38 protein-coding genes (1 of these 38 running past the window's edge) are annotated in these 43,612 nt (G+C 54.1%); 31 read left to right on the top strand and 7 right to left on the bottom strand.

The genetic code is table 11. The features are described 5' to 3' along the window. Positions 1-149: 149 nt before the first annotated feature. The 4 genes from cydD to fbp form a co-directional block, all read right to left on the bottom strand. Positions 150-1,886: a thiol reductant ABC exporter subunit CydD gene (gene cydD / locus DCCM_RS17900; protein ID WP_104373750.1), complete on the bottom strand. Its 1,737-nt coding sequence runs from the start codon at positions 1,884-1,886 to the stop codon at positions 150-152. A gap of 241 nt (positions 1,887-2,127) precedes the next feature. After that, positions 2,128-3,132, bottom strand: a complete 1,005-nt coding sequence (gene cydB / locus DCCM_RS17895) for a cytochrome d ubiquinol oxidase subunit II (protein WP_104373749.1) — start codon at positions 3,130-3,132, stop codon at positions 2,128-2,130. Next, on the bottom strand, positions 3,123-4,508 hold the full coding sequence (locus DCCM_RS17890) for a cytochrome ubiquinol oxidase subunit I (RefSeq protein ID WP_104373748.1): 1,386 nt from the start codon (positions 4,506-4,508) through the stop codon (positions 3,123-3,125). Before DCCM_RS17890 ends, cydB begins: the two co-directional genes overlap by 10 nt. An 872-nt stretch (positions 4,509-5,380) precedes the next feature. Next, a complete protein-coding gene (gene fbp, locus DCCM_RS17885; RefSeq protein ID WP_104373747.1) occupies positions 5,381-6,475 on the bottom strand; it encodes a fructose-1,6-bisphosphate aldolase/phosphatase in 1,095 nt (364 codons plus the stop codon). A 289-nt stretch (positions 6,476-6,764) separates the two neighbouring features. Between fbp and DCCM_RS17880 the strand changes: the two genes are divergently transcribed. From DCCM_RS17880 to DCCM_RS17810, 14 genes are all read left to right on the top strand, one after another. After that, on the top strand, positions 6,765-8,477 hold the full coding sequence (locus DCCM_RS17880; protein ID WP_104373746.1) for a sigma-54 interaction domain-containing protein: 1,713 nt from the start codon (positions 6,765-6,767) through the stop codon (positions 8,475-8,477). Between the two features lie 256 nt (positions 8,478-8,733). Continuing rightward, entirely contained in the window at positions 8,734-10,101 is a 1,368-nt protein-coding gene (locus DCCM_RS17875) for an acetyl-CoA hydrolase/transferase family protein (RefSeq protein WP_104373745.1), read from the top strand. 346 nt (positions 10,102-10,447) lie between these two features. Beyond that, positions 10,448-12,130, top strand: coding sequence for a glutamine--tRNA ligase/YqeY domain fusion protein (locus DCCM_RS17870; RefSeq protein ID WP_104373744.1), 1,683 nt, complete (start codon positions 10,448-10,450; stop codon positions 12,128-12,130). Between the two features lie 158 nt (positions 12,131-12,288). After that, complete coding sequence (locus DCCM_RS17865) at positions 12,289-13,833, top strand: FGGY-family carbohydrate kinase (protein WP_104373743.1); 1,545 nt, start codon at positions 12,289-12,291, stop codon at positions 13,831-13,833. 209 nt (positions 13,834-14,042) lie between these two features. After that, positions 14,043-14,660 (top strand): hypothetical protein, encoded by a 618-nt coding sequence (locus DCCM_RS17860; RefSeq protein ID WP_128739187.1) that lies wholly within the window; start codon positions 14,043-14,045, stop codon positions 14,658-14,660. A 146-nt stretch (positions 14,661-14,806) separates the two neighbouring features. Next, positions 14,807-15,496: a response regulator transcription factor gene (locus DCCM_RS17855; RefSeq protein WP_104373741.1), complete on the top strand. Its 690-nt coding sequence runs from the start codon at positions 14,807-14,809 to the stop codon at positions 15,494-15,496. Beyond that, entirely contained in the window at positions 15,493-16,986 is a 1,494-nt protein-coding gene (locus DCCM_RS17850; RefSeq protein WP_104373740.1) for a sensor histidine kinase, read from the top strand. Before DCCM_RS17855 ends, DCCM_RS17850 begins: the two co-directional genes overlap by 4 nt. Positions 16,987-17,346: 360 nt before the next feature. Then, positions 17,347-17,535 carry a rubredoxin gene (locus DCCM_RS17845; RefSeq protein ID WP_104373739.1) on the top strand — a complete coding sequence of 63 codons (189 nt, stop codon included), beginning with the start codon at positions 17,347-17,349 and terminating at the stop codon, positions 17,533-17,535. Between the two features lie 48 nt (positions 17,536-17,583). Beyond that, positions 17,584-18,225, top strand: coding sequence for a DVU0298 family protein (locus tag DCCM_RS17840; RefSeq protein ID WP_104373738.1), 642 nt, complete (start codon positions 17,584-17,586; stop codon positions 18,223-18,225). A 787-nt stretch (positions 18,226-19,012) separates the two neighbouring features. Beyond that, positions 19,013-20,431 carry a dissimilatory-type sulfite reductase subunit alpha gene (gene dsrA / locus DCCM_RS17830; protein ID WP_104373736.1) on the top strand — a complete coding sequence of 473 codons (1,419 nt, stop codon included), beginning with the start codon at positions 19,013-19,015 and terminating at the stop codon, positions 20,429-20,431. Positions 20,432-20,446: 15 nt separating this feature from the next. Further along, the gene (dsrB, locus tag DCCM_RS17825; protein ID WP_104373735.1) at positions 20,447-21,637 is read left to right on the top strand and encodes a dissimilatory-type sulfite reductase subunit beta; all 1,191 of its coding nucleotides are present in this window, start codon (positions 20,447-20,449) and stop codon (positions 21,635-21,637) included. Between the two features lie 24 nt (positions 21,638-21,661). After that, positions 21,662-21,910 carry a dissimilatory sulfite reductase D family protein gene (locus DCCM_RS17820; protein ID WP_231702846.1) on the top strand — a complete coding sequence of 83 codons (249 nt, stop codon included), beginning with the start codon at positions 21,662-21,664 and terminating at the stop codon, positions 21,908-21,910. An 85-nt stretch (positions 21,911-21,995) separates the two neighbouring features. Further along, positions 21,996-22,622 carry a tetratricopeptide repeat protein gene (locus DCCM_RS17815; protein ID WP_104373734.1) on the top strand — a complete coding sequence of 209 codons (627 nt, stop codon included), beginning with the start codon at positions 21,996-21,998 and terminating at the stop codon, positions 22,620-22,622. A gap of 5 nt (positions 22,623-22,627) precedes the next feature. Further along, complete coding sequence (locus DCCM_RS17810) at positions 22,628-23,245, top strand: YkgJ family cysteine cluster protein (RefSeq protein ID WP_104373733.1); 618 nt, start codon at positions 22,628-22,630, stop codon at positions 23,243-23,245. A gap of 227 nt (positions 23,246-23,472) precedes the next feature. Here DCCM_RS17810 and DCCM_RS17805 read toward each other — a convergent pair whose 3' ends face one another. Then, positions 23,473-24,582 (bottom strand): DVU0298 family protein, encoded by a 1,110-nt coding sequence (locus tag DCCM_RS17805; RefSeq protein ID WP_104373732.1) that lies wholly within the window; start codon positions 24,580-24,582, stop codon positions 23,473-23,475. Between the two features lie 83 nt (positions 24,583-24,665). Beyond that, positions 24,666-24,908 carry an FmdB family zinc ribbon protein gene (locus tag DCCM_RS17800; protein ID WP_104373731.1) on the bottom strand — a complete coding sequence of 81 codons (243 nt, stop codon included), beginning with the start codon at positions 24,906-24,908 and terminating at the stop codon, positions 24,666-24,668. Positions 24,909-25,352: 444 nt separating this feature from the next. Here DCCM_RS17800 and DCCM_RS17795 point away from each other — a divergent pair, with 444 nt between their 5' ends. From DCCM_RS17795 to DCCM_RS17735, 13 genes are all read left to right on the top strand, one after another. Then, positions 25,353-25,538 (top strand): ATP-binding protein, encoded by a 186-nt coding sequence (locus DCCM_RS17795; protein ID WP_104373730.1) that lies wholly within the window; start codon positions 25,353-25,355, stop codon positions 25,536-25,538. Positions 25,539-25,693: 155 nt separating this feature from the next. Continuing rightward, the gene (locus DCCM_RS17790) at positions 25,694-26,503 is read left to right on the top strand and encodes a respiratory nitrate reductase subunit gamma (protein WP_104373729.1); all 810 of its coding nucleotides are present in this window, start codon (positions 25,694-25,696) and stop codon (positions 26,501-26,503) included. Next, entirely contained in the window at positions 26,504-27,886 is a 1,383-nt protein-coding gene (locus DCCM_RS17785; protein ID WP_231702845.1) for a (Fe-S)-binding protein, read from the top strand. A 187-nt stretch (positions 27,887-28,073) separates the two neighbouring features. Next, complete coding sequence (locus DCCM_RS17780; RefSeq protein WP_104373728.1) at positions 28,074-28,391, top strand: TusE/DsrC/DsvC family sulfur relay protein; 318 nt, start codon at positions 28,074-28,076, stop codon at positions 28,389-28,391. A gap of 165 nt (positions 28,392-28,556) precedes the next feature. Then, complete coding sequence (locus DCCM_RS17775) at positions 28,557-29,960, top strand: cobyrinic acid a,c-diamide synthase CobB (protein WP_104373727.1); 1,404 nt, start codon at positions 28,557-28,559, stop codon at positions 29,958-29,960. A 182-nt stretch (positions 29,961-30,142) separates the two neighbouring features. Then, the gene (sleB, locus tag DCCM_RS17770) at positions 30,143-30,886 is read left to right on the top strand and encodes a spore cortex-lytic enzyme (protein WP_104373726.1); all 744 of its coding nucleotides are present in this window, start codon (positions 30,143-30,145) and stop codon (positions 30,884-30,886) included. 13 nt (positions 30,887-30,899) lie between these two features. Next, the gene (ypeB, locus tag DCCM_RS17765; RefSeq protein WP_104373725.1) at positions 30,900-32,267 is read left to right on the top strand and encodes a germination protein YpeB; all 1,368 of its coding nucleotides are present in this window, start codon (positions 30,900-30,902) and stop codon (positions 32,265-32,267) included. A gap of 388 nt (positions 32,268-32,655) precedes the next feature. Next, complete coding sequence (locus DCCM_RS17760; protein ID WP_104373724.1) at positions 32,656-33,135, top strand: Lrp/AsnC family transcriptional regulator; 480 nt, start codon at positions 32,656-32,658, stop codon at positions 33,133-33,135. Then, the gene (locus DCCM_RS17755) at positions 33,132-34,337 is read left to right on the top strand and encodes an aminotransferase class I/II-fold pyridoxal phosphate-dependent enzyme (protein ID WP_104373723.1); all 1,206 of its coding nucleotides are present in this window, start codon (positions 33,132-33,134) and stop codon (positions 34,335-34,337) included. The genes DCCM_RS17760 and DCCM_RS17755 overlap by 4 nt, the downstream gene beginning before the upstream one ends. A gap of 262 nt (positions 34,338-34,599) precedes the next feature. Further along, the gene (locus tag DCCM_RS17750) at positions 34,600-36,117 is read left to right on the top strand and encodes a sodium:solute symporter family transporter (protein WP_104373722.1); all 1,518 of its coding nucleotides are present in this window, start codon (positions 34,600-34,602) and stop codon (positions 36,115-36,117) included. After that, on the top strand, positions 36,114-37,412 hold the full coding sequence (locus DCCM_RS17745) for a phenylacetate--CoA ligase family protein (RefSeq protein WP_104373721.1): 1,299 nt from the start codon (positions 36,114-36,116) through the stop codon (positions 37,410-37,412). The genes DCCM_RS17750 and DCCM_RS17745 overlap by 4 nt, the downstream gene beginning before the upstream one ends. Before the next feature lie 17 nt (positions 37,413-37,429). After that, positions 37,430-39,196, top strand: coding sequence for an indolepyruvate ferredoxin oxidoreductase subunit alpha (gene iorA / locus DCCM_RS17740; protein ID WP_104373720.1), 1,767 nt, complete (start codon positions 37,430-37,432; stop codon positions 39,194-39,196). Beyond that, complete coding sequence (locus DCCM_RS17735) at positions 39,189-39,764, top strand: indolepyruvate oxidoreductase subunit beta (protein WP_104373719.1); 576 nt, start codon at positions 39,189-39,191, stop codon at positions 39,762-39,764. The genes iorA and DCCM_RS17735 overlap by 8 nt, the downstream gene beginning before the upstream one ends. Positions 39,765-39,800: 36 nt before the next feature. Here DCCM_RS17735 and DCCM_RS17730 read toward each other — a convergent pair whose 3' ends face one another. Next, the gene (locus DCCM_RS17730) at positions 39,801-40,067 is read right to left on the bottom strand and encodes a type II toxin-antitoxin system Phd/YefM family antitoxin (RefSeq protein WP_104373718.1); all 267 of its coding nucleotides are present in this window, start codon (positions 40,065-40,067) and stop codon (positions 39,801-39,803) included. Positions 40,068-40,239: 172 nt separating this feature from the next. Between DCCM_RS17730 and DCCM_RS17725 the strand changes: the two genes are divergently transcribed. The 4 genes from DCCM_RS17725 to pyrG form a co-directional block, all read left to right on the top strand. Continuing rightward, positions 40,240-40,662: a YwiB family protein gene (locus DCCM_RS17725; protein WP_104373759.1), complete on the top strand. Its 423-nt coding sequence runs from the start codon at positions 40,240-40,242 to the stop codon at positions 40,660-40,662. Positions 40,663-40,736: 74 nt separating this feature from the next. After that, positions 40,737-42,422 carry an arginine--tRNA ligase gene (argS, locus tag DCCM_RS17720; protein ID WP_104373717.1) on the top strand — a complete coding sequence of 562 codons (1,686 nt, stop codon included), beginning with the start codon at positions 40,737-40,739 and terminating at the stop codon, positions 42,420-42,422. Positions 42,423-42,514: 92 nt separating this feature from the next. Continuing rightward, positions 42,515-42,679 (top strand): XapX domain-containing protein, encoded by a 165-nt coding sequence (locus DCCM_RS17715; RefSeq protein ID WP_104373716.1) that lies wholly within the window; start codon positions 42,515-42,517, stop codon positions 42,677-42,679. Positions 42,680-42,816: 137 nt separating this feature from the next. Then, positions 42,817-43,612 carry the start of a CTP synthase gene (gene pyrG / locus DCCM_RS17710; protein WP_104373715.1) on the top strand. It continues 815 nt past the right edge of the window, so 796 of the gene's 1,611 nt are visible here — the first part of the coding sequence; its start codon is at positions 42,817-42,819; the stop codon falls past the right edge of the window.

Below are 43,612 nucleotides of genomic sequence, written 5' to 3'. Positions count from 1 at the left end.
ATTCCTCTGACCCGAAAGCCATGCTCCAAAGAGAGGTGTGTCCCCTAACCTTAGATAGAGGTGTGTCCCCTAACCTTAGATAGAGGTGTGTCCCCTAACCTTAGATAGAGGTGTGTCCCCTTATCCTTAAAACGAACTTGGTTCGAGCTTTACAGGCTGCTAGCGGGATAAACCGAAACCAGCCGGTGGTAAATCCCCTTCATTTCCAGGAGTTCCTGGTGCCTTCCCGTTTCCGCCACCCGTCCGCTTTCCAGCACAACAATCCGGCCGGCCCGCCGCACGGTATGGAGGCGGTGGGCGATGATCAGCGCCGTTCGGCCCCGGGCCAGGCGTTCCAGGGACTCCAGAATGACGCTTTCGCTGACGGGATCCAGGCCGCCGGTGGCCTCATCCATAATTAACAGGGGCGCGTCCTTTAAAAAGGCCCGGGCAATGGCCAGGCGCTGGACCTGGCCGCCGCTCAGGCGGATTCCCCCCTCGCCCACCTGGGTATCGTAGCCCCGGGGGAGATCCAGTATAAAGCCGTGGCCTCCGGCCTGTACGGCTGCCTCCATTACCTCTTCCAGGGCCGCCCCGGGACGGCCCAGCCGGATGTTGTCGGCAATGGTGCCGTAGAAGAGATAGGGTTTCTGGGGTATCAGGGCGATATGCCGCCGCCACTCCTCCTGGGGCATTTGCCCCAGGGGAGTTCCATTAACCAATATCCGCCCCCGGTCCGGCTCAATGAAACGCAGCAGCAGGTGGGCGGCGGTGGTCTTCCCGGCCCCGCTGGGACCCACCAGGGCCACCATTTCCCCGGGATTTATCCCGAAGGAGACCCCTTGCAGGGCCGTTCGCTCACCCTGGCCATAGGAAAAGTGCACGTCCTCAAAGGTAATCCGGAATGGTGGCCCCGGCGGCACCGGTGAAGGCGGCGACGACTTTGTTTCCGGCGGCGGGGGGGTATCAAGAATCTCGAAGATACGCCCGGCGGCGCTGACCCCTGCGAGTCCGGCGTGATAGTTGCCGCCCAGAAGCCTCAGGGGCAAATAAAATTCCGGGGCCAGCAGCAGGAGAAAAAAGGCCTGCTCAAAGGGGATGCGGGCGTATACCAGGCGAAGGCCCACCGTAACCGCCACCAGGGCGGTGCTGATGGTGGCCACAAATTCCAGCGCCAGGGCCGATAGAAAGGCCACCCGCAAAACCCCCAGGGTAGTGTCCCTGAAATTGCCGCTGATCCGGGCGATGGTTTTGGCCTGCTCCTTGCTGCGGCCAAAAATTTTCAGGGTGGTGAGACCCTGCAGCACGTCAAGAAAGTGGGCGCTCATTAAACTTAATGCCTCCCACTGCCGCCGGGACAGGGATTGCGCCCATTTACCGATTAAAAACATAAACAGGGGAATCAGCGGGGCCGTGAAGAGTAAAATAAGACCGGAAACAATGTCCAGGGGAAAGACAAAACCCAAAACGGCCAGGGGCAGCAGCGCGGCTAAGGCCAACTGAGGCAGGTAGCGGGCGAAATAGGCGTCCAGGGCTTCAATTCCCTCCACCAGAACATTCACCAGCTCGCCGGTACGCTCTCCTCCGGCGTATACCGGACCCAGGGCCAGTAAATGGGCCAAAAGACGCTGGCGAAGCCGGTGTTTAATTCCCGCGGCGGCCCTGTGGGCCGCAATCTCGCCTATCCAGGCCAATCCGGCCCGAAAAATGATGAGCCCCAAAAGAACCCCGAGCAATGCCCGGACATCCTCCAGGTTATTTCCATTCAGAAAGACCCGGTTAACCACCCGGGCCAGACAGCCCGCCTGCAGCACGGCCAGAAGGCCGCTTCCCAGTCCCAGTCCCACGCTGAGGGCCAGGAAAACACGCACCGGCCCGGTCTCGCCAAAAAGCCTTTTATCCAGCATCTTTCCTCACCTCGGCAGAAAAAGGGACGCCTTCCGGGGCTGCCCGGATTTATCCCGCTAACAGCCTGTAAGGCCCCGTCCTTGAAGATCGGGGATAAACAGGCTGTTAAAGCCCGAAATTATAAAGCCGGGGGACACACCTTACTTTGAAGCATAGGTTTAGGGCCGGAGGAATGTCCCCAAAGCATCTATTCTCAAAATTTAATTTTTGCGACAATGGAGAACCGTCCCCTGTCGCATTTTAATATTCCAGGTCCTTTAGGGTGACGCGTTGGCGGAAAATCCAGTAGTTCCAGCCCTGGTATAAGAGTACAACAGGAACCAGGGTGAGTGCAACGATGGTCATGATCTTTAATGTATAGGGGCTGGATGAGGCATTGTATATGGTAAGGCTCCAGTCCGGATTCAGGCTGGAAACCATAACCCGGGGAAACAGTCCCCAAAAGACGGCCACGGTGGAAAAAACTATGGCCAGGCCATTCATGGCAAAGGCCAGGGCGTACTTTCCGGCGCGCAGCAGCCCGCAGGCCAGGACAAGGGCCGCCACGGCCCCCCAAAACACCACTCCCGCGCCGGTTTTTTCAAATAAATCGGTTTGACTGTAACTTAAGACAACCAGTAGCAGAAGGGCCGGCACAGCCAGAAAGCCCGCCAGTGACGCCGCCCTGCGGGCGCCCGCCAGCTGCTGGCCGCTGGTTTTGAGGGTGAGAAAAAGAGCGCCGTGCAGGGTGAAAATGAACAGCGTGGTCAGCCCGCCCACCAGGGTATAGGGCGACAGAAGATCCCAGAAGGTGCCCGCGTACTGCATATTGACGGCAATGGGCACACCCCGGAGCAGGTTGGTTATGGCCACCCCCCACAGCAGGGCGGGTACCAGGCTTCCCCCGAAGATCATCCAATCCCACAGGCTGCGCCAGGCCGGCCGGTCATCCTTGCTGCGGAACTCAAAGGCCACCCCCCGGAGAATCAAGGCCAGCAGCATCAAAAAGAGCGCCATGTAAAAACCGCTGAACAGGGTGGCGTACCAGTTTGGAAAAGCGGCGAATATGGCTCCGCCGGCCGTGATCAGCCAGACCTCGTTGCCATCCCAAAAGGGGCCGATGGAATTGATTAGCAGCCGCCGCCCGGCATCATCCTTTCCCAGGAAGGGCAGCAGGGTTCCCACGCCGAAATCGAAGCCTTCCAGAAAGAAATAGCCGGTAAAAAGCACGGTTATCAGTACGAACCAGAGAATATTCAGCTCCATAAGGACACCTCCTTTTTAGTTTCCTGAAAACTTTCCCCGGATATGGCGCCGGGACCCTGTTTAATAAATTTGGTCAATAGATAGATGTCGGCCATGGCCAGTAATCCGTAAATCAGGGTAAAGGCAAGCATGGTGGTAAACACCGCCCCGGCGGAGACCGAGGGTGAAACGGCTTCGTTAACCCGTTGCAGTCCCTGCACGATCCAGGGCTGGCGGCCCACCTCGGCCATAAACCAGCCGCTGGTATTGGCAATGTAAGGCAGGGGAATGCTCCAGAGCAGCGCCTTTAAAACCCGCGGTCTTGCTTCCAGCTGACCCTTTTGCCACAGGTACAGGCTGTAAAGGGTGATTAAAATCATCCAAAAGCCCGCCCCCACCATCAGCCGGAAGCTCCAGAAAACCGCGGCCACCGGCGGGATATAATCCCCCGGCCCGTACACGTTTTGGTACCTGGCCTGAATGTCCTTGATCCCCTTGACCTCGCCGCTGAAGGAATTATAGGACAGGAAGCTTCCCAGAAGGGGTATTTGGATTTCCAGGGAGTTGGTCTGGTGTTTCTGGTCAACCAGGGCCGCCAGGCTTAGGGGAGCAGGGTCCGCGCTTTCCCAGAGGGCTTCGGCCGCCGCCATTTTCATGGGCTGGGAGTTGACCAGGTGCTGACCCTGGAAGTGCCCCACACCAATCACCAGGAAAGTGCTGATAATACCCATGGTCAATCCAATCTGAAAGGAGCGGCGGAAAAAGTCGGAATAGTTTTTTCGCAAAAGATGATAGGCGCTGATGCCCATCACGAAAAAGGCCGCGGTGGTGAATCCGGCCAAAACGGTATGCGGAAATTGATAGAGTACATGAGGATTTGTTAAAAGTGCAAGAAAATCATTCATCTCCGCCCGGCCGTTGCGGATAACATAACCCACGGGCTCCTGCATAAAAGAATTGGCTACCAGTATCCAGAAAGCGGAAAAATTCGAAGCAATGGCCACCAGCCAGATGGTGGCCGCGTGCATTTTGGGAGACAGTTTATCCCAGCCGAATATCCATATTCCCAGGAAGGTGGATTCCAGGAAAAAAGCCGCCAGGGCTTCCACCGCCAGGGGCGCCCCGAAGATATCCCCCACGAAACGGGAATATTCCGACCAGTTCATGCCGAAATGGAATTCCTGCACGATCCCGGTTACCACTCCCATGGCGAAATTAATCAGGAAAAGCTTCCCCCAGAAGAGGGTCATTTTTTTGTAGGTCTCGTTTCCGGTCCGGACATAAATGGTCTCCATAACGGCCACCAGCACTGAAAGCCCCAGGGTCAGCGGCACAAACAAAAAGTGATAACTTGAGGTAACGGCGAACTGCAATCTCGCCAGAATGAGAGCATCCACAATTGTCCCCCCTATTTTTTAAAATTTTAAAAAGGTTTTCCTTAAAGCTTTTTACCACGGCATCCCCCGGTGGCTTCCCCGACCGGGGCCCCGCCCGGGCGCGCGCTCCCCGAACAAAGAATTTTAAACTGGAGTAAATTGGTATACTTACAAACCCACCAACCCCCTTTCTTTCCCGCAAAATAAGCTTTTTCTCAGGTCAGTCAAGCAGTTAACCTGTCAGTTAACTTGCCGGTCTGGAGCAAAAGCAGGGAGGTGCAATAAAAATACCTGCTTTTGCGGTTCACTAAATGCTTTAATAAAGTATCTCTACAATATGTATACTAATATGGTATAGTTTTATGTGCATTGTAACTCAACTTATTTTAGCTGTCAAGTTTTTCAAAGTGCGACAGCGGGGACGGTTCTCAAGTGTCGCATTTTTGTGGTTGAATATAAATATTAAGTAAGCCTTGGGTTCGGAGAGGGTTATTTCCCTGCCTAACCTGAGTTGGGGGTATTCCTCGCCAAAGTCATATACATTGCGACAGCGGGGACGGTTCTCAGGTGTCGCATTTTTGTGGTTGAATATAGATATAAGCAAGCCTTGGGCTCGGAGGGGGTTATTTCCCTGCCTAACCTGAGTTGGGGGCATTCCTCACCAAAGTCATATACATTGGGGACATTCCTCTGACCAGAAAGTCATGCTCCAAAAAGAGGTGTACCCCCCTTCCTTAATTACCTTTTTATCCCCGGCTTTCAAAGACGGGGCCTTGCAGGCTGGCTGTTAGCGGTATTATAAACCTGCTTGGAAACGGGTTGCAAAGTAAAGGGCCTGCTCCGGGGCAGGCCCTTTATTGACTATATTTCGGTCATTTATGGTTTTTAACCGGTTAGCGAAGTTTTTCGAAACGGTCCTTGAGACGCTTGCTGACCTCGGGCATGGTGGTGTACTCCATTTCGTCCAGGTGCAGGCGGTGCGGCTCGAAGGGGCCGAGGCTGCGCAGGTAATTCGCGATTTCGTTGGCCTTTTGCCTGGCCAGGTCGTAGGACGGGTCGGCAAAGAAATCCTGCGGGCCGTGGAGCTTGCCGTCGGCCAACTGGAAGCCCAGGGCAATGACTCTGGGCGGGCCGTCGAAGCGGGTAGGATTTGACTGGTCCACTGAAACCGGCATCAACGGCCCGCTGTGTGAGCCGCGCATCCAGCCGGATACCAGGTGGGGGTTGGCAAAGGGCTCCAGGGCTTCGCCCACGGCCGGGAAGCCGCTCTGGCAGCGAACAATCAGCACCGGGTCGTCCTTGCCCACATAGCGGCCCGCCATCAGGTTCAGGCGCTGGGTGCTGGAGGTGGAGCAGATTTCATTGGTGCCCTTCTGATAAACCGACTTGATGCAGTAGCGGCCGGGAGCGCCGATAAACACAAGCATGTCGTAAAGCTCCTCCGGGCAGGAGAAGGTGACCTTTTTGTTCTCAATCAAATCCCGCACCTCGAAAAGGAATCCCCCGTGCATTTTGGGGTCTATGATCAGCCCGATGGTGTTGAAGGGGTCGGCGAACATTTTATAAACCGGCAGGTTCCAGGCGCCGGGCTCCGTTTTATCCGCCGCGAACACAATCACCGGCTCGCTGGTGCGCTCCTGAAATTCCATTTCCGCCACACCCGGTCCAAGACCCTTGATATTGCCGGAAAAGGCGTCGGACAGCAGATCCTGTCCGGCCCCGTACAGTTTTAGTTTTTTGGCTATGGTGGTGCAGGAGGAAAATACATCCCAGGCCAGCTGGTGTATCTCTCCGCTGTCCTTGCCGCATTCGTGTGTCATAATCAGGTTGATATCGTCACCCACGTGAGTTACATGATAGTCTATCAGGAGCGGGCTGCCCGAGAGCATGCCCCTGGCGGTTTCAAGTGTTTCCGGGTGTACGCTGGAATGGCCAACGAATCCGCCAATATCCGCTTTAATAACGCTCAATGTAATTTTTTTTCCCACTTGTTAACCCCCTCAAAATAATTTACAATATTATTCTTTACTATGCCGAATAATTCCTGCACATTCACATAAAAAAATATATTCTAATTAACCCTCTTTGTCGAAATGTGTTATACTAATTCCCTTGCAAAATATTATGCGGCGACTTTGTTAAAGTTGCCGCTTATGATAAAATTTTTTAAATGTGCTCCGGTTTACCGTGACGGTGTTTACGTCCGCTTTTGGGCCCGGTATTTGCAAGTTGCATGGAAGGAGATTTAAACATACAGGCATATTCGGGGGGAAAAGAATGAATCTTAACGAAATAATTGCCTCAACCAGCAATGCCGTGGTGGCTGTGGACCGGTCAGGCACCATCGTATATTGCAACCGCCAGGTGGAGAATTTTCTCGGGGTGCCCGCCTCGTCAATCATCGGCAGGCAGGTGAATGAATTTTTTCCCACCACCGGACTGATGGAAGTGATGGAGGACGGCAGGCCGCAGCTTGGGTGCAAACTTTCCCTGAATAACGGCACCTATCTTTCCAATCGCAATCCTGTGGTGGTGGACGGCAAAATTGTGGGGGCCGTTGCGGTTTTCCAGGATGTTACCGAGATTCAAAATATTATCGATGAATTGACCACCAGAAATGAAAAGGTCGAGGAGCTGCAGGAAACCCTGACCAACATTCTGGAGCTGTCCAGCGACGGAATAGTGGCGGTGGACAGGGATTATAAAATAACCATGGCCAATCAGGCCTACGCCAGTTTTTTCAATAAAAGCGTGGAAGAACTCATCGGCCGGCACGTCAGAAAAATATACGGCGCCAACCCCATCTTTCCCAAAGCCATGGAGACCGGGGTGCCGGAGTACGGTTATGTAACCACTTTAAACGGCCAGGAGATCATAGCCAACCGCATGCCCATAAGGAAAAACGGGGAGATTGTGGGGGCCCTGGGAACAGTGGTTTTTAAAAATATAGCCGACCTGCAGGCGCTCTCGGAAAAGATACAAAACCTGCGTAACCAGCTGGATTACTATAAGGACGAGCTGGAAAGGACCCAGCGCTCCAGATTTTCCTTTGACCAGATAATCGGCCAAAACCCTTCCTTCACCGCCCTTAAAGAAACCGCCAGGCGGGTGGCCAGAAGCCACTCCACGGTGTTGCTGCGGGGGGAAAGCGGCACCGGCAAGGAACTGTTTGCCAGGGCCATTTATACGGAGAGCGGGCGGAATCACGGGCCCTTCGTCAGGGTGAACTGCGCCGCGGTCCCGGAGAACCTGCTGGAGTCGGAGCTGTTCGGCTACAAGGACGGTGCCTTCACCGGGGCCAGGAAAGGCGGGCAGGTGGGCAAGTTTGAGCTTGCGGACAAGGGAGTAATTTTCCTGGACGAAATAGGAGACATGTCTTTGCAAATGCAGGCCAAGCTTTTAAGGGTGCTGCAGGAGAAGGAAATAGAGCGGCTGGGCGATACCAGGCCCCGCCAGGTGGACGTGCGGGTAATCGCCGCCACCAACCGCAACCTTGAAGAGATGATAATAAACAGCGAATTCCGGGAAGATCTGTACTATCGCATAAATGTCATCACCCTGACCATACCGCCCCTGCGGGGCAGGATGGAGGACCTGGACCTGCTGCTGCAATATTTCATTGAGCATTTCAACAAACGTTTCGGGTGCAGGGTCACGGAAATAGAGCCGGAGGTAATGGCCGTTCTGCGCAGCCACCGCTGGCCGGGAAACGTCCGGGAATTGGAAAACGTGGTGGAGCGGGCCTTCAATATGCTGGAGGGGGACACTATACAAAAGGAGCACCTGCCGCTGTACCTGCAGCGGGCGCAGAAGCACAAGGGCCTGGGACGCAGCGGGTTGCACCACCTGGTGGAGGAAATAGAGCGGGAAGCCATCATAGACGCCCTGGAGGCCTGCGGCGGCAATAAAAACCAGGCCGCCCTGCTTCTGGGAATATCCAGGGCCGGGCTGTACAAAAAAATCAGCCGCTACAAGATAAGGGGTTATTAACCTGTAAACATCGTGTCCATTATCTACGAAGTAGACAGTGGTGGAACCTTTACTCCTTTGGCGGGATGGCAGGATGCAACGGAGGTCTGTCTACGCGGTTTACGTTTTTGACCTGTGCCGAATTTAATGAATAAACTACAATTTTCCTATAATTCAGTATAAACGTGCTCGCCCCTTTCAGGGGTTTTTTTGTTTGGTATGATTTTTGCGTATTCTCAAATTAATCATAATTATCAGCAAAGGGAGGAAATTGGAGATGTCCGTTGATTTATCCCGGGAAGCGTACATTGCCAGTCCGGGGCGAAAACTGATAATCTACCCGAAAAGCCGGCACATGCTGGCGGATTTGTATAAACAAAAACTGGTTCCGGCGGAAGAGGCGGTGAAAATCATTAAATCCGGCGACAATTTGGTGCTGCCCCTGGGCTGCGGGGAGCCCCCGGCGCTGGTGGAAGCCATGGCCGGGCGCCGGAATGAGCTGGAGGGGGTAAAGGTGCACCAGATGCTCCCCCTGAAAAAAGCCTCGTACCTTGATTCCTCCATGGCAAAAAGCTTCCGGCACGTGTCCTGGTTTACCAGCGGGGCCAACCGGCAGGGTGTGAATGAAGGCTGGGCGGATTTCATGCCGGGCCATTTCCACCAATACCCCGGGATGTTCCGGGATTTTATCCGGCCGGATGTTTTCATGGGAATGGTTTCGCCCATGGACGAGCGCGGTTACTTCAGTTTCGGGCTTTCAGTGGACTATACCTCTACGGCGGCCGCCGGGGCAAAAATTGTCCTGCTGGAAGTGAATCCCAACATGCCCAGAACCAGGGGAGACAGCCTTATTCATATTTCAGAGGTCGATTATATCGTGGAAAATGAGGCTCCCGTTCTGGAAATACCCATACCGCCGCTTACCCCGGAAGATGAAATTATCGGCTCTTATATTGCTGCAATGATTGAGGACGGCTCCACAATTCAGCTGGGCATCGGGGCCATGCCCAACGCCGTGGCGAAGGCCCTGCACAATAAAAACAATCTGGGCATTCACACTGAAATGATCACCGACGGGATGGTTGACCTGGTGGAGGGCGGCGTGGTAACGGGCCGGAAAAAAACGCTGCACCCGGGCAAAATAATAGGAAGTTTCGCCGCCGGCACCAGGAGGCTTTACGATTTCCTGAATGAAAATCCCATGGTGGAAATGTACCCGGTTTCCTATGTCAACGATCCCTATGTCATAGGCCAGAACCACAAAATGGTCTCCATCAACGCCTCGCTGGAGATTGACCTGCTGGGCCAGTGCGCGTCTGAAACCATCGGCCCCAGGCAGTTCAGCGCCACCGGCGGCCAGTCGGACTTCGCCCGGGGCTGCCTGCGCTCCCCCGGCGGAAAGGGCTTTATCGCCTTGCATTCCACGGCCAAAAAGGGTACCGTCTCAAAAATCGTGCCGGTATTGCAGCAGGGGGCGGTGGTGAGCTGTTCCAAAAACGATGTGGACCACATAGTAACCGAGTACGGGGTGGTAAAGCTGAGGGGAAAAACTGCCCGGGAAAGGGCACTGGCCATGATTTCCATCGCCCATCCCGATTTTAGGGCCGAACTGCGGGATGCGGCCCGTAAAATGCGGCTTATTTGATCCGGGCCGCATCAATACTCCGGCCGCCTGCGGGGTGTCCGGCTAAAAAAGCGCATATCGAAGGAGTTTATAAATTTTTAATTGGAGACATTCCTTTCCGGGTGATATAAGGAGGGTGAGCCCGGGAAAGAGTGTCCCCTTTTTTTTCGCCGGCCGCCTGTAAGAATCACCTTTTTCCAAAGTGATTTCAAATTGGAGGAATATTGATTATAATGTAGAAGTGGAAAAAGCAGGCGTTATAGCGTAAACTCACATAATAAGGGCTATTTTTGGTTATTATATGGAAATATGAACCAAATCGTCTGGTTGAAAGGTTTATTACGCAATAAAAGGGAGCAGGGTACATATGGACATCAAACCTTCCGGGTCCACCAACTTTATTAAAGACATTATTAATGAAGATTTAAAAATGGGCAAAAACAACAACAGGGTTCACACCAGGTTTCCTCCGGAGCCCAACGGCTATCTGCATATAGGGCATGCCAAATCCATTTGCCTTAACTTCGGCCTGGCACTGGAGTACGGGGGTTTGTGTAATTTGCGTTTTGACGATACCAACCCCAGCAAAGAGGAAGTTGAATATGTGGATTCAATTCAAATGGATGTAAAATGGCTGGGGTTTGACTGGGACCACAGGCTGTTTTACGCCTCGGATTATTTTGAGCAGCTTTATAATTACGCCGAGCAGCTGATAAAAGCCGGCAAGGCCTATGTTTGCGATCTCAGCCCCGGGGAAATAAGGGAATACCGCGGCACCTTGACCGAGCCGGGGAAGGATAGCCCCTACCGCAGCCGCTCCGCGGAGGAGAACCTGGACCTCTTTAAAAGGATGAGGGCCGGGGAATTCCCGGACGGCTCCCGGGTGCTCAGGGCCAAAATCGATATGTCCTCCCCCAATCTGAATATGCGGGACCCGGTGCTTTACCGGATAATGCGGGCCACCCACCACCGCACCGGCGACGCCTGGTGCATTTATCCCATGTATGACTATGCCCACCCGCTGTCCGACGCCATTGAAGGGGTGACCCACTCCATCTGCACCTGTGAATTCGAGGACCACCGCCCGCTTTACGACTGGACGCTGCGGGAGCTGAACATCGAAAGCCCGCCGGTTCAGATAGAGTTTGCCAGGCTTAATCTTACCCGCACGGTGATGAGCAAAAGAAAACTGCGCAAGCTGGTGGAGGAAGGTCACGTAAGGGGTTGGGACGACCCCCGCATGCCCACCATCTCCGGACTGCGCAGGCGGGGTTACACCCCGGAGGCCATAAAGGATTTCTGCGAGCGCATAGGGGTGGCCAAAGCCAACAGCATGGTGAATATAGCCATGCTGGAGCACTGCATCAGGGAGGATTTGAATTTTAAGGCCCGCCGGGTTATGGCCGTGCTGCGGCCTCTCAAGGTGGTCATAGATAATTACCCGGAAGACCGGGTGGAGCTGCTGGAAGCCGGGTACAATTCCGAGAATCCGGAACTGGGCTCCCGCCAGGTTCCCTTTTCCAGGGTGCTGTATATAGAGCGGGACGACTTCATGGAAGACCCGCCCAAAAAGTTCTTCCGGCTGGCTCCCGGCCGGGAGGTGCGGCTCAAGCACGCTTATATTATCAAGTGTCAGAGCGTGGTAAAGGATGAGAACACCGGAGAAATACTGGAGGTGCACTGCACCTTTGACCCGGAGACAAAGAGCGGAATGTCCGCCGATGCGCGCAAGGTCAAGGGAACGCTGCACTGGGTTTCCGCCCCCCATGCCCTGCGGGCCGAGATAAGGCTTTACGACTATCTTTTCCATAAAGAAAATCCTGACGAGGACGAGGACTTTAAAACCAGCATCAACCCGGACTCCCTGGAGGTGCTGTCCTCGTGGGTGGAGCCGGACCTGGCCCGGGCCGGGGCGGGGAGCCGCTACCAGTTCCTGCGGCAGGGCTACTTCAGCGTCGACCCGGATTCAACCGGCTCAAATCCTGTGTTCAACAGAATTGTGTCTTTGAAGGACAGCTGGGCCAAAATACAAAAGGCCGGGGAACAATAGCCGAAGTTTACTGAAAACAGCACCATTGTTTGGAGAAAATTGCCGGGAGACAGGCTGTTTTTTGAAAAAAAGACGGCCTGTCTTTTTTCACCGGGATATGACAAACCCGGCGGCTGAAGGCGGGCATGCGGCCCGGGAGCTGGAGGGCTGACGGTTAAATGACGGAAGAGTTGATTCTGGCCCTGGACGCGGGCACCCAGAGTGTCAGGGCGGTACTTTTTAACCTTAACGGGGATGTGGTTGCCTGGAGCAAACAAATATTGCCCCAGTGGGAGGTTCCCAGGCCGGGCTGGGCGGAGTTTGACCCGGAGCTGTACTGGCAAATGCTGTGCCGGGCCACAAATTCCCTGTGGCGGGACAATCCCGGTATTGCGGGGGCGGTGAGGGGGGTCACCCTGACGGCCCAGCGCTGCACCCTGGTGAACCTGGATGACGCCGGCGGGGTTTTGAGGCCGGCCATTTTGTGGCTTGACCAGCGGGAAACAAATATCGTCCCCGGGCTGGGCGTCGGCTGGAGGACGTTTTTTAAACTGGCCGGCCTGGGGGAAACCCTGTCCTACCTCCAGTCACAGTCGGAGGCCAACTGGATTAAGGCCCACCAGCCGGAAATATGGGAGAGGACGCATAAATTTTTATTTTTGTCAGGCTATCTAGTCTACCGGCTGACTGGGGTTTATGTGGATTCGGCGGGATGCCAGGTGGGGTATGTCCCCTTTGACTATAAAAACCAGCGCTGGGCCAAACCCTCCGACTGGAAGTGGCGGGCCATTTGCATCGAGCCCCGGCAGCTCCCGGAACTGGCGGCGCCGGGACAGACTATGGCCGGGATAAGCCGGGAGGCTTCCGGGCTTACCGGTATTCCCCCGGGGCTTCCCCTGGTGGCCGCGGCGGCGGACAAGGCCTGCGAGGTTCTGGGCTCCGGCTGTGTGGATTTGCACCAGGGCAGCATCAGTTACGGGACAACGGCCACCATCAACGTTACCTCCTCCCGCTACATTGAGCCGCTGCCGCTTATTCCCCCCTATCCCGGCGCCATGGCGGGCAGTTATAACATGGAAGTGCAGATTTACAGGGGATTCTGGCTGGTTTCCTGGTTTATCAGGGAATTCGGCCTGTCCGAAAGATTGGAGGCCCAGGAGGGCAACCTTGCCCCGGAGGAGGTTCTGGACAGGGTTATAGATGAAATACCCCCTGGTTCAATGGGGCTGCTGCTCCAGCCATACTGGTCCCCGGGGCTGAGAAGGCCCGGGCTGGAGGCCAAGGGGGCCGTTATCGGTTTCAGGGATATTCACACCCGGGGCCATTTTTACCGGGCTGTACTGGAGGGACTGGCCTACGCCCTGCGGGAGGGCAAGGAAAGAATAGAAAAAAGAAGCAGGCAAAAAATCACCGAGCTGCGGGTTTCCGGCGGGGGTTCCCGCAGCCGGCAGATAATGCAGATAACCGCCGATGTATTCGCCATGCCGGTTACCAGACCCCACACCTGGGAGGCGTCGGCCCTGGGGGCGGCCATAGTGGCGGCCGTGGGGCTTAAATTAATGCCGGACTACAAATCGGCCGTGGCGGCCATGGTCAGGTGCGGCGATACTGTTTTTCCCGATGAAGAGAGCGTACACATTTATGAAAAGCTTTATTCCAGGGCGTATAAGCATCTTTACAGGCGGCTGAAACCACTGTACCGGTCCATAATGGACATAACCTGACCACGGGAGCGGTAGAGCCTTTTAAAATTTTCGCCCGGCGGCCGCCCGGTTAATACACCCCGGCTGTTTCTGAAGCCCTTTTGTTAATCCAGGGAAAAACAGGGGGTTTTATAATTTCACATAATCCTTTTATATTTGAGCCGTATTTATCCAGTAAATTAATAACTGCAGGTGCTTGCGATAAAAATTATAAGGAGTGGATGGTACAAGTGAAAGGATTATGGAAACGTTCCGGAGCAGTTACCCTGCTGCTGTCCGCGGCGCTGCTTTTCAGCACCATGGGAGGGGTGGCCCTGGCGGACGAGCCGCAAGCGGTGGCAGCCAAATCAGCGGTTTTCTCGGTGGCTATGTTTGATGATTTCTATATGCATTCGGATGTGCACCAGCAGGCTTATTTAACCTATCTGGTCAGGGAATACGCTCCGGAGAGCGAGGCTGAGTGGAAGGAAGCCTTCGCCCAGCGCAATAAAGTTACCGAGGAAATGAAGGACAAAATTGAGACCATAACACTGGAGAATAAGCCGGACTTCCAGGTAAAAACGGGAACTGCCCCGAATTCCAATATAGCCTCCGGGGGAAAAATATTTATAGCCGATAAAACTGTTGGACTGTCTGCTTCGGACGATAAAGAGTTGCAGGAAGTAAAAGCAAGGATGGAGTTGCAGGAGGAATTCGCCGGGGCCGTGGAGAACCAGGACGCCGACGCCATCAGGGCCGTGCTGCCCAGGCTGCTGGAGGATTACAAGGACAGAACCGCCCGGCTCCCCGAAATGGCTGAAAATATGAAAATTAAAATTAGCGAAGGGGCGGACGCCTCCGGGGAATAATAAGCGATCCTTTAATTACCGGGACAACATATTTGAAAGATTGGCGGAAAACAAAGTAAAATAACATAGTGTGCAGGCGGAAAGGGCGTAGCCGGAGGTTGCGTCCTTTTCCGGCGCCATATTGCGAAGAAGCCGGAGGTGGGCACATGGAGTACGTTATTTACCTGGTGGAGGATGAACCAAATCTCAACGAATTGTTAACCGCCTATCTTCAGAAGGAAGGGTGGCGGGTCCGGTCGTTTCTGGACGGCGGGGAGGCCAGGTCGGCCATTGGCAGCCCTCCCCACCTGTGGATTCTGGATATCATGCTGCCCGGAGTGGATGGATATCAGTTAATCAGGGAGATAAAAGCCGTCTCTCCCCGCCTGCCTGTTATTTTCATATCGGCCCGGGATGCCGATATCGACCGGATTGTGGGGCTGGAAATGGGCAGCGACGATTACCTTCCCAAGCCCTTCATGCCCCGTGAGCTGGTTATCCGCGCCAAAAAGCTGCTTGACAGGGTGTACGAATCCCCGGCGAACGATTCTGATTCCGCCCGGGAAAAGGTAATTGGGCTTTCGTGCTACAATATGGACGAACAGGCCAGGCAGGTGTTTGACAGCCGGGGTACGCCGGTTGAACTTACAGCCAAGGAATTTGAGCTCCTGCTGTATTTCGCTAAAAACCGGGGACAAATACTGGGGAGGGAGCAGCTTTTGGTGGGGGTCTGGGGAAATGAATTTTTTGGCACCGACCGGGTTGTGGATGATCTGGTTCGCCGCATACGTAAAAAAATGCCCGACCTCAGGCTGGAAACCATATACGGGTACGGCTACAGGCTGGTGAAGGCATGAAAAATTTACCTCTGTCCGTGCAGATCTGGCTGGTGTTCGGGGGGCTGATGCTTTTTGTGTTCGGGTTGCTGGCCGTTTTCCTGCCCTGGACCCTCAAAGGGTTCTTTACCAGCCAGATTTATGACCTTTTAAATGATTCACAGAGCAGGGTGAAAATTGTAAGGTTTGCGGAGCTGCCGCCGTTAACAGCCGGAGGAGCAGTCACTAAATCAATGGAAGCGAAGCCGGTTACGGCTCCGGGGGAAAGTATAGCCATGGTAAAGTCCCAGAAACTGTCTTTCAAGGGGGAAGCGCCCGGGGAGGATTTTTTGCTGGGGATAAGCGCCGTTCCAGCCGGCGGGGATATGCCGGTGGTAAGCCATATGGTGCTGACCGGGGAATTTCCCGGGCCGGAGACCGGATTGCTGCCCCGGGGGTTTATGCAGGCGGTGGAGAAGGACGCCACCGCCCAGAAAGGGGATATAGCCAGATATTCCATGGAAATAGGCGACAGGAGCCTGTTTTATGTCATTCGCAAGGAAGATATCCAGGGCCAGCCCGGCTACCTGGTGTCCTACACCTGGGGAAACTACCGCAATGACATGGTTTTAACCATGTTCTGGCGTTTGCTGCTGCTCATGGTGATACTGTTTTTATTCAGCTGGCTTCCCTCGCTCTGGCTGTCCCGCTATTTGTCCCGGCCCCTGGAGCAGATGGAGCGGCAGGTCAGCCTTATTGCCGAAAGGCAATGGCACCAGCCCTTCCTGCTGGATCGCAGGGATGAGATAGGAAGGCTGGCCGGAGCCTTTGAAAATATGCGCCGGCGGCTGGTGCGCCAGGATAAGGCCCGGCAGTCCAATTTGCAAAATATTTCCCATGAGTTGAAAACCCCTGTCATGGTGATTCGCAGCTACGCCCAGTCCATATTGGACGGCATCTACCCCAGGGGGACCCTGGACAGCAGCGTCTCGGTGATTAACAGCGAGGCGGAAAGACTGGAAAAGCGGATTCAGGATTTGCTTTACCTGAACAAGCTTAATTATTTGAAGTCCAGGGATACCCGGGATGAAGCGGGTTTGCAGCACGACATTTTCGACCTGGCGGAGATGGTCGGGGAGGGTGTGGAGCGGTTTCGCTGGCAGAAACCGGAATTGCAGTGGCTTACCGATTTAACTCCTGCATTGATAACGGGTAACCGTGAACAGTGGGGTGTGGTGGTGGAAAATCTGCTGGACAACCAGCTTCGCTACGCCCGGCAGGTGTTGAAGATTTCGCTGGAGACCCGGAAAAAGGAGCAGCGGTCCGTATTGCTTAAGGTGTGGAACGATGGTCCGCCCATAGATCCGGCACTGTCGGCAACCCTTTTTCAGCAGTACAAAACCGGGGAAGACGGCAAATTCGGCCTGGGCCTGGCCATAATAAAGGAAATAGCGGAACTGCACGGGGCGAAGGTATGGGTTGAAAATGAAGAGCGGGGGGTGGCCTTTTACATCGAAATCCCCGTTTCATAAAGGTCATCACAGGAAAGATATAAAAAAATGGCAAGTCCTTTGTTGAAGGGCTTGCCAGTGACTGGGTTTGTAAAAGTGGGAAATAGGAGGTCTGTTTACTGTTGGTAAATTGGGTTGCCATTATTATTTCATATTCCCCGGGTAATATCTGTCGGCTGGCTGACTTTTTTATTGTCCGAAACTCGACTTTTATATGAGCGGCCGGGGGATTACCCCGGGCCGCCCTGCCGTTTCCGGTAATGGCTAACCGGTTGAATTCCGGTTAAAATTTTTATTGACATATTAAGGTTTAAATATATAATTACTATTAATAAATAATCATTCTAAATAAGATATGGCCTAAAAAAGGAGGTTGAAAGAATGGAAAAGTGGGTTTGCGAGCTATGCGGCTATGTTTATGATCCTGAAAGGGGCGGCGGGGACGCCCCTCCCGGAACACCCTTCGGGAATCTTCCCGATGACTGGGAATGCCCGGAGTGCCTGGCGTCTAAAGAGAGATTCATTCCTGAATCCCAGGCTTCACTGTTAAAAAGGATGCCTCATAGTTAAAGCACCGGCTGATAATATATTTTATTCTCCGGGAGGAGGCGGTTGTAATTGTCCGGAATTTCCAAAGAAGAAGTAATTGCCCTGCTGGAGAACAGGGATTATGAAGCCATCGCGGCAATGGTGCAAAGCAGGAAATCGAATTTAAGATATCTCAACAGGCTTTTGTACCATCCGGAGCAATTAATTCGCTGGCGGGCAATCGAAGCCATGGGGGTGCTGGCGGACAGGCTGGCGGCGGAGGACCCGGAGGCTGTGCGGGTTATCCTCAGGACCCTGCTCTGGACCATCAATGACGAATCCGGCGGAATTGGCTGGAGCGCCCCTGAATGTATCGGGGAAATCATACACCGCCGCCCTGAAATGTTCGGAGAGTTCGCCTCCATCGTGCTTTCCTATACCGACGAGGAGATGCTCCGGAGGGGTGTGCTGTGGGCCGCGGGAAGGATAGCCCAGGCCCGGCCCGAACTGGTGCGGGAGGATATGAGCCATTTGCTGGGATTCCTGGATGATTCCGATCCTGTGGTGAGGGGCTATGCCCTGAGGCTTATGCACATAATGGGCCAAAGCCTGGATGCGGGCAAATACGGCCGGCTGCTGGCCGACCATAGCGCCGTCCCGGTATATGAAAGGGGAAAACTCGGGTTAACAACCGTGGCCGGCCTGGCCTCCGGCCTGGTAAAAACCTCCTGAAAGCGGAGATTTGTCAAAAACAGGCGGGATAACGGGAGAGTTTGGCCAAGAGGCGCCGGCGGCTCAGGGGCCGGGGGACATTACGCGCCCGGGGATATTTTTTGCAAAATCCACCCGCAGGGGTGGATTTTTGTGTTTAATGCCGGAGGGCGCATTACCATGGACCACCTATGGACAGGCACCTGCCGATTAGTTAAAATATTTACAAGCATTTCTATCTTGTGAATTTAGCGAAATTCTGTAAAAAAAAGTGGCTCTCCCAGGGAGGAATAATTCAGAATGCAACGAATAGCTTACTATGTGCTTTTGCGCCCGTAGCGCGGCACCCGAGGGACAAATACTATTTTCCGGGACGTTCCCCAGGCGCATCCATTGGGGAGATTCTTTCGTGGAAATGATCGAGGCCCGGGATTAACCAATCCGGCCTGGGTTGGATTGCCGCGTTTTTATTGCGGTTTTGATATAAATGACAGCGGCATTGGATATTGGACAACATCAAAAAACTACTATAATCTGGGAAGGGAGGTTTTTTGCCGGCGGCCATTATTTTTATAACGGAGGCGAACCAAAGGGTAAATCCCCGTGCATGGACGAAAGTCCTTGCCTTGTGTTTTGATTGAATATTATTTCATATGCATACAGCGGGGGAGAAACATATTTAAAACAGGAGATTGGTATTTTAGATATGTTTTCTTAAAGGGATAATCTTTTAGAGAAATAGTGTTTCCAGGATGGTTCTTTTTGGTTTCAATCCGTTTTTTTAACCAACTATAAGGAGGTATTGCTAGTGGCTTTTGAACCAGTACGCGAAATGAAGAAGCTGAACTATGAAGAGCTGCGTATTTATTCCGATGCAGAACTGAAAAACTACACGGAAGAAGAACTCAAATCATTCAAATGCAAGTATGAAATTCCCAAACTGGATGAACTGGAAAAGGGTCCGTGGCCCAGCTTTGTATCCGATGCCAAGCAGGAAGCCCTGCGCAGGAGAAAACTTTCCGACGACCAGATTCTGACCCACAGGGATGCTGTTGAGGATCTTCTGGGCCAGTTGGAACTGTCCTTTGACGAAGGTGAAACCCACTGGAAGCACGGCGGTATCGTGGGTGTGTTCGGTTACGGCGGCGGCGTTATCGGCCGTTATTCCGACCTTGCCGAAAAATATCCCTCCATCGCCATGTTCCACACCATTCGCGTGAACCAGCCTGCCAGTAAGTTTTATTCAACAGACTTTCTGAAGACTATCTGCGATATGTGGGAATACCGCGGCAGCGGTTTGATGAACCTGCACGGTTCCACCGGCGACCTGGTTCTGCTGGGAACCACCACCGAACAGCTGGAGCCCATTTTCTACGAACTGGGCCATGTGTTGGACACCGACATCGGCGGCTCAGGCTCCAACCTGCGCACTCCCGCATGCTGCATCGGCAAGGCCCGCTGTGAGTATGCCTGCTATGACACCCAGGCGCTGTGCTACGAACTGACCAACTACTATCAGGACGAACTGCACCGCCCGGCTTTCCCTTACAAGTTTAAGTTCAAGTTTGACGGCTGTCCCAACGGCTGCGTGGCTTCCATCGCCCGTTCCGACATGTCCTTCATCGGCACCTGGAGAGACGATATCCGCATCGACCAGGATGCTGTTAAAGCTTATATCGCCGGGGACATCGTTCCCAACGCCGGCGCCCATAAAGGCCGCGACTGGGGCAAATTCGACATCCAGAAGGAAGTTATCGACCTCTGTCCCAGCAAGTGCATGTCCCTGGAAGGCGACCAGCTGGTTATCGACAACAGCGAGTGCGTACGCTGCATGCACTGCATCAACACCATGCCCAAGGCCCTGAAACCCGGCGTGGACACCGGGATCAGCATCCTGCTGGGAGCCAAGGCGCCCATTCTGGATGGCGCTCAGATGGCCACACTGATGATTCCCTTTATGAAAGCGGAAGCTCCTTACGACAACATCAAGGAATTTGTCGAGAAAGTATGGGAATTCTGGATGGAGGAAGGCAAGAACCGCGAGCGTCTGGGAGAACTTATGCAGCGTGTTACCCTGCCGAAATTTATCGAAACTATCGGACTCCCGCCTGCTCCGCAAATGGTTAAAGCACCCCGTTCCAACCCGTACATCTTCTGGAAGGAAGAGGACGTTAAAGGCGGCTGGAACAGGGATATCAATGATTACAGGTCAAGACACAAGAGATAAGGGGGGGTTTTTGTTATGGCATTGTCTAAAGAAAGACTTGGCAGATATAATCCGGAAAAACCGCAGGAAAACAGGCTGACAGACCTCGGCCCCAGGCACTTCTGGGAGTTTTTCCCGCCTGTTATTCAGGAAAACTACGGCAAATGGCTTTACCACGATATTCTTGAGCCCGGCATTCTGGCGCACGTATCGGAAACCGGCGCAAAGGTGTATACTGTAAGGTGTGGGGCCGCCCGTTTCATGACCGTTCAGCATGTCCGGGAGATTTGCGAAATCGCCGACAAATATTGCAAAGGCTATGTTCGCTTTACCACCCGTAACAATATCGAGTTCCTGGTGGACAGCATTGAAGGACTGGAAGCACTGAAGAAAGACCTGGAAAGCCGCAAGTTTGCCGGTGGCAGCTTCAAGTTTCCCATTGGCGGAACCGGCGCCGGCATCAGCAACATCGTGCACACCCAGGGCTACATTCACTGCCACACCCCGGCCACTGACGCATCTTCCATGGTCAAGGCCGTATCGGACGAACTGTTTGAATATTTCAAGGGCATGACCCTGCCTGCCAAGCTGCGGGTTTCCATGGCCTGCTGCCTGAACATGTGCGGCGCCGTGCACTGCTCGGACATCGCCCTGCTGGGCTACCACCGCAAGCCTCCTATTGTTGACCATGAATATATCAGCAAGCTGTGCGAAATTCCTCTGGCCATAGCGGCTTGCCCGGTGGGCGCCATTTCCCCGGACAAAACCGAAAGCGGCAAGAAGACGGTTAAAATTAAGAGCGAGCGCTGCATGTTCTGCGGAAACTGCTACACCATGTGCCAGGCTCTGCCTCTCTCCGACCAAGAGGGCGACGGTGTGACCATCCTGGCCGGCGGCAAGATTTCCAACAGAATCAGCGATCCCAAATTCTCCAAGGTTGTTGTTCCCTGGCTGCCGAACAGCTTCCCCAGGTTCCCGGAAGTGGTTGAAAACGTCAAGAAGATCGTTGAGGCCTATGCCAAGGGTGCCAATAAATACGAGCGTCTGGGCGACTGGGCGGAGCGTATCGGCTGGGAGCGCTTCTTCGAGCAGTGCGGCCTGGAATTCACCGAGCATCTCATTGACGACTACCGCCTGGCTTATGACACCTGGCGGACCAGCACGCAGTTCAAATTTACCGATGCGGCTTGGGAAGTCTCAAAGGTAGCAGGCGGGATTGAGGAATAATACCGCCTGAAAGGAGAGATTATAGTGATCGAGGAAATCAAAAAAGCCATTGTTGATTTTGCCGAGGGCAGCAAAAAAACCAAGTTCTACTTCAAGGACATGGAATCTGCCGTGCAAAAGGTTGTTCCAGGAGCCAAAATGAGGGACGTCAAAAAGGCTGCCACCGCCCTGGTTAATGAAGAAGTTCTGATTTACTTCTCCACCGGCAGCAGCACCATGTACGGACTGAAGGGCAGAGGAATGACCGAAGACCCCACCGAGGGCACTGATTAATTGACATTATAATGCGGAGGTTGCCGTCCTGAAACGGGCGGCGACCTTTTCTTTATCTTTCAATTTATTGTAAGGGACTGATAGCGTGAAAACACCACAAAGCTTTGAACAATTTATGGCGGAACAGGTCAGGACAGTGGCTGAAAACCCAGGATGCGCCAACGCACACAACAACTTGGGTGTTTTCTACATGCAGCAGGGCAACTTTGAAAAAGCTATCGAATGTTTCGAGGAAGCCATTGAAAACAGCGGCCGGATGTTTGAGGCCTGTGTAAACCTGGGCTATATCTATTACAAAATGGGGGATCTGGAACGGGTCATACTGGCCAACAAAAAGGCCGTGGCCATCGAGCCCAGGTATGCCCGGGGATATGCCAATATAGGTTTCGCCTATTTACAGCTGGCCAGCCCGGACGAGGCCATAGAGGCGTTGGAGAAGGCAATTGAATTAAACCCTGAAATGGCCCAGGCCTGGAGCAACCTGATTAATGCCTACCTCCAGAGGGACGAGGTGGACAAAGCAATCGAGGCCGGTGAAAAACTGGTGCAATTCGCCCCGGGCTTTTCACTGGGATATAATAACCTGGCCTATGCCTACTATGTCAAGGAAGATTACCGGAATGCCATAAAATATATCGACAAAGCCCTGGAACTGGGTTTCAGGGTCCATCCCCAGTTTTTAGAAAATCTGGAGCCACACCGTAAAGGATGAGCACAATGAACAACGATTTGTTTCAGGCGTATGAATCTCTGGTGGCAAAAGCGGAAAGTTCCTTCCAGGGGATGGAGAAGGAATACGGAGACTGCATTAAATGCAAAATACAGTGCTCCGACTGCTGCCATTCAATTTTTGGGCTTTTTTCCATAGAGTCCGCCTATCTAAGCCATCACTTCAGCAGGCTGGACCGCAAGCTGAGGCGTGAAATACTGTCCAGGTGCGAAAAGACGGACAGGGAATTATTGGAGCTGGAGAAAAGGCTAAAGGAAGCTCACGGGGAAGATCAACAGGCCCTGCTTTCGGCCATAGCCAGGGAGAGGGTCAGGTGTCCCCTGCTGAATGATGAAAATAAATGTTCCATGTACCAGCACAGGCCCATTACCTGCAGGGTTTACGGCATGCCCACGGTGATAGGCGGAAAAATGCACGCCTGCTGGAAGGCAGGCTTTGAGAGGGGCAAACAGTACCCGGCCTTCGACCTGGACGGCATGTACCGGGAGTTATACGGGCTATCCAAGGAATTCCTGGCCAGGGCCGGCAATATGGATGAGGAAAGAGCCTCCTTGCTGCTCTCCGTCTCCAAATCCGTAAGCACACCGCTGGAGGAACTGACCTAAAAGTGAGTCAGTGAGTCAGGGGAGGGTTCTCTGACTCACCATGACTGAGTCAGAGGGCTCGGGGGGCGGTTCTTCGACTTATCAGGCAGTCCCGGGAATTCCTCACCAGGGGCGGCAACAGGTCGTGGGATTCCCGGCGGCGGGGGGCCTGCCTGCCCTTTTGTCTGGAAAATAGACATATAAAAAAACACAGGAAACTTGCCTGTGTTTTTCCTTTCCTTGGCAATCTATTGGACGGATGCCTGGCACAATGCTTCCGAGGCTAATCGCCCCACAGTGGTATCGACAAATTCTCCATTTTTATAGATTTTGATTTTTGACTGGTCGTTAACCAGCCGTTCCAGGTCGGCTTTTGCCTCCATTGCGCCCAGACAGCCCGCCAGCCAGGCTGCGTAACCCCTGGTTTCGGAATCGGCGTCCTTCAGGTAGGGGAGGTAACGGAACAGTCCCTTGCGCGCCAGGTCGGGGCGCTTTTCCGCCGTTCTGCCTATGGCCCTCAGTATCCTTGGCCTGGCCGTTTCATCATCCAAGAATTGGAATAACGACGGTATATACCCCCCAAAAAGACCCGGCGAACCGGCTATAATTTCGCCGATGGCGTCAATTGCCCCCCAGGTGGAGGCGGCGGTGTCGGATACGGAATTCAGCAATATCTGCAAAAGGTTGGAAACCGTTCCCGGGTTGCCCCGGGCGACCACCGCGGACGCCTTTCCCAGGGCTTCCGCGGCCCTGCTGCGGGTCAAGGGGTCGGCGGAATATAATAATTTTTGCAAATCCCTCAATATTCGTTTGTCTTGCCCGGCAAAGGTCAAAAGCTCGTCAAAACGGTACTCTTCAACAAATTTGTGTATATCGGCCCTTGAATACCTTTTAACGCCGGGCAACTCCGGGGCTAAAGCCTTGGAGGCGGTGAGGGGCACGGCCTTTTGAAGTTTCCGTTCCACCCCGGGCCCGGCCACTTCCCGGATATCCTTGTTCATTCTGATAAAGTAAAGGGCTCCCGGCACTTTTCTGCCTTCATGAAATCCCCCCGGCACAATCAGGTGGCTGATACCGTCATAATTTTCCACCAGCTGCTCCAGGTAATCTTCGCCGGGAAAGAGGCTCCAGGCCAGATCCCAGTCCATGTCGCAGGAGAACACCAGGGCCTCGATAAAGGCGGAGCCAAGGTTGCGGCCTGTAATATCATAGGAGTACACAGCGCCGCAGGCGCAGGAACCCACCGGCATTTCACCCATTCTCCGGCCGGCCGGTTCCACCGGCCGTTCTATATACAGGCCGCAAAAAGGGCACTCGGGGGGAAGTGTTTGCTCTTTGCCAAAAATTTTATTCTTCATAATACCTGTCATTTATTAGTAGTCAGTCATCAGTAGGCAGTCGTCAAATCCCGACGGCCGACAACTGACGGCCGACCGCCGAATCAGTCGCCGTAGCCGGGTATTTCCAGCGTCATGCAGTCGTTCCCGGAACTGCAGGACTTGCTGCTTATTTTAGGTCCCCCGCCCTTGCCCTGGGTCATTTTGTAGTTGGTTTTGCTGATTACCCGCTCAAAGGAGTCCGACTTGCATTTGGGACATTCGATTTTTACTTCCTCATCACGGTTTAGAAACAGTTTTTCAAAAAGATTGCCGCATTTCAGGCACCTGAATTCAAATATAGGCATGTCTATCCAGCCTCACCTTTCCTTAGACATCGTGGTAATTATAACAGCCGGTGACGAGGTGTGTCAAACACCCGGCCAGGCTCCGGCACTGCCACTGAAATCCTGTGGACATGCGGCATTTAGTTAAACTATAATTAAACTGTAACGGCTACACAATTAAAACAAAGTTGTGAAATTCTTATCAAAAAATTTTGCATTTTTTCAGAAGGAATTGACTTAAAGGCAACGAATAGTATATAGGGCTGGCCGGACGGTGCTTACGGCCGCAAAAATGCTAATTACAGCGAAATTTTATATTAAAAACATCCTAATAATTTTGTATTTCCACAGGCGTTTTAATTGGCAGGTAAAATGTGGCCAACCCCGCTGGAGAGGAGTTTTCATACAGGGGGTTGTCAACATTGGATTATAGAAAAATTATTATTTCCAAGGAGGTGAATATGAATGTTCGTAGTTCAGGTGGATGTCGATAAATGCGAGGGCTGCGGCGAATGCGCCGACAACTGCCCGGCCTCCGTACTTGAAATGGTGGATGGCAAAGCCAAGGTGGTTAACGAAGAAGACTGCCTCGGATGCGAAACCTGTGTTTCCGTTTGCCCTTCCGGAGCTGTGACACTGCAGGAAGTGTAATTTAACCGACATGTTGATTAACTTGAGACTTTACCCTTAAATTCCGGCAGTTCTGGTAATTGCCAGTGTTATGACCGGAATTAGCAACCGGCAGCATTGATTGCACCGCGGATCGCCGGAAATATTTTTTTTTGCGGTCCAAAGGAGGTGTGTTAGTGTCCTATTTTATTCTGCAAATTCTCCCCTATGTCACAGGCGCCGTATTTACCATCGGCATTCTGTACCGTCTGGGGCGTTGGGCCAGAGCGCGGATAGTGCACAACATAACATTGTCGCCCTTTCCCAAGACGAATACGGAAGTGGCGACTGTTTTCGGCACGGAGGTTATTTTCTTCCGCAGCCTGTTTAAATCGGACTTCGCCCTGTGGATAGGCGCGTGGTTCATGCACATCGCGCTGTTCTCCATAATTGGCGGACACGTGATGGGTATTTACTTTCTGGGCAAGCAGTTTGTTTACATTGGTATGTCCGAGGGCTTAAGTGAATTTATGTCCAACCTTCTGGGCACAACCTTCGGCATTATCATGTTTATTGCTTTACTGTACCTTCTTTACAGGCGCTTTGCCATTCAGAAGGTCAGGGAGGTTACAGTTACCAGCGATTACCTGCATTTGATTCTATTAATATCAATAGTTGCTGTTGGTAACATAATGCGCCTGATCCCCGATTGGGGCATTCATTATGAGCCGGTAAAAGAGTACGTCACCTATCTGGTGACCCTGCAGCCCGTTCCAGCCGAGGCTGAAGTGCTGCACACACCGCTGTTTGCCGTTCACTTGCTCCTGGTTCAGATACTGCTGATGGTGTTCCCGTTCAGCAAGCTCATGCACGTACTGGGCATGTTTGCGGAGCGCTGGATTATCAACAGGAAGTATACCGAGCCTGCACCCGGGCTTCCCAATATAGACATACCGGCCGCCAGGGCTGCCGGGCTGGGATTGCCTTCCGAGGGAGGGGTTGAATAGGTGCCGACATATAAAGATATGGTGCAACCCGTACGGGCCACCGATGCCGATATGAAAAAAATTCATATAGATCCGGTACCCGACGATCAAAAGTGTGAAAAGGCCATAGAGTATCTTGATTTAATGCGCAAAAAGTTCCGCTCCTTTGTGCTGGCCATGGAGTCCTGCGTCAAGTGCGGAGCCTGCGCCGAAAACTGCCACACCTACCTGGGCACAAAGGATCCCAGGAACATTCCGGCCAACAGGGCGGAATTGGTGCGCAAAATTTACAAAAGATATTTTACCCTGGAGGGCAGATGGCTGGGCAAACTGGTGGGGGCCGAGGATATCAGCCTGGACGTCCTTGAAGAATGGTACTCCTACTTTTACCAGTGCAGCGAGTGCCGTCGCTGCGCCATGGCCTGCCCCTTCGGAATCGACACCTGCGAGGTGACCATGGCTGTCCGCCAGATACTGCACTGGCTGGGTATTGTGCCCAAACTGCACGCAGGCGTGGGCGCGGCCATGGAGAAGGTGGGCAACCACACCGGGCTGCCCAAACCGGGCATCGTCGATACCCTGGAATTCCTGTCCGAAGAAATAATGGACGAATTCGGTGTTGAAGTGAATTTCCCGGTGGATAAACCCGATTCCGACATATTGTATGTTCCCTCTTCGGCTGACTATCTGCTGAATCCTTATACCCTGATGGGCGCGGGCATGTATTTTACCTATATCGGCGCCAACTGGACCATTCCCAGCACGGTTTCCGAGGCAGGTAATTTCGGCCTGCTGTTTGACCAGATGTTTACCCAGCGCCACAATGTGACGCGACTGCTGGACGCCGCCCAGAACCTGGGTATCAAGAAAATTGTCTGGGGTGAGTGCGGACACGGCTGGCGGGCCGCCAAGATGTACATTCCGTCTCTGGCAGACCGTCCGGTGCCCTGGCCCATTACTCACATTCACGACGAGGTGGCCTATCACGTCAGGACAAACCAATTAAAGCTGGATCCCAACAAGGTCGGCCATCCCACGACATTGCACGATCCCTGCAACTATTCCAGGGCCTGCGACTTGCAGGAAAATTTGCGGACGGTTATTAAAGCCTGCGTGGCTGACTTTAGGGAAATGTATCCCAATAAGGAAAGAACTTTCTGCTGCGGCGGCGGTTCCGCAATCCTGTTTGACGACCCTGAAATGTACCAGCGCCGTATTCAGCTTTCAGCCAAAAAAGCGGAACTGGTCCGGGCTACCGGTGTAGGCGCCAATGGCGACGGCTATCTGTGCGCCCCCTGTTCCATCTGCAAGGCGCAGCTCTATCCCATGGTGGAGGAGCATGAACTTGGAGTGGAAGTCAAGGGACTGATAGATTTGGTCGGAAAAGCCCTGGTTTGGAAGTAGATGTCGTTAAAAAGACACTTTTTCCAATCAACGGGTAATTGACGGGAGAGCCTGTCAATGATATCCTTGTATATGGGAGAGTCGGATCTAGGCTTATAAAAAATATTTGCGGCGCGGTTTATTTTTATGGATATGTGCAGCATATCTATAAAACCGCAAATTAATACAATGGAGGTGCTTTATTTCGATGGCAAGCGTTAATATTGCCGGTAGAGAAGTCGAACTGGACGAAGATGGTTTCATGGTTAACCCCGACGATTGGACAGAGGATTGCGCCAAGTACTTTGCCTCTGGCGAAGGCATCAACGAGCTGAACGATGACCACTGGAAAGTTATTCATTATCTGCGCGACTATTACAAGCAATTCCAGATTGCTCCCATGATCCGCAAACTGTGCAAAGAGACCGGCTGCAGCCTGAAGTACATTTATGAGCTGTTTCCCTCCGGCCCGGCCAAGGGTTCCTGCAAGCTGGCAGGTCTGCCCAAGCCCACCGGCTGTGTATAATAACCGGGAAAGATAATACTGTTTTATAATGATGATCAGGCACATTCCAAAAGTGCATCTGCGCAACCGCGGTAGCACCTAGGTAAATGTGCCTCTTATTTTTGAGGGATTGGGCAGGCTCTTTTTTTTACACTTACCCGAAAACTGCCGGAATGGAGGCTGGATATGAGAAATGAATTGCTGCAAATACCCCGCGTAGTGGTGGCCGCTCCTCACGGCAGGTCGGGCAAGACCACTGTTACCCTGGGCCTGTTGGCCGCGCTGAAACAAAAGGGCTATAACGTTCAGCCCTTTAAAAAGGGCCCGGATTATATTGATCCAAGCTGGATGACCATGATCACCGGCAACAGCTGCCGCAACCTTGACGGCTTCCTGATGGAAAGGGAATTGATACGCGGTTCTTTTGCCCGCCACGCGGCGGATTGTGATATAGCCGTGGTGGAGGGGGCCATGGGACTTTTCGACGGTGGCGATATTGACGGCAGCGGGAGTACCGGGGAAATCGCCAGAGCCATCCAGGCCCCGGTTATGCTGGTGGTGGACACCACCAGGATGACCAGGAGTGTGGCCCCGTTAGTTAACGGGTTTGTGAATTTTGATCCCGGCGTAAAAATAGCCGGGGTGGTGCTGAACAAGGTTACCCGTTCCCGGCACGAGACAATGCTGCGCCAGGCGGTGGAGAAATACTGCGGCATCCCTGTGCTGGGAGTAATCCCCAAGGGTAAGCGCTTTACCATACCGGACAGGCACCTGGGCCTGATTCCCGCCGCCGAGAGGGAGGAACTGGCCTGCGCGGTGGATGAAATAGGAACCGCCGCCCTGGATTGCCTGGATTTAGAACTGATTTTATCCGTGGCCGGCTCCGCGCCGGCCATCAATGCCCGGGATATCCCGGGATTAGGGGAGAGCCGGGCCGCCGGCGGCGGGGACAGGCCTGTTATAGGAGTATTCAGAGACCGGGCCTTTACCTTTTATTATCCGGAGAATCTGGAGGCGCTGGCCGCAGCCGGGGCCAGACTGCAATTTATCGACGCCGTAAACGGAGAATCACTGCCGGATGTGGATGCGCTCTATATAGGCGGAGGTTTTCCCGAGGTTTTTGCGGAGCAGTTGGAGGCCAACAGCCGCCTGCGCAGGGATGTAAGGGACAGAGCGGAAGACGGGCTGCCCGTTTATGCCGAATGCGGCGGATTGATGTACCTGGCCCGCAGCATTGCCTGGGGAGAGCGTAAATTTGCCATGTCCGGGGTGCTCCCCCTGGACGTGGTTATGAAGGATAAACCCCAGGGCCACGGGTACGAAGTGGTGGAGGTGACCGGGGACAATCCCTTTTTCAAGGGGGGAACCATTGTCAAGGGGCATGAGTTCCACAATTCCAGGGTGGAGAATATAGACGAAAGCAGTGTGCGATTTGCCTTCAGAGTCACCCGGGGTTCCGGTATTGACGGGAAGAGGGACGGGGTCACCCGCAAAAACGTGCTGGCGTCGTACAATCACCTGCACGCCCTGGGCACTCCGGAATGGGCCGCGGCGCTGGTAACCCGGGCCCTGGAGCACAAAACAAAATGAGTCAAAGAAATGAGTCAAGGGGGCGGTTCCCTTGACTCACCTGCCGGCGGGGTCAGGCTTAATTTTGTGAATTTCGAGAGATTCACAAAGTAGAGCCTGACCCCGTTTTTTGTTACATATAAAACCTTCTTCGTTGAAAGAATAATAAAAACTTTTATTGAGGAAGGAGGAGTCAATAGCGCATGGGCAACGGTGAGAAGAGACAGTTGAACGGATGGTATCGGCGTTGCTATACGTATCTGGCAATACTGTGCGGTGCGGCGGCTTTACTGGCAATTTTCTGGCAGGGGCATATGGCTCTGGCGCAAAACGCGGTGCTGTACTGGGGCAGCAGCGGTCCGGAGGTCAAAAAAGTTCAGGCCAGGCTAAACGGCTGGGGCTACTATCATGGTCCCATCGACGGCTATTACTCCGGGAAGACCCAGGAAGCCGTTAAGGACTTTCAGCGTAATAACGGTATTAATCCTGATGGAGTGGTGGGCTCCGGGACATGGCTGGCTCTGGGATATTCCTCCGGCGGCCAGTCCGCCAGTTACGTGCCCCAGGACGGAGGCAGCTCCAGGGGTATCACCAACCGGGACAGCTCTTATCTGCTGGCCAGGGTGATAGAGGGGGAAGCGGCCGATGAACCTTACGTGGGCAAAGTGGCCGTGGGGGCTGTAATTCTCAACAGAACCCAGAGCGCCTCCTTTCCGGGCAGTTTAGCCGGGGTAATCTATCAGGCCCATGCCTTTGAGTCGGTTAGTAACGGCCATTATACCAGGCCGGTTACCGAAGAGGCGCTGCGGGCGGCCCAGGAAGCCATGTCCGGCTGGGACCCCACCGGGGGAGCACTGTACTTCTGGAATCCCTCCAAATCTGTCAGTCCCTGGATATGGTCCAGGAATATAACCGGGCAGATCGGCCGCCACGTTTTTGGCTACTAAGGAGGAAATCGCCGTGAAGGATAAGAAATGGATGTTGTCACTTACCCTTGGTTTAGTCCTGGTGGCGGCCTTGGGCTTTTGGGGGTACAGGCAGGCCGATGCCAGGCGTACCATGGAAGCGGCTTTAAACAACAAATATCAGAGGGCGTTTTACGATTTGACCACCCACGTTCAAAATATGGAGGTGCTTCTTTCAAAAACCCTGGTGGGTCAGGAGACGCGCCAGGATACCTTCCTCCTTATGAACCTGTGGCAGGAAGCGGACGCCGCCCAGAAGGAACTGGGACAAATTCCCGTGCCTGACGGATTGATGACCAGAACCATGAAGTACCTGACCCAGGTGGGGGATTACGCCAACACCCTGGCAAAGCAGACCATTGACGGAAAGCCCAAGACTGATGAACAGTGGCGGACGCTGCGATATCTTTACTCCCAGTCCTCAGGCCTCAATGAAGAATTGCATAACATTGAATCCCACGTGGCGGACGGCAGGCTCACCCTGAGCGAGCTGACAACCCAGACCCGGAAAGGTCTACGAAAAGAAGGGCCGCAACTGGCCAACAATAACCTTCAGACCCTGGATAAAAAAATGCAGCAATTTCCGACCCTGATATACGACGGACCCTTTTCCGACCATCTGGCTGACAAAAAGCCCCTGGGAATAACCGGCGACAGCATAAACGCCGATCAGGCCCGCTCAAAGGCGCTTGGTTTTATTGACAGGCGGGGTAATAAAGATTACGTGGCAAATGTGGTGCACACCCAAAAGGGTAGAACACCGTCTTACCAGGTTGACATAACATCCTGCCCGGTGCGGGAGAATGAGAGGATAACCGCGGCAATATCCCGCCAGGGGGGTAATGTGTTATGGATGTTGAATTCCAGGGCTATCGGGGATAAAAAGGTTTCCCTGGAGTCCGCCGGCGACAGGGCGGCAAAGTTTCTGGCCGGCAAAGGGTTTAAGAACATGCAGAGCACCTATCACGAGGTGCAAGATCGCCTGGCGATTTATAACTTTGCGGCCACCCAGGGCGGGGTGGTGCTTTACCCGGATTTGGTGAAGGTGTCGGTAGCTCTGGATACCGGCCAGGTGGTGGGCTTTGAGGCCTCGAATTACTGGGACTCGCACCGGGATAGAAAAATTTCCGCCCCCCGGCTGACCCTGGCGCAGGCCAGGAAAAAGCTGAGTCCTCATCTGGAGGGTGTTTCCGGGGGCAGGCTGGCTCTTATTCCGCTTAGCCCGGATACCGAGACTTTGACCTATGAGTTTAAAGGCAATCTCGGCAAAGATGTTTTCCTGGTCTATATTAACGCTGATAATGGCCGTGAGGAGCGGCTATTGAGGGTGGTTGACACCGAGGAGGGAGTATTGACGGTTTAGCGGTAAGGGGACACAATTCCCGGTGAAGTTGCTGCAAATGTCTATTGACACTGCTTTGTACACCGTGTTACAATAGCCACGTATTTTAAAAAAGCCAGTGATGACGGGGAATGTGGGTTTCCAGTAGTTCTCAGCGAGCCGGGGTTTGGTGCAAGCCCGGTGGATGAAGGACCCGTGCCGCCTCTGAGCAAGCGTGATGAAATTGCCTTTTGCAAGGTGAGAGTAAGTCCGCCGCACGCCCTCCGATAAAGGGGCACGGAGTGGACCGCATTTGCAGTACCGGTGCGGTCAATACGGGTGGTACCGCGAGATATGCTCTCGTCCCTTTTTAGGGGACGGGAGCTTTTATTTTAAGGGCGGTTTGCCCTAAAAGGAGGTGGGTGACACTGTGAAGGAAATACTGGAGCTGCTGGAGGTCAACGCAAAACTTACCGAACAGGAAATAGCCATCATGCTGGGCATGGATGTGGAAGAAGTCAAGCAAAAAATCAAGGAAATGGAAAGAGATAAAGTTATACTCAGCTATCTTACCCTGATCAACTGGGAAAAGGTAGGGGAGGAGAAAGTTTCAGCCTTTATCGAAGTTCGCACCACCCCCCAGCGGGACGTGGGATTTGACTCTGTGGCCGAAAGGATATACCGTTTTCCGGAGGTGCGCAGCGTCCGCCTGATGTCCGGCACATACGACCTGGCGGTTTTTATTGAAGGCAGGACCATGCGGGAAGTTAGCCACTTTGTGGCCACCAAGCTTGCCACCATAGACGGGGTGGTCAGCACCGCTACCCATTTCGTGCTGAAAACCTACAAGCAGGACGGGGTTGTCATCGAAGACGATGAAGAAGACAGAAGGTTGGTGATTTCGCCATGATTAATAAAATGGAGTGGTCGAAAATGATAAATCCAACGGTGCGTTCCCTGCCGCCCTCGGGTATACGCAAATTTTTCGACATGGTAACGGAGATAAAGGGAGTTATCTCCCTGGGGGTGGGGGAGCCGGATTTTGTGACGCCCTGGCACATCCGGGAGGGCTGTATTTATTCCCTGGAGAAGGGTTACACCATGTATACCTCCAACCAGGGGCTGCTGGAATTAAGGGAAGCCATTTCCAGGGAGCTGGACACGACTTACGGCGTAACCTATGATGCCCGCAGGGAACTTCTGGTTACGGTGGGGGTCAGCGAAGGCCTGGATCTGGCCATGCGGGCGCTGACCTGCCCCGGTGACGAGGTGCTGATACCCGAGCCGTCCTATGTTTCCTATGCTCCCTGCACCATGATGGCCGGCGGCGTGCCGGTCCATATACCCACCAGCGTGGAGGACAATTTCCGTTTAACCGCGGATAGGGTGGAGGCGGCCATTACACCCCGCACCAAGATACTGCTGCTCTGTTATCCCAACAACCCCACCGGGGCCGTGATGCCCAAAAAGGAATTGCTGGCCATTTCAGAGGTGGTGAGAAAGCATAACCTTATCGTCATTTCCGATGAAATATACGACAAACTTACATACACCGGAGAGCATACCTGTGTTCCGTCCCTGCCGGGCATGCGGGAGCGGACCATTCTTTTGAACGGTTTTTCCAAAGCCTACGCCATGACGGGCTGGCGGGTGGGGTATGCCGCCGGAAATGCCGACTTTATCGCGGCAATGACTAAAATTCACCAGTACACCATGCTCTGCGCTCCCATTACAGCCCAGATGGCGGCGGCGGAAGCGCTGAAAAACGGCCGGAGCGGCATGCAGCAAATGGTGCAGCAGTACAATCGCCGCCGTCACCTGGTGATGCAGGCCTTCAGCGAAATGGGGCTGCATTGTTTCGAGCCCGGTGGCGCCTTCTACGCCTTCCCGGAAATTTCAGCCACCGGCCTCACTTCCGAGGAATTTGCGGAAAGGCTGTTGATGGAGGAGAAGGTGGCGCTGGTTCCCGGCAACGCCTTTGGCCCCAGCGGAGAAGGCTTCGTGCGCTGCTCCTACGCCGCTTCCGTCGACGACCTGGCGGAGGCCTTCCGGCGCATGGCCAGATTTGTGAAACATTGCGGCGTTAAGGTTAAAACAGTGGTAAACCTTTAAGGCGATTGAAAAGCCGCACCCGGTTCCTCCCTTCGCGCCAGGCTTGCTTTTCACCGGCCGCAAACCGGGTGAGTTTTCAGGCTTCGTTTTTTTAAACAGACAGGCAGGAATTGGGCGAAATTTATAGAATTATATATAAATACTAGAGCATTGGCGGGTGGCTTTTCGCCGTCCGCCAATGTTTTGTTCACTCCGCGAAGAGAATACATATTTTTTGCGGCTATTATCAATTTTATATGAAGAATGGGAGGATGGCAGGATAATGAAACTGCTGCTGCTGTTGTTATTTGTGGGCGTACTGATTTACAGCGGGTTGGTCAGTATGCGAAAGACCCGTACGGTGAACGACTTTTTTCTGGGTGGCCGGGATGTGGGTCCCTGGCTGTCGGCCTTCGCCTACGGTACCACGTATTTTTCGGCAGTTATTTTTATTGGTTATGCGGGTAAAGTGGGCTGGGGCTTCGGGCTGTCCAGCCTGTGGATTGTGGTTGGCAACACCCTGGTGGGAAGCCTTTTGGCCTGGTTTGTCCTGGCTAAAAGAACCAGAATATTGACAAACCGGTTAAATGTCATGACCATGCCGGAGTTTCTGGAAGTCCGGTACCGCAGCAAAAATATCAAAATTTTTTCCGCGCTGGTGATTTTTATATTCCTGGTGCCGTACTCCGCCTCGGTATACATGGGTTTAAGCTACCTGTTCAATCAGATATTCGGAATACCTTATTTGTACGCGGCGGTTTTCATGTGCGCCCTGACCGCCCTGTATCTGGTGCTGGGCGGGTACCGGGCGGTGGCCCTCACGGATTTTATCCAGGGCCTGGTGATGATAGCGGGGGTTGGCGTGCTTTTGTACTTCGTGGTGAATTCGGAAAAGGTGGGAGGACTTGCCGCCGGCCTGCAGCGGCTGGGTGAGATAGATCCCGGCCTGGTAAGCGTGGTGGGAACCCCGGGGTGGCTTCCCCTGGCTTCCCTGATGCTGCTCACCAGCCTGGGGGTCTGGGGCATGCCCCAGATGGTGCAAAAGTTTTACGCCATCAAGGATGAGGCCGCCATCAAGCCGGCCATGATGGTATCCACCTTCTTCGCGCTGGTGGTAACCTTCGGGGCATATTTTACCGGAGGCCTTACCAGGCTGTTCTTTGACACTCTGCCCCTGGACCCGGCCACCGGCAAGGCCACCCCCGACATGCTGATGCCCATGATTATCAACAATACCCTGCCGGAAATCGGGGCCGCCATAATTTTGTTGCTGGTGCTGTCCGCCTCAATGTCAACCCTGGCCTCCCTGGTGCTGGTGAGCAGTTCCTCCATAGCCATCGACCTTTACAAGGCGGTTAGCCCAAACCACAGCCCGAAAAAGGGCGTGGTGCTGATGCGGCTGCTCTGCCTGGTATTTATAGCCCTGTCGTTAATAATCGCGCTGATGAAGCCGGCCATTATACTGAGCCTCATGGCCATGTCCTGGGGCGCCGTGGCGGGGTTTTTTATCGCGCCGTACATATACGGGCTTTTCTGGCGGGGTGCCACCCCCGCCGGCGCCTGGGCCGGCGGTTTGACCGGCTTGTCCGTCGCGGTGGGCTTCGCCCTGTACTATAAACTTGACGCGGCCGTTATACCCATTGTGGGTTCAGCGGCCATGCTGGCGCCCCTGGTGGTGCTGCCGGCGGTCAGCCTGGTGACCAAACAGCTGCCGGAGAAGCATTTGCTAAAAGTATTCGGCAAACTTTCCGGGGGCGGCAAAGGCGCGGAAATGTCTCCAAAGGAAGTGTTACTTAAATGATCTGGGATCAGAATGAATGCATGGGCCGGGAAGAATTGAACAAGCTCCAGCTGGAAAGACTCAAGGAAACGGTGAACAGGGTTTATCACCGGGTTTCCTATTACCGGCGGGAATTCGACCGTCTGGGAATATCCCCTGAAGATATACAAACCCTGGAAGATGTGCGCAAACTGCCCTTTACCACCAAGGTGGCCTTAAGGGACAACTATCCCTACGGCATGTTTGCCGTTCCCATGAAGGAGATAGTGCGGCTGCACGCTTCCTCCGGCACTACCGGCAAGCCCACCGTGGTGGGTTACAGCAAAAAGGATTTGGACACCTGGTCGGAACTGGTGGCCAGAATGGTTACCCAGGCCGGGGTAAACCAGGATGACGTGGCCCAGATAACCTTCGGCTACGGGCTGTTCACCGGGGCTTTCGGCCTGCACTACGGCCTGGAGAAGGCCGGGGCCGCCATTGTGCCTTCCTCCGTGGGCAACACCCGGAAGCAGATCATGCTGATGCAGGACTTCGGCACCACCGTGCTGGTGGGAACCCCCTCCTACTGCCTGCACCTGGCGGAGACGGCCAGGGAAATGGGGGTGGACCCCCATGAATTGAAAGTAAGAATTGGTCTTTTCGGGGCGGAAGCCTGGACGGAGAGCATGAGGGCGGAACTGGAGCGGGCCTGGGGCATCAGGGCCACCGACAATTACGGCCTCAGCGAGGTAATGGGTCCGGGGGTTGCCGGTGAGTGCCCGGAAAGGGCGGGAATGCACATAAGCGAAGACCATTTCCTGGTGGAAGTTATCGACCCGGTATCCGGTGAGCCCCTGGAATACGGGCAGGAGGGGGAACTGGTGATCACCACCCTGACCAAGGAGGCCTTCCCGGTGCTCCGCTACCGCACCAGGGACATTACTGTGCTCAATCCCGAGCCCTGCGACTGCGGCAGGACCAGCGTCAGGATGAGCAAAGTCACCGGCCGCACGGACGACATGCTTATTATTTCCGGTGTGAATGTATTTCCCTCCCAGATAGAGAGTGTTTTGATGAGCATAGAGGGGATTTCCCCCCATTACCAAATTATGGTGGGTAAAAAGGGTTATTTGGACTACCTGGAAGTGCGGGTGGAACTCAGTCAGGCCTCATTCACCGGCCAGTTCCGTGATCTGGAGGCCCTGGAAGGCCGGCTGCGGACCAAGCTGCAGAGCGTTTTATCCATAGGGGCCAGGGTGAGGCTGATGGAGCCCCATTCCATTGAGCGCAGCCAGGGTAAGGCCAAAAGGGTTATAGATAAGAGAAATGAACAGTAACACTGGAGGTGTCGCCGTTGAAAGAGCTAATGACCGGTAACCAGGCCATCGCCAGGGGAGCCTGGGAAAACGGTGTTGCCCTGGGTGTCGGCTATCCGGGAACGCCCAGCACCGAGATATTGGAGAATTTGGCCCGCTGCCGGGACATATACGCGGAGTGGGCGCCCAACGAAAAGGTAGCCCTGGAGGTGGGCATCGGCGCGGCCATGGCCGGGGCCAGGGTGCTTGTGACCATGAAGCACGTGGGGGTTAACGTGGCGGCCGACCCGCTGCTGACCGCCGCCTATACCGGGGTGAACGGAGGGCTGGTGCTGATTTCAGCGGACGATCCCGGAATGCACAGTTCCCAGAACGAGCAGGACAACAGGAATTATGCCCGCTTTGCCAAAATCGCCCTGCTGGAGCCCTCGGACAGCGCCGAGGCCATGGACATGGTGCGGGCGGGACTGGAAATAAGCGAACAGTTTGATATACCGGTGATGCTTAGAACCACCACCAGGGTGGCCCACTCCCAGGGGTTTGTGGAACTGGGGGAGAGGGTGAGTATTCCCCCCCGCCCCTACACCAAAGACCCGCGCAAATGGCTCATGGTCCCCGCCTTCGGCAGGCTGCGCCGGCGGTCCCTGGAGGAGCGGCTGGCCAAACTGGCGGAATACTCGGAAAGCACACCGCTGAATTTTGTTGATAAAGGGGATTCCAAAACAGGGGTAATCACCAGCGGCATCAGCTACCAGTACATCAAGGAAATACTCCCCGGGGCGTCGGTGCTGAAGCTGGGCATGACTTTCCCCCTGCCCCTGAAAATGATTAAGGAATTTGCCTCCGGGGTGGACAGGCTCTTCGTGGTGGAAGAATTGGAACCCTTTATTGAGGAGCAGGTCAAATTGCTGGGCATTAAGGTCACAGGCAAGGAGCTGTTCCCGTCCGCGGGGGAATTCAGCACCGGGCTGCTGCGCCGTATATTTGCCGGGGCCGGAGTAATACCCGCCGGGGACGCGGAAATGCCGGCCTACCCGGATATGCCCCCGCTGCCCCCGCGCCCGCCGGTACTCTGCGCCGGCTGCCCGCACCGGGGAGTTTTCTACACCTTGCACAAACTAAAGCTGGTGGTCACCGGCGACATAGGCTGTTACACCCTGGGCGGGCTCTCCCCCCTGGAGGGCATGGACAGCTGCGTCTGCATGGGCGCCAGCATAGGCATGGCCCATGGAGCGGAAAAGGCCGTGCCGGAATTGAGGGGGCGCACAGTTGCTGTAATAGGCGACTCCACCTTTTTGCACTCCGGAATTACCGGTGTGCTGGACGTGGTATATAACAACGGCAATTCCACGGTAATCATAGTGGACAACAGCACCACCGCCATGACCGGGCACCAGGAGCATCCGGCCACCGGAAAAACCCTGATGGGCGGAGAGGCCCCGGTGGTTGACCTGCAGGCTCTGGTTCGCGCCCTGGGGGTGCAGCGGGTGGTAACCGTGGATCCCCTGGATCTGGAAAAATTAACCGCGGCCGTCAAGGAAGAGGTGGCGGCCCCGGGACCCTCGGTAATCATAGCCCGCCGTCCCTGCGCCCTGCTTCGCCGGCAGTCCGGACAGCCGGTGACGGTGGACCAGGAGGCCTGCAAGGGCTGTAAGACCTGTCTTAAGCTAAGCTGCCCGGCAATTTCCGTAAAGGATAAGCTGTGCTCGGTGGACCCGGGGGCCTGCGTGGGCTGCGGGCTTTGCGTACAGGTTTGCAAATTCGGCGCGTTGACCGCTGCCAAAGGGGGTGCCGCCGGTGCTTAAATCAATGGATGTGCTCATGGTGGGAGTGGGCGGACAGGGCACCATTCTGGCCAGTAAAATTTTGGTCCACGTGGCCGGCGCGGCCGGTTACGACATAAAGATGTCCGAAATACACGGCATGGCCCAGCGGGGCGGCAGCGTTTCCACCCAGGTGCGCCTGGGGGACAAGGTATACTCCCCGCTTATTGAAGAGGGCAAGGCCGACGCCATACTGGCCTTTGAGAAGCTCGAGGCCCTGCGCTGGCTGCCCTATTTAAAAAAAGGCGGCTCCCTCATCATCAACGACCAGGCCATTGCCCCGGTTCCGGTGCTGGCTGGCCTAGCCGAATATCCCGAGGATATCAACGGCTACATTCGCTCCAGGGTTCCCGGCATGCTGGCGGTGGACGCCCTGAAGATCGCCACGGAGTGTGGCAACCCCAAGGCCGCCAACGTGGTTCTGGTGGGTGTGCTGGCCAAAAGACTGCCATTACCGAAGGAGCTGTGGCAAAAGGCCCTGGAGGCCAGGGTGCCGGCCAAATTTCTTGAAATCAACAAGGCCGCCTTCGAAAGAGGCTACAATTTATAAAAGGCAATAAAATTAAACCCCCGTGGGAACGGGGGTTTAATACGTACGGAAGGCGTCTATTTCCTCTTCAACGTCTTTTTCCGTCAGACCGCTTTCCTTTGCCCGGACTCTAAACTTATTCAAAGAAGATTTCAATATCAGCTGTTTATTATACTTGTCCGCGTTTTTCAGCCTTAAATACTCTTCATAGTTGACAAGAACACTTTTGGGTTCCGAATTGACGGTGATTATTACCGGCCTATCCGAATCAATGAGAGAAGAAAGCCGGGGTCTGGCCTCGTTGATTCCGATAATTGTTTCCATTGTTAAACCCTCCGGAGTATATTAATGTTAAGCTTATTATAACCGGTAACGAATAGCTTAATCAATAAATTGTTGCCGCCCGGTTATTCCTGTTTCTTTTACCCCTTTTGATTAAATTAAAAAAAGGTTATAATATATGAAATTTATGGTGGTATTTTCGGAGGGGATGGATTTGTCCAAAGAGGTGCTGGTTACCGTGAAGGGTACCCAGACCAACGAGTTTGGCGAAAAGGACACCATAGAACTTGTCACCAGGGGAAATTATTATTACAAAAACAATTCCTATTATATCGTATATAATGAAAGCCGGCTCTCCGGCCTGGAAGGGACCACCACTTCCCTCAAGGCCGAGCCCGACCGGGTGACCCTGAACAGGATGGGAGCGGCGGAAATGAAACAGATTTTCCAGGAAGGGGTTCACAACCAGGGTATGTACGTCACCTCCTGCGGAAGCCTGGAAATGAGGGTGCTTCCCCGGAAGGTAAAGGTGCTCCTGGATCACTCCGGAGGCAGTATAGACCTTGGCTACGATATAGAAATGGGCAGTAAGAAACTGGGCTACAATGAGCTGAGCATCACCGTCAAAGAACTGTAACCGCCGGAAAAGCGGATAAAGGGCTTCCGGGAGGAACTCCCGGGGGCATATTTTTTGAGCAGGAGGTTTTTAGTGTGAGCGGTTTGGTTGACCAGATTCGTTCGGGACTGGCGGATTCCCTGAAAAAAGCGCTGTCATCCGCGGGTGAAAAAGGAACTTTGCCTGAAGTGGAGACTCCGGCCTTTGTGGTGGAGGTTCCCCGGGAAAAAGAAAACGGGGATTTTGCCTCCAACCTTGCCATGCTGCTGGCCAAGCCGGCCCGCACGGCTCCCCGCAGGGCGGCCGAAGCCCTGGTGGCGGAGCTGGATCTTTCGGGCCTGCCGGTGGAAAAAGTGGAAATAGCCGGTCCCGGTTTTATTAATTTTTATCTGAGCTCCAACTGGGTCCTGGCGGCCCTGCCGGGCATCGTCAAAAAAGGAGAGGCTTACGGCCGGGTGAACATCGGCGGAGGCAAAAAGGTGCAGGTGGAGTTTGTCAGCGCCAATCCCACCGGGCTTTTACACATGGGCAACGCCAGGGGTGCCGCCCTGGGGGACAGCATATCCTCGCTGCTGGACTATGCGGGGTTCGAAGTCAGCCGGGAATTTTACATTAATGACGCCGGAAATCAGATAGAGCACTTCGGACGCTCCTTGGAGGCCCGTTATTTGCAACTGTTGGGCAGACAGGCCCAGGTGCCGGAGGAAGGCTACCACGGTGAGGACATAATGGAAACCATGCGGGGTTTTGTGGAAAAATACGGCGACAGGTATCTGGATACGGCCAGTCCCGCCCGCAGGGAGATTATGGTCAAATATGCCCTGGCGGAAAAGCTGGGGGCAATTAAAAAATCCCTGGGGGAATTCGGCGTAAATTACGATGTCTGGTTTTCCGAGCAGTCCCTGCACGACTCCGGCAAGGTGACGGAAGCCATAGAGCGGCTGAAAGAGAGCGGCTATCTTTATGAATACGAGGACGCCCTCTGGTTTAAAGCCCGGGAGTTCGGAGTAGAAAAGGATGAGGTGGTGGTGAGGAGCAACGGCATCCCCACCTATTTTGCCGCCGATATTGCCTATCACATGAATAAATTCCAGCGCGGCTTCCAGTGGGTAATCAATATCTGGGGCGCCGACCACCACGGCCACGTGCCCCGGATGAAGGGCGCCGTCAAGGCCCTGGGATATGACCCGGACGCCCTCCAGGTTATCATAATGCAGCTGGTGCGCCTTTACAAAAGCGGGGAAATCGTGCGCATGAGCAAGCGCACGGGACAGTTTGTAACCCTGGAGGAACTGATGGAGGAAGTGGGCAGGGATGCCGCCCGCTACTTCTTTGTAATGCGCAGCGCCGACAGCCACCTGGACTTTGACCTGGACCTGGCCAAGGCGCAGTCCAACGACAACCCGGTTTACTACGTGCAGTACGCCCACGCCAGGATTTGCAGCATTATGAAACAGCTGGAGGAGCAGGGCGGGACCATGCCGGACCCGGAAAAGGCCGGGCTGTCCCTGTTAAGGGAGGAGGCTGAGCTGGCGCTGGCCCGCAGGCTGGCGGATCTTCCCGACGAGGTGGCTTCCTGCGCCCGGGATCTGGCCCCGCACCGGCTGGCCCGTTACGTTCACGAGATAGCCGGGCTGTTCCACAGCTTTTACAACGCCCACAGGGTAATTACCGGGGACGCCGCCCTTACCGGGGCAAGACTGGTGCTGGTGGCGGCCACCCGGGTGGTGCTGGCCAACTGCCTGAATATACTGGGTGTGTCCGCTCCCGAAAGAATGTAGCATATTTTCATCCTTTGCCGGCGCCGGATTGGCGGGCTGGGGGTTTTATGTAAATTTTAAAAGAATTTAAAACAGGTTGGGGGAATTCTGCTTTGAAGGATGTTATATTTGCCACTTTAACCGGATTCCTGATTGGAATGCTGTTTATCCGGATGAAGCTGCCCCTTCCGGCTCCACCCACCCTGGCCGGAGTGATGGGCATCGTGGGCATGTTCGCGGGGTACCTGGTGGCTGTTCGGCTGGGCTGGGGTAAATAAAGAAAAGTGTGACCGGCCTTTTGTAACAATTTGTCTTTTGACCGGTTTACTCCACGCTTCTTGACAGTTAAACGCGCCGAATATAAAATAGGATAGATTGCCACGGGCATTCTTTAACTAAATACAGGAGGCTGGCTATGGCCAAGTTTATATTTGTGACAGGCGGAGTTGTATCATCTTTGGGCAAGGGCATAACTGCCGCTTCCCTGGGACGTTTGCTAAAAAGCCGAGGTTTAAAAGTTTCCATACAGAAATTGGACCCCTATATAAACGTGGACCCCGGGACCATGAGCCCCTACCAGCACGGGGAGGTTTTCGTGACGGATGACGGTGCTGAAACGGACCTGGATCTGGGCCACTACGAGCGTTTTATAGATATCAATCTCAGCAAGAGCAGCAATGTGACCACGGGCGGAATTTACGACTCCGTGATCAGCAAGGAGCGCCGGGGGGACTACCTGGGCGCCACGGTGCAGGTGATTCCCCATATCACCAATGAAATCAAGGACCGGATTCAGCGTGTGGCGCTGGAATCGGATACCGACGTGGTTATCACGGAAATAGGCGGCACCGTGGGCGACATTGAATCCCTTCCCTTTTTGGAGGCCATACGCCAGCTCAGGGCGGACCTGGGCAAGGGCAATGTTCTCTACATCCACGTAACACTGGTTCCCTACCTGAAAGTTGCCAACGAACTAAAAACCAAGCCCACCCAGCACAGTGTCAAGGAACTGCGCAGCATAGGCATCCAGCCGGATGTCATCGTCTGCCGTACGGAAAGGCGTTTCTCCAGGGAACTGGCGGAAAAGATAGCCCTTTTCTGTGACACCGACAAGGACGCGGTAATCCAGGCGGTGGACGCCTCATCCATTTACGAGGTGCCCCTGATGCTGGAGGAAGAGGGCATGGATAAAAAGGTGATAGACATGTTGG

The sequence above is a fragment of the Desulfocucumis palustris genome, assembly GCF_002933875.1.
Taxonomy (GTDB): Bacteria; Bacillota; Desulfotomaculia; order Desulfotomaculales; family Desulfocucumaceae; genus Desulfocucumis; species Desulfocucumis palustris.
Note: the sequence above shows the minus strand (reverse complement) of the source record. Positions and strands in the feature narration are given on the sequence as shown.

Excerpts from the sequence above, each read along its gene's own strand:
- DCCM_RS17750 (WP_104373722.1), top strand. The coding sequence starts at position 34,600 with ATGAAACTGCTGCTGCTGTTGTTATTTGTGGGCGTACTGATTTACAGC.
- DCCM_RS17745 (WP_104373721.1), top strand. The coding sequence starts at position 36,114 with ATGATCTGGGATCAGAATGAATGCATGGGCCGGGAAGAATTGAACAAG.
- DCCM_RS17805 (WP_104373732.1), bottom strand. The coding sequence starts at position 24,582 with ATGAAGAATAAAATTTTTGGCAAAGAGCAAACACTTCCCCCCGAGTGC.
- DCCM_RS17850 (WP_104373740.1), top strand. The coding sequence starts at position 15,493 with ATGAAAAATTTACCTCTGTCCGTGCAGATCTGGCTGGTGTTCGGGGGG.
- DCCM_RS17845 (WP_104373739.1), top strand. The coding sequence starts at position 17,347 with ATGGAAAAGTGGGTTTGCGAGCTATGCGGCTATGTTTATGATCCTGAA.
- dsrB (WP_104373735.1), top strand. The coding sequence starts at position 20,447 with ATGGCATTGTCTAAAGAAAGACTTGGCAGATATAATCCGGAAAAACCG.
- DCCM_RS17730 (WP_104373718.1), bottom strand. The coding sequence starts at position 40,067 with ATGGAAACAATTATCGGAATCAACGAGGCCAGACCCCGGCTTTCTTCT.
- DCCM_RS17870 (WP_104373744.1), top strand. The coding sequence starts at position 10,448 with ATGGACATCAAACCTTCCGGGTCCACCAACTTTATTAAAGACATTATT.
- DCCM_RS17800 (WP_104373731.1), bottom strand. The coding sequence starts at position 24,908 with ATGCCTATATTTGAATTCAGGTGCCTGAAATGCGGCAATCTTTTTGAA.
- DCCM_RS17865 (WP_104373743.1), top strand. The coding sequence starts at position 12,289 with ATGACGGAAGAGTTGATTCTGGCCCTGGACGCGGGCACCCAGAGTGTC.
- DCCM_RS17855 (WP_104373741.1), top strand. The coding sequence starts at position 14,807 with ATGGAGTACGTTATTTACCTGGTGGAGGATGAACCAAATCTCAACGAA.
- DCCM_RS17875 (WP_104373745.1), top strand. The coding sequence starts at position 8,734 with ATGTCCGTTGATTTATCCCGGGAAGCGTACATTGCCAGTCCGGGGCGA.
- DCCM_RS17880 (WP_104373746.1), top strand. The coding sequence starts at position 6,765 with ATGAATCTTAACGAAATAATTGCCTCAACCAGCAATGCCGTGGTGGCT.
- DCCM_RS17780 (WP_104373728.1), top strand. The coding sequence starts at position 28,074 with ATGGCAAGCGTTAATATTGCCGGTAGAGAAGTCGAACTGGACGAAGAT.
- DCCM_RS17810 (WP_104373733.1), top strand. The coding sequence starts at position 22,628 with ATGAACAACGATTTGTTTCAGGCGTATGAATCTCTGGTGGCAAAAGCG.
- DCCM_RS17755 (WP_104373723.1), top strand. The coding sequence starts at position 33,132 with ATGATTAATAAAATGGAGTGGTCGAAAATGATAAATCCAACGGTGCGT.
- DCCM_RS17795 (WP_104373730.1), top strand. The coding sequence starts at position 25,353 with ATGTTCGTAGTTCAGGTGGATGTCGATAAATGCGAGGGCTGCGGCGAA.
- cydD (WP_104373750.1), bottom strand. The coding sequence starts at position 1,886 with ATGCTGGATAAAAGGCTTTTTGGCGAGACCGGGCCGGTGCGTGTTTTC.
- sleB (WP_104373726.1), top strand. The coding sequence starts at position 30,143 with ATGGGCAACGGTGAGAAGAGACAGTTGAACGGATGGTATCGGCGTTGC.
- cydB (WP_104373749.1), bottom strand. The coding sequence starts at position 3,132 with ATGGAGCTGAATATTCTCTGGTTCGTACTGATAACCGTGCTTTTTACC.
- DCCM_RS17775 (WP_104373727.1), top strand. The coding sequence starts at position 28,557 with ATGAGAAATGAATTGCTGCAAATACCCCGCGTAGTGGTGGCCGCTCCT.